The organism is Microcystis sp. LE19-131.1A (assembly GCF_027532015.1).
Taxonomy (GTDB): Bacteria; Cyanobacteriota; Cyanobacteriia; order Cyanobacteriales; family Microcystaceae; genus Microcystis; species Microcystis ichthyoblabe_A.
The window spans coordinates 1-41,896 of the sequence record NZ_JAPZSS010000031.1; the positions used below are offsets into that span (position 1 = coordinate 1).

Genomic DNA, 41,896 nt, shown 5'->3' on the forward strand with positions numbered 1-41,896 from the left:
AAAACTTTTCTGACTTTTCTTCAGCCATTTATGAATGTTTGAATGATGCCCATCTGAAACATAAAAAAGAACTGGATTCTTTGCTGACTCTACGATTTCAGAAGTTTAATAAATCTCAGATTATGAACGTCTAAAGTATAGCTCACCTGTTCCTAAACCTAGCCCATCTATTGCTGTTGTGCCAACGCCAAAACCGACCCCTTCACCTCCTCCTGTGACTAGCTCACCTGTTCCTAAACCTAGCCCCTCTATTGCTGTTGTACCAACGCCAAAACCGAACCCTTCACCTGTCCTCAAGCCAGGAACTACTCTTATATCGAGGTCAACAGGAGTGAATTATACCCGTCTGCGAGACCTACTAGCAGCAGGGAAATGGAAAGAAGCAGATAAGGAAACAACTAGGGCAATGCTTCAAGCTGCTAAGAGAGAAAAGGAAGGATGGTTCAGAGACGAAGATATTGAGAACTTTTCCTGTGAAGATTTGGGCATCATTGACCGGCTTTGGTTGTCAGCTAGTAAAGGTAAATTCGGCTTCAGCGTTCAGAGAGAAATCTATGAGAGTCTCGGTGGCACAAGAAACTATGTAAGGGTAGTGTGGGATAAGTTCGGCGATCGCGTCGGCTGGAGAAAAGGAGGGAGTTGGTTGTATATATCTGACCTAACCTATAGTGCTGAAGCCCCCAAGGCCCACCTGCCAGCTTATTGGACGGATATGAGACGATTGGTGGGGATAGAGGAGGGGTGGATGAGTGGTAGTACGGACCATCGATCCATTCAGGCGTTGCGTCAGGGTACTCTTTCTCTCGTGCAAAAGCTTGTTACCTGTAGAATATAACGATCTCAGGTTTTTTGTCAAGTCTAATTTTAGGGGGTTTGCTCACGGAAACATCAGCTTTTCACAGAACTCGATACTTAACGATGTTGATGTCTATTATCGCGGAATTTCTAAGTTTAATTTAGGGGATAAACAAGGGGCGATCGCATAATTCTTTTCAACGAGGTTATGAGCTATCCAGCAATTCGATACCCATCACCATCACCTGATTACATTTATTGATTTTTCATCGCATACTATTTAAAAAGAAACGTGCCAAAGACAAAAATCATCTTTTATCAAGAAGCAGAAGGCATCTCACCTGTTGTTGAGTGGCTTCAGAAATTACTCAAAACTGATAAAAAAGGATTTGCCAAATGTATAACCAAAATCGAACAACTTGCCGCACAAGGTCATGAACTGCACCGCCCTGCTGCCGATTATCTCAGAAATGATATCTGGGAGCTTAGAGCCAAACAGGGAACCATACAATATCGAATCCTCTATTTTTATCATGGTCAAAATATAGCAATTATTGGTCATGCTCTTATCAAAAAAACTTCCGCCGTTCCCTCACAAGACATCGAGAGAATTATCCAAAGAAAAGCACAATTTAAACAAAATCCAGAACTTCATACTTATCAAGGAGAAATAAACAATGCCTAAAACCACAGATGCCGTAAAAATCATTCACCAAATGATTGCAGACGATCCCACAATCAAAGAACAAATTGCCCTAGAATCCCTCAACTCAGAAATCGCACAATTGATTTATGACGCTCGTATGAATGCTGGATTAACTCAACAACAACTAGCCGACCTAATCCATGTTGAGCAATCCGTTATTGAAGATCTAGAAGACGCTGACTATCAAGACAATCCCCTAATAATGCTACAAAAAATTGCCACTGCCCTTAATCAACGAGTCAAAATGAGCCTTGTTAGTAGCTTGTAGGGTGCGTGTTTGCGCGTATTTAAAGGAGATTTGTTAATAATTAAACTATGATCGCGCCGTAACGCAGCATCTTAAGAAAATTGGTGTGTTACGCTATCACTAACGCACCCGACAAGAGCCACCACTGTGTCTGGAGTGGTTTTTATTATGATTATTTAACTGCTACCGAATATCCCCCCCGCAGTAATCTCTCCCTAGTAACAGGTTTCTAGTTCCTGTTTGATATTCAGGCAGAATGAATGATATAATTGGTGCGTGGGGCGTGGCTCTCTCGTTTAAAAGCTTGTTACCTGTAAAATATAACAATCTCAGGTCTTTTGTCAAGTCTAATTTTAGGGGTTTTGCTCACGGAAACATCAGCTTTTGGGGAACTCGATACTTGACACTATTTAATTTATCATTTGTTAGAAAACTCACATATATAAAAGCTTTAATATGCCAAAAATACAACTTATTTTTTACCAAGATGAAAGAGGTAATATACCAATTATAGAATGGCTTGATAGTCTTCCTGGCAAAGCTCAAAACAAATGCTTTATCAAATTACAAAGACTGGCAGAACTAGGATATGAATTACGCAGACCAGAAGCAGACTTTTTGCGGGACAAAATTTATGAATTGAGAGTTAATTTTAAAGGAATAAATTATAGAATTCTTTATTTCTTTTATAAAAACAAAGCTGTGGTCATTTCTCATGGTATAATTAAAGAAAAAGAAGTTCTACCACTGGAAATCGAGCAAGCAATTAAAAACAAAGCTAAATTTGAAAAAAATCCCGAATTACACACCTATTTTCAGGAGTTGATATGAATACACACCAAACGACAGCCGATGGCTTACAAATTCTTTACCAACGTTATTATGCTAATAATCCAGAACGTCAATTAGAATTAGAAAAGGCTCGTATTGATGACGAAGTAGCCAGAAAAATATTTAAGATTAAGGAAACACATCATCTTTCAACAAAAGCTTTAGCAGAATTAATTAATACTGATGAATCTATTATTGAAGCCTTAGAAAATGCTGACTATGAAGGAAACTCTTTTTTGTTGCTAAATCTCATCGCTACAGCCCTAAAAATAAAGGTTAAATTTGAATTAGTTTCAGCCTAATTGTTTCAGTAATAAGATTTGACATTTCCCCGACCCGCTCCACCTCCTCAAGGAGGGGAAATCAAGGATATAATAGTATTAAGCTGTAGCGCATTTAAACTGGGTATTAGGATGTTATAAAGCAAACTGCGAAACTCACTCTCTCCCTGCTCCCCCGCAACCTCAAATACCAATTTAAATGATGAACAGCTTATCTCCCTAAATCATCGCAGCCAATTTTCTACGGTTAATCTCTGAACTCTCAGCATATCTGAGTCATCAGAAATGAGGATGAGATTATGGCTAATAGCTGTTGCTGCAATGAGAATATCAGCCATTTGTATGGGGGTTCCTTTGCGCCTTAAATCAGCACAAATTGCTGCGGCTTCATGGACAATTTCCATTGTATCTAATAACAATACTCTTAAATCAGTGCGGCACAAATCCTGAAATCTTGCTAACTTATTCGTTGCTTTAACTGCTAATAATCCAGCCTCAGTTTCTAAATAGGTAATACAGCTTATAAAAACATCATTTCCTTGTAGTCTTACTTCACTTAATTTCTCAACAACTACTTGGTTGTCTTTGAGAATAGCTGTGACGATGTTAGTATCGAGTAGATAACCCACGACTATTTAATATTTTTGTCTAAAACTTGCGATCACTGCGTCAAACTCTGCCATTTGTTCCGCAGTTAAATCCTTCAGCATTCCCGCCATTGCTTGTACTCCCAAAACTTGCCTAATTTTCTGAGTTAGATTTTCATCGGACATCATTTCTAATTCTGAAGAAGAAAAATTTTGGCTTAGTAACTTCATTAAATACGCAACCATTTCGTCTCTATTTAAATCTTCTAATAAGCTCTCATTCTTGATAAAATAATCAATAATTGAGGCGACGCGATGAACGAGCCTAGCCTGAATTTTATTCTCGACCAGATCTGATTGAATAGAGAGTTGAGACATCTTTTCCTCCTTGAGACTGGTGTAGTGAGTTTTTTTAGTTATTATAACAATTTTCTCTCGCACTGCTAAATCGGCACTCGCACCGATACTGTCACTACTAGGGAGTGATACCATCGTTAATCTTCATCTCTCAACCAATAACCCCCGCAGCAATCTTTGTCAATCTGGTAATCACCATTTAATTGATCCCCGTAATATGTTGTAAAATCGTATCTAATTTTTGGTTAATCTCATCACGAAACTCTTCAAAATTCGATTGAAGCCGATCAACTTTATCTTCAAGATGATCAATTTCCTCATAGATCCGATCAAAACTCCGGTTTAGCTCTCTTCCTGTCACTTGGGTATCTTCCAGACGCTCCAGGCGCCGATTAAGACTCCTCAATTGACGCTCCACTTCATAATTTTTATCGTTCGGTTCCTGAGCTTGTGGCATAGGGAAAATCGTTGAATGAGAATGTCTTAACTCAATTATATGTTAACTTATTGACTAAATAAAGGATTCTACTTCTCTTAAATCAAGCTTTTATGGTGCGTGTTTGCGCGTATTTAAAGGAAATTTGTTAATAATTAAATTATGATCGCGCCGTAACGCACCATCTTAATTTGTAGGGTGCGTTAATGTTCTCGGTTCTTCTCTTTTTTTCACCTAACAGCTGGTCGATTTTTTTGAGAAAATTGAGTTAATAATCTCTAGGTTGAGTTAAGGTTTGTAGTTACGCTTTAGCGCCAACTTCTGGGGAAAATCGGGCTAGAGCATCGACATTGCTTGTATTCCCAAGACTGGCCCGACTTACCCTTACTGTTCTTTGTGGCGAGAAAAAGCCAGATCAGCAGTCTCGATCACCTTTAATAGCTGTTCGATGCGGTTTTCCGTTGGGGGGGCCAAACAGGGAAAAACGGCTAAACCGGGGATTTGATTAGCCACCTCGGTGACAGCCACATCAAGGGTGACTAGGGGTAAATTAGCGAGGGTTTCCGACTCGCTCAAGGTTTGCAGATAAGAGTATAAATCTTCTGCGATCGAACTATCAATTAAGATAGCGTCCACCTCCCAGACAGTGGCTAAAAGTTCCGCCTGTTCGCAACTATCGGCCTCGATAAAACGATAATTCTCCCGAACTAATTGATTATTCCAAATCCAGCTAAAGGAAGATAAATCGGAGAAATTGGGGGCATAATGACCGTGTAAACGCAGCAGAGTCGGAGCAGTGCGCTGTTTTCGGCTAGGAACAGGGGAAACGGTCAGATTTAGGCAAGCTTGCAGGGCAGCCGAGGTGATTGGTGGAACCAGAAAACTATCGGCCCCTTGCTGTTGACTGCGGTTGCGCTCGGAATCGGCGGCGGTGACAATAACTTTTATATCTTTGGTTTGGGGATGGGATTTGAGCAGCGTTAACACATCCCAACCGGACAAGAGGGGTAGATTGGGATTGAGAAAAACACAACGGGGTTTTAACTGCCGGGCTTTTTCGATCGCCTCAGTGCCGCTACGGGCGATAATGGCTTTTAATCCCAATTCACTCAAGCGATCGACAAACTGTTCGATCACTTGGGGATTAGCTTCCACCACCAACACCAGACGCTGGGGAGTAGCGGACTCCTGCTCGGCACCTTGGGGATGAACCGGCAGTAGTAAAGTAAATTCACTACCTTCCTGGGCCCTGGAGACAAAGGATAGATCGCCACCGTGACAGCGTGCTAATTTTTGGCTGAGGACTAAACCTAAACCTGCGCCCTCAAATTGACGGGTGAAAGGACTTTCTAGCTGTTGGAATTTCTGAAAAATCAGATGCTGGGATTCTTCTGGAATACCGATCCCCGTGTCCCAGACGGTAAAAGCCAGCCAATTTTCCCAACGATTGACTTTAATGCCCAAATTACCGCCATCAACGGTAAATTTTACCGCATTATCTAACAAATGCACTAACATCTGTTGTAAACGGGCCTCATCGGCCAGAACATAGTCTAACCCCGATTCGATGTCAAGACGATAGCTGCTGGGGAGATCGAGACGTTGGGGATGCTTATCGACGATGATATCGTACACCCGTTGACAGAGGCGATCGATTTTGACTCTAGATAAAGTTAATTGTAGTTGTCCTGTCTCTAGGCGGGTTAAATCGAGGAGATCATTGACCAGAGCCATCAACTGACGACCGCTGCGATAGATTAAATCGGCATATTTGGACTGTCGGGGGTTAAGTTCACCGATTTTTTGTTCCAGGAGCAGACTGGAGAGACCGATAACGGCGGTGAGGGGCGATTTAAACTCATGGCTAACACAGGCGAGAAATTCATCCTTAAGACGATTTAAATGGACTAGATCGGCATTTTTAACCGCTAATTCCTGACAATATTGCTGTTGTTCGGTGATATCGGTGGCTAACAGTAACCACAGTTCTGAAGCTTTCTCGATCAAAGGATAATTATCCGTTAAATTTAACGGCACGGACAACAGGCGCCAAGTCTTGGTTAAACCCGATGTCACTGTTTCTAGACGCTGGGGAAACAGGGGGGGAGTGGGGGATGGGAGGGTTAGGGGGTCATTAACCAAAGCAAAGGGAGATTTATCAATATTAGCGGGGAAAGCTGCCCCGATTTGTTGACACCAAGCCTGATTTTGGTATAAAATCCCTGCTTCTGGACTGTAGAGCAGCACCGGCAGCGGTAATTGTTCCAGAAATTCCAGAGGATGATCGCTGCGGGGGGGGGTAATGCGATCGCTGATGCGGAGCTGCGGGGGGGGATCATCGAGAATCGAACGCCCGAGACAAAATTGGAGAAGTTTGCCCGTGTCTAAGCGTCCTAACAGTTTCCCCTGAGCATCGACTAAAATAGGGGCTTTTGCGATCGCTTCTGCCGTCAGGGTGGCTAGAAACTCACTCACGGCCATGCGCGAGTTAAGAGGGATAATTGGACGCAGCCAACCGCTTAGATCGAGACGGTTGCAGGAGGGGTTTCTGGTTTCGGGGTGCTGTTGTTGATAGAGGAGGTAAGCAATCAGGGCTTGACTCTCAATCAGTCCTAGGGGACAATACCTCTCATCCACCACCACGATCGCTTCTGGATTGCCCGTGTTAATTAAATCGCAAAGACTGGCCCTGTCAATAATTAATTCACAGGCAGTGACGGATTGATTAAAGTGATGGAGACTGAGGGTAACGCTAGGCATGGGGATAATTAGGGGGCGGTGGCGGTAGCTTTAGGGCATAATTAGGGTTTGCGGCAAAAAGTTTTTCGGTGGGGGCAGGGTGTAGGGTGTAGGGTGTAGGGTATAGGGTTTTACCGATTTTCAGGTGGTCAATTACCTAATTTTCAGGGCAAAAGTCCCTGAATTTTCCCCCTGATCACTCCCATCCCCGGCACTTTTGGATTTCAAAAAGGTCTAAAAGTCTTATCCAACAAGGTTTTTAGATTTATTCAGCCAGCCCTAATTAACAAACTGATGGCCAAACTATTAGTCGTCCTAGAACTTGAATTTACCTTGATTATGACGCTCGCTCATCTAGAGAACCGCTCCATTGATTACAATTAACTACGATACCTACTGCCAAAAAGCAAAGTTAACCTTTAACTTCCCTTAGCTGATGGCGGGGGGTTGTCTTCTCAACAGAGAAAGCCTAACCTATTGTTTGTCAATTTCTATCTACCTTGCGGGTGAGAAAACGTTGCCTCCGAGACTGACTATTTATGCTTTTGTCCCAACGGACTCACCCTTGACGGGGGTGAGTTCACCTCTGGGGCTGGTTAATTCTTTGACGGCTTTATTGGCTAATGAACGGTATAATCTAACCCTGGGGTCATCTTCTAGCGAACTATTGGCTAATATCGAGGCAGAGAAGGAAAAAATCGATTGTTTGCTGGTGGTCTTTCATCCTTCCCTACAGCCGACTTTTAATCAACTCTACGAAGGGGGGATTTTACTGCCAGTAGTGATCATTGTCGCTGACAAGAACATCGCTCCTGAGATGAATGACTCTCCCACCTGTCTCTATCATAGTGCCGAATTACAAATCACCGTCAAGGAATTAGACAGCATCACCTCGGTCATCGACCAAGCGATCGCTCGATTTCTCCATTTAGCTCCTAATTGCTCTTTTTCCGAGCGTACTACGATTGTTAACCAACCGAATCCCGTGGAAAATAATCACAGTTTTCTCCTCCTACAACAGCGCCGTTTAGCAGAAAAATTAAAAGAAAGACTCGGCTATTTAGGTGTTTACTACAAACGCAACCCGCAGCTATTCTATCGCAATCTTGCCCCGGAGGAAAAAAAAGAATTACTGCGGGAATTAAGAAGAGATTATCGGGAGATTATTTTAAATTACTTCCAACAGGATTATCCGATTAATCAAGCGATCGATGAGTTGGTTAATAATGTCTTTTTTACCGATCTCTCAGTGTCGCAAATTCTGGAAATTCACATGGAGTTAATGGATGAATTTTCCCAACAGTTAAAATTAGAAGGCAGAAGTGAGGAGATTCTCCTAGATTATCGTCTCGCTCTCATTGATATCCTTGCTCACTTGGGGGAAATGTACCGTCGTTCCATACCTCGCGAGGATATCCCTTATGATTTATTATTGGGAATAGACTAAAATCTCCCCCATAAATAACAATGAACTCCTATCCCCAGCCCCTTTGATCTTAACCTATGAGCGTCTTTAAAAAAACCTATGTTTTAAAACTGTACGTCGCCGGCAATACCCCCAACTCCGTGCGTGCCTTAAAAACCCTGAAAAATATCCTAGAAGAGGAATTTCAGGGAGTGTATGCGCTCAAGGTGATTGACGTGCTGAAAAACCCGCAACTAGCGGAGGAAGACAAGATTCTCGCTACTCCTACCCTTGCGAAAGTCCTCCCTCCCCCGGTGCGGAAAATTATTGGTGATTTGTCCGATCGAGAGAAGGTTCTGATCGGTTTAGACTTACTATACGAGGAAATTCGTGAACGAGAAAATGATAGCTAGGTCTTTGTCCATAGTTGATTAGACGGGTTATATTGATTGAAGAAGAAATGATCGGGGCTTAATCTAGTACCTCTATGGGAAAGTCAAGAGTCAATGGAAATCGAGATAGTGTAAAGTGTTTAGTCAGGCTTGATATGTTTCTGTGGAAAAATTAGATAAAAATCCTACTCTTTAAATACTCGCTGGATAAATAATGACTCAATCTAACTCTAATAGCCAATCGAATCCACCGATTAAACCGAAAGGTGTTCGCAAAATTAGAACCCTAATTGAAGGTTTTGATGAGATCACTCACGGTGGTTTACCCATGGGGAGAACTACCTTAGTTAGTGGCACTTCTGGCACGGGAAAAACCCTGCTTGCTGTGCAATTTCTCTACCATGGGATCAAGTATTTTGACTATCCGGGCCTGTTTGTTACTTTTGAAGAATCTCCCACCGATATCATTCAAAATGCCTATAGTTTTGGTTGGGATTTAGAAGAATTAATTGACCAGGGTAAATTATTTATTCTCGATGCTTCCCCAGATCCGGAAGGTCAAGAGGTGGTGGGTAGTTTTGATCTTTCGGCCTTAATCGAGCGCATTCAATACGCAATTACCAAATATAAAGCCAAACTGGTATCAATTGACTCTGTAACTGCCGTTTTTCAGCAGTACGAAGCGGCATCAGTGGTGCGGCGAGAAATTTTTCGGCTCGTGGCCCGGTTAAAATTATTAGAAGTGACTTCAATTATGACCACGGAACGTATCGAAGAATACGGAGCGGTGGCCCGTTTTGGTGTAGAGGAATTTGTCTCTGATAATGTGGTAATTATGCGGAACGTGCTAGAGGGAGAAAGGCGACGCAGAACCGCAGAAATCCTCAAATTACGGGGAACAACCCACATGAAGGGGGAATATCCCTTTACTATCACCAATGATGGCATTAATATCTTCCCCCTCGGTGCGATGCGTTTAACTCAGCGCTCTTCTAATGTCCGCATTTCTTCGGGAGTAAAAACCCTTGATGATATGTGTGGAGGCGGTTTTTTCAAGGATTCGATTATTTTGGCCACAGGAGCAACAGGTACGGGTAAAACTCTCTTAGTCAGTAAATTTCTGGAAGAAGGCTGTAGGCGCGGTGAGCGGGCGATTTTGTTCGCTTATGAAGAATCTCGCGCTCAATTGTCCCGAAATGCTTCTTCTTGGGGGATCGATTTTGAGGAGATGGAACGCAAGGGATTATTAAAATTATTGTGTTCTTACCCCGAATCGGCGGGATTGGAAGACCATTTACAGATGATTAAGTCGGAAATCTCGGAATTTAAACCCTCTCGTATTGCTATTGATTCTCTATCGGCACTCGCGCGGGGGGTGACAAATAATGCTTTTCGGCAATTTGTGATCGGGGTGACAGGATACGCCAAACAGGAGGAAATTACGGGATTTTTCACCAATACTACCGACCAATTTATGGGAGCGCACTCGATCACTGAATCCCATATTTCTACGATTACCGACACGATTTTAATGTTGCAGTATGTGGAAATTCGCGGCGAAATGTCGCGAGCGATTAACGTCTTTAAGATGCGCGGTTCTTGGCACGATAAAGGGATTCGTGAATATACTATCAGTCAGGACGGGGCGGATATCAAGGATTCTTTCCGCAATTACGAGCGGATTATTAGTGGTTCTCCGACTAAAATTAGCGTCGATGAAAAGACTGAATTATCGCGGATTGTTCGCAATGTACGCGAAAAATTACAGGATGAATAATCGGGAGTTGACTGATGGAGATTATTTTGAAGAGCGATCGGGTAAAGTCGGTCTTAGGGAAAATAACCACCAGATCAATAAACCTAATATAATCCAGAGAATATCTTTAACCCGGCGAATTAGAGAAATCGCTAAACCTAATTCTAGACTGCCGGTTAAGGAAGCACCCAGCAGCACTAAAGAACCTTCTAAAGTACCGATATTAGCGGGAATAAAAAAGGTTCCAGCGCGTACCAATTGGGCAACAGAATCAAATAACCAAGCATCGGCAAAAGTGATCGGATGTTGGAGAAACTGCATTAAAACATAAATTTCTAAAACTCCGAGGGGCCAATTGAGAAAACCGACGATCAAGCCATTTCTAAATAGGGGCAGATTCCGGTAAAATTCTCCTAAACGATCATCGACACTGCGAAGATTTTCTAAAGGTTTGGCTAGGCGATCGCCTAAAAAAGAATGACCTAATCGATTAACTATTCTGGAGGATAAACGGAATCGCTGAATCAAGAAAAATATCAGAATACAACTGGAGAATATAGCGAGACTTAATCCAGTAAAAGTTTTAAAAGAATTAGAAAATTTTGGGGAAGCTAGGAGCAGAAAAAAACCGATAATTGCAAAGAAGACAAGGGAAGCAGTATTTAACGTTTTTGTCAGAATAATCGAGGCACTGGTTTCTTTATAGCTAATCTGATAGTGAGTTTTTAACATCACTGCTTTAAAACCTTCTCCTCCCAACGAAGCGAAGGGAGTCACGCGATTAAAGGCTGCCCCTACCATGTAAATTAATAATAGGCGAATTGTCCATCTAGGTTGGATAGGAATACTTTTAAAAGTTAGTTGCCAAGTAAAAACATCGGTGAGGAATTCTAGGAAGTAAAAAATAATCACTAATGTCATTCCCCACCAACCGACTAGGGTGATTTGTTGCCAAACTTCTTGCAGATTTGTTTGGCGCAAAATTACCCCTAGTAAAACAAAACCTAAACCCAGAAAAATAAATTTAAGATATTTCATATTAAATTATGAGTTATGAGTTATGACTGATAACTGATAACTGATAACTGATAACTGAAAAAGCTGATAACTAAAAATAATTCCAACGTTGAATAAATGGCAGCCAATGAGATTCGACTAACTCGATCGCTTTTGGTTCTGGGGGATAATTATTTTTTTTATATCCTTGCAGACTGGCGATATATTTCTCAAAGCGAGGCATAGATATTTTTAAGTCGGGAAGTTGCAGTTGATCGTAGATTTTCTCGATTTGTGCTAGGGGGTCTTTTTCTAAATCCTCAAAACGAATTTCTACAAAACTATCGGCGGGTAAATCGGCACTATCTCCCAGGAGAGAATTGAGCATTAAGGGATAACTTTTCAGAATCGCTTGCTCGATGACATCAATAGATAAATTATCGTAGGATTGCAGTGCTAGTTCCGGTAGAATGCGGGTAAAAAAGTGGCGGGTTGAGGGAAAAACTAGATAGGGATTGCGGTAGATATGAATAAATTTAGCATCGGGCCAGATAGCTCGCAATCTGGCGATGTGTGCCGTATAAACGGGGTTTTTGAGTAGTAATTGTTTGCCTTTTTGGTGGATGGAAACTTTTTTTAATAGATGAGTATGCCAACGTTGCCAATTGGCGATTTCTTTCTCGCTGCAGCCTTGAAAAAAAACCCCTCGATCGAAATGATACTGAAAACGTTGGGGAAAGTATAAACCATGGTAGTAGGAAAGGGGGATCATACTGGCCAGGGCGATCGAATCTTCTTGGGGTGAATTGGGAGTAACAGCGACGTTATCCACATGGCGATCGCTCGGTAGGGCTAATTCTAGCAGCGGTTGAAATAAGCGGACGATACCGAGGATATCCCAGGGTAATCCCACCGCTAGGGGTGAAATATAGCCAAAATGCTCCGATTGACCGAGTAAATTGTGCAGATGGGTCGTGCCGCTGCGCCAATAGCCGACAATAAAAATGGGTGCTTTTACCTGCACGCGGCGCTCATAAAACCCTGTCATTAAAATTCGTTCTAGGGTAGAAAAAGGCAGTCGCGCTAGGGTAACTGCCAGCGCCAGGGTTGCTGGGGCCAAATTGGGGCGATCGATGCCGCCATTAGTCAAAAATAAACGTAATAGGGTACTAAGATTACTACCGCAGAGGGGATGAAATAAACTGGACATATTAACTATTTTTTGGCGGTTTTTTGGCGGATAGCTTGACTGGCCAAGGTTTTGCCGAATTCCCAAGCGGCCCCTGGGAAGCGATGTGCATCAGCGACCACATCCTTAACGGCGGTGACAATCCAACGGCAATCCTCATCGGAGAGGGTGAGGGGGGGAATAAACTTGATGATATTCATGCCGTGGCCGGAAACCTGGGAGAGGATTTGATGACGGGTAAAGAGGGGAACGACGATTAACTGGGAAAATAGCCCTTTATTGGCGGTTTCTAGCATTTTCCAGGCGGCTTTTAGTGACCAACTGCTCGGCTCGGCAAATTCCAAGGCGATCATCATACCCAATCCCCGCACTTCCTGCAAACATTCGTACTGATCTACGAGGGGCTGCAGTTCTGCGATAATTTGTTGACCGATCAAAGCCGATCGCTCGACTAATTTTTCCTCCTCAATCACCTGTAAAGTGGCAATACCGGCGGCCATGGCCAGATTATTTTTACCAAAAGTGCTACCGTGAACCACAGAACGATCCATGCGATCAAATACTCGATCGAAGATCCAGCGACGACAGAGAACCGCTCCCACTGGCACAAAACCGCCCGAAAGAGCCTTGGCAACGCATAAAATGTCCGGTTCTACCCCCCAATGTTCCACTGCCCAAATTTTGCCAGTCCGGCCTAAACCGGTCTGCACTTCATCGGCTACAAAAAGAGTGCCATAACGACGACAAAGGGCAGCCGCCGCCGGGAGATAGTTCGGTTCGGGAATTCTCACCCCGTGACCTTGGATCGGTTCGGTAATAAAAGCCGCTACGTCTTGGTTAATTAGAGCTTTTTCGAGTGCGGTCAGATCGCCGAAGGGAATTTCCTTAAAATCGGCGACAAAAGGCCCAAATCCCTGGCGATAATGGGGATCGCCGGTGGCGGAAAGGGAACCCATGGTTAACCCGTGGTAGCCTCCCTGACAGTAAACAATTTGGCTGCGTCCGGTGGCGTAGCGGCTGAATTTAATGGCGGCCTCGACAGTTTCTGTGCCGGAATTAGCAAAGAAAACTCGTTCTAATCCGGGAGGTGCGATCGCTGCTAACCGTTCCGCCAGCAATCCCGCTAGGATAGAAGCATCCAATTGGACTAAATTGGGCAATGCTGCCGTCAATACTTCTTGTAAAGTTTGCACGATCTTGGGGTGATTGCGTCCGAGAGCGAAAACACCAAAACCACTCAGTAAGTCCAGATACTTTTCCCCCTGATTGTCGAATAGGTACGGACCTTCAGCTTTAACGTAGTGGCGATCGTAGCCGATCGTTTTTAGTACCCTAACCATCTGGGGATTTAGATATTGTTCGTGGAGGGCAAAGTTTTCTTCTAGTCTTTTTTCTATCAGTTCTAAAATGCTCATAAATTCCAGATTTGATTACTGAAAAACTAATTGTTAAACACCTCAAACCTGATGATGTTGATAGCGCATTATCATGATTTTTGGTTGTCTAATATTATAAATTATTTGCTATATTTTGTCAAGTATTTAAGAACTTATCTAGGATAATTAAACTAATTAGCTCTTGTTGGCTAAAGGTTAAAGCGACTTTTAGATAATTTGTTAGTCAGTTTTTATATGGTTGGCGCGCAAGCGATGCGCCCAAAATGTAATATCAGTAAACAGTGAACAGTGAACAGTAAACTGATTACTGATAACTACCTAAGCAAAATTAATTACACATTTCGATAAAGCTTTTGCCTATTGCCTCTTGCCTTTTGCCCTTCTTCACTAGGAAATTTATTTTGCACGACTACTTAACTGATTACTGATAACTATAAAAAAACCGACCAACAAGAGAGAATTCCTGTTAGTCAGTCGGTGATGATAGGCCGAATTTTACTCAGCTTTATTTCTTAGCGGGGGCAGCCTTAACGAGTTCCAATTCACGTTCAGCGAAGTTATTGGTATTCAGTCCACCGGCGCTACCGCTAAAACCGTGGTAGTTAACAGTATCAAAACGGACGATAACGGGATAGAGGATACCACTTTTATCAACACTGGCTACGGTTCCTACATCGTTGTACCAGTAAGACTCTTTCCGTTTGACTCTAACTTTGGCTCCGCGTTCGATTCCAGGCATAGGTGTTGTTTTTTTTTAGGGTTTAGTTAACAGGTTACAATCAGAGCGAGTTTGCCGAAAGGGTTTTTACTTTAAGTTTTATTGCAAATCTTGCCACTCCACTGCCACGAAATGCCCCGAACGTCCCCATAGGTCTGCCTTTGGTGCAATGTTAACGATTGTTAAGTTAAAGGGAATGGCCGTGGTCAGGTATTTTTGGGCCGACATTCCCACATCTGGCCCGATTTGAAAAGCGGTGGCAGTGGCTAAACCTAAGCCTAATAACTGAGAAATCGGACCTCTGGGTAAGAGAAGATGAGTTCCTAAGACTAAGCCAGCGGTTAAGGCTAAAGTTACCGATAAATTAGTGCCACAACGCGGATGTAGTGCCAATTGCCCCTCGCCATTTTTGAGACGATGGAGAGCCTGTTTGGCTGCAATTTGCAGTTCATTTGTATTAATCTGTCCGTAGAGATAAAAACCCCTATCGGTGGACAGTCCCCCCAGGGCCTCGTTATCTGCGGGGGAATGGTCAAAAGGCGATTGACGACGGGCAGCCATTTCGCTTAATACCCAGACGGTGGCGTGTTCCAAGGCGTGAACCTGTCGCAGGGTGAGAAATTCTTTGACACCGGGGATAAAGCCGATTTGTGCCAGTAAATCGCTGTCTTGCTGGGGCGAGGGGTTAAACCAGTCAAAAGAGGGGTTAGAAGGGCTACTAGAGGTCATAAAGTTGCGCTAGGGCGAGTTTTTTCGAGGAATATGAGGGTGCTATCGGGTTGCAAGGCGGTATCCCAGTCGGTGTCTTTAATGGGAATTGACCAGGGTGGTTTCGACAAAAAAGGGAAAATCTGACCACCGGGGAACTGCTGCTAGTTCTTGCTTTGGGTAAGAAGCGAAAGGATTTCAGTTATCTCGATTGCTAGTCTTGGTCATAAAAACTGTAGTCAATTAGCTGTCTAAATAGACGTTAATAATAGCGAGAGCCACTAAGGGAGCGGTAATTGTTCTCAAAATGCGTTTTCCCAATGATACAGGTAGAAAATTAGCGGCGATTGCTTGTTCTATTTCTGTCTCCGTCCATCCCCCTTCTGGTCCGATGGCCATGGTTATCTCGGTTGATGTTTGTAATTGAGAAAGTAGCGGGGCCACTGTTCTACGCGTAACACCAATATAACAAGTTGTCTGTGGGTTAGCTCCCCGCTTAAGGATGGCTAAAAATGGCTGTGGTTCTTCGATTATGGGAATAATCTGTCTTTCTGATTGTTCTACAGCTTCCCGGGCAATTTTTCGCCAACGGTCAATTTTTTGAGGACTAGGATTAACTAAACCGCGTTCTGTCAGCAGCGGGATAATCCGATAAACTCCTAATTCGGTGGCAGCGCGAACGATATCATCAAAGCCATTTTTGGGAATTGCTACCATTAAATTCACTTGTACTGGTAGTTCGCTAGTTTCGTTTATCGCTTCTAAAAGATGGGCAGAATTATCAATTATTTCCGCTAACCACGCTTGTCCTTGTCCATTTAGGGCAATAAAACGGTCATGGGATTTTAAACGAACAACTTTTTTAAGATAATGACTTTGTTCGGGTGTTAAGGCAATTAACCCGTTTTCTAGGGTATTAAAATCGAGAAGAAGACGATAATACAAGGCGGTTTAGTATATATTGCTATTGTGTTCAGAATCACTGTCAGCTATCTATTTTAGCTTTTATGGTGTTTTTGTATAAGGTTGAGAGTAGATTAGCTTATAGCAGTTATATTAATGGTGAAGTACGAAGTTTTCCTTTTGGGTAGTCGGTCGTCAATACCAAATTAGGTTATACTTCATATTTACGATAAAAGCTGTAAGTTACTAGGGCCTTACCTAGTCAAATCTGTTATAAAATTTCTCGTCATCAAGAGATCTCTTGGCAAATAAGCATTAAGACTTGACAATCCCCAACCCCCAGAAAATTCATGGACATAACTGCTAAAATTAAAGAAATAGCCCAAAAATATGAGATACCTCCCCAACTGCTAAAGGAAGCCATGACTTTAGAAGTAGAAAAAATTACTCTAAAAAATCGGCGGCTATCACCTAAAATTGTCGAACTTATCGAAAAATATACCGACTCCTCACAATAAATAAACTCTATGACTTTGAGACTGAAACAAATTCGCTTAACTAATTGGAAATGTTACCCTAGTCAAAATATTACTTTTAACCTGCATCCCGACAGAAATATTCATATTATCTTCGGTAATAATGGCCACGGTAAAACTTCTCTGATGACAGCGATTTTATGGTGTCTCTATGGGGTAGATATTGTATCTAAAGAGACTATGAAAACCTATTTTTATCGAGGTGAGGGGGATTCTTCATCAGCAGAAGAAAAAGAAATGCGGGTAGAATTAAATTTTACTAGAAACGAGAAAAATTACTTTATCAGTCGCACAGCGAAATTAAACGTTAATGGTAGCACTTCTTCTCTCAGCTTAGAGGAAGCATTATTTTATGAAGATGGAACCATAAGAAGTAACTCTAGGGAATATATCGAAGCATTGCTTCCTAAATCTATTCGAGATTTTTTCTGTTTTGATGGCTTAAAAATTGAACAATATACCCAGATAACTCAAACTAAAGAAGCAAAAGAAGCAATTGAAAAAGTTTTGGGTATCCCGGAATTAAGAAATCTGCGCGATGATACAGAAAAAGCCTTACAAGAATTAGAAAAACGTTTAAATAAAGCAGAGGGAACCAGTCAGGAATTTACAGATAAGCTGCAACAATTGCGAGAATTAGAAGAAGAAATTGATCTGCAACAAGGTCAGCGTAAAAATGCTAAAGATGAGGAAAAAAATGCTATAGTTATCTACCAAGTCGCTCAAGAAAAAGCTGCTCAGATTGAAAGTTTACGAGAAAAATTAGAGGAAATTAATAACTTAGATAAAAAGCGTATCGGTTTACAAACTGAGTTAAATAACCTGCAAAAGTCTATTGATTATTGGTTAAAAACAGCTTCGATACCTTTGCTGATTAACTTTGTGCAGGAAATGGCCGATGATTTGCAAGTTACTAGCTTAAAAAGCAACTATAAAACTAATTCTACAGCAATTTTTAAAGCAATACTTGACGACGAAAGCTGTCTATGTGGTCGTTGTTTAGATAAAAGTTCTCGTGATTTTATACTTCAACAAATTGCCGAACTAGAGTCCTTAGAAGTGGACAACACCACCAGAATAGAAAAAGATCAAATTAGAATTGATTTACAGGGAATTATCCGAGATAATGCCAAATTTAGCAATTATAGTCAATTGCTTTTGCAAAGAGATCTTTTAGAAGAAGAAATCGAAGAAATTAATCAAGATATGAGACAGCTAAAACAGGAAACCACGGGAATAAATCAAGACTCGGTGAGGGATATTTGGCGAAAAGTTGACGAATCGGAACAAAAAGTTAAGGAGATTGAAGAAAGGATCGAACGCTTGCAAAAGGACATTGAAATCAAAGAAAAGCAATTAGAAAATTTACGCAAAGAAGTGGAAATTTTAGCTAGTGAAAATCAAACCACATCGATGTTATCTAATCAGGTTAAAATGGCTATAGGTTTAAAAAATGCCACTAACGAATTAATCGAATGGCATATCGATAATTCTCAAAAAATGATTAATCAAGTAACCAGCGATCGCTATTTACAAGTAACCAACAAACCAGAGGAATATAAAGGAGTAGAAATCACTCCCGAATATACTTTAGGAATCCGTACCATCACGGGAAAATTATTAAATCCCGATGTCTTAAGTGCGGGAGAAAAGGAAGCTTTAGCTTTTGCTTTTATCACTGGTTTAAATCAAATAACCGATAATTGTGTTCCCCTAATTATGGATACACCTTTTGGCCATTTAGACAAAGAACATCAAAAAAATATTATTAACTCTCTCCCTAATTTAAACTCCCAAGTAATTATTTTAGCCACGGATCGCGATCTTCCCGATCCACTTTTAAATCTGCTGCTCCCCTATACTACTGATATGTTCAAAATACACCGTTTGGCTGCCGATGAAGATGCTTCCGTGATTGAAGTGATGGAGAATTACTAATGCAGAGAATCGATCCCAGTTTGAAGATTTATGCCTCGGAAACTTCCAGAAATTATCTACAGGTACTAAAAGATAATAAAACCTTTGAGCGCATGGTAGATGCTTATTTATTCGCCGCTGCTTTTGCCATTAAACAAGACTTAAGTATCTACGGAACCACTTTGAGTAATCGACAAGATTTAATTAATATTAGCCAAATCGAGCCAGAAGTTATTTTAGCTTTAACCGCAGGAATTTATATTATCTGTAAAAAGAATTCCTATCCTCAACCTAGCGATGGCAAAGAAGTTTTAGATAAGATCTGTCAATACGCAGAAGTGGGATTAAGGGAATTAAAAGAACGCTGGCAAGGCAAAGTCAGCAATCAAATCCAAGCTGACATTGAGAGAATTATCAATAATCTCTAAAATTCTCCCTATCTAACTATCTTTTTTAGGGATAACGACAAATTAGATTCTTTCCACACTGCCAAAAAAGACGGGTTCCACGCGAATAGCAACGATACTAGCTGGACGTAAAACCATATATTCCCCTTGAATATTTCTGATCGGAACATTGATAAAATCCCTGGAATCGGCTTTCGGAACTAATTCGTTACTGTACCACTTTTGAAATTCTTGGATAGTCAAAAAACGTACCTCCTCGCGATGTCCACTGCTCAAGAACAAATGTACAGCGTACTCGTCAGCTTTTCTACTCATTTTTTTAACTAATCAGATTGAATTTTTGTAATAAAGTTGCCATTAAAGGCGGAAAAGTGAGACGCAATTCGCTCAGATCCGAGAAAATTAATTTTTGGTAGCTTGGCAGGTCAAAAGCTAGTTTACCCTTTAATTCCGCCCGATTTTGATAGGTTAGCAGAATTTGTCCGCCCTGTTTACAAGCGATCGCATAACCTAATTCTACACCCACTAGGGGACTGGGCAGTAATTCCGTTTCCTTTTGGCTAATCGCCGTAGCATCGGCAATAAATAATAAACTTTTGCGAATTTTGCGTAATTGACTATCACTCAACCGGGTGACATTGCCCTCAGTTCGAGGCGTTTCTTCCATAGTTAAGGGCAAACGGGAGCGTTTATTGAGATTTTCGACGGTTTCGGTCAAAACTGTTTTTAAAGCGGTGCTAGAGTCCTTAAATTGGCTTTGGGAGCTAAAATAAATGATGGGATCCAGCCAAGTGCTGAGGTCCTGTTTAGTAAAGTAAATTTCTTGGGAAATCAGGTCAATATTCGAGATGACGTAACCGCCACTACCTTCGAGGTAAAATTCCACCCTTTCCCCTTCTAAATAGCATTGGAACCAGACAGAACCCTGTATTGTCAGACTATCATCGAGAAAATCGGCTCTTAAACCCGATTTTAAGAGACTATTGCGACTTAAGCGCAAGTCGTGGGGACGTTTGACAACCTCACGGATAGGTTCGTATTTGTCCAGATACCAAGCTTTCAGAGCGATGATGGCCATAGGTGTGGCGATTAAAGACACTCTCCCATTTTAGCAGTAAGCACCGATATCCTCTCCACATTCATCGGCCAGGTAAGAAAGAGCGCGAAATCTTAACATCATCAGGTTTTCGTAGAGGGGATTTAGCTTGCAAAGGGGGGGAATCTCTAGAATTGTCCAGCTAAATAGGTTAATTTTCCGCGCAAAGGGACATTGAGCCGGAATTAGACGACAAATCCTGTGAGCTAGTTCAGGTGTATTGATTTCTAGGCGATCAATTCGTTGCCGCAGGGGTTGCCATAAATCCCATTTTGGTTGCGGTGACGGATTTTTCCGATTGCCTTTCGACCAAGGGGCGATCCAATTAGAGACAATTATTTTATTTGTGGTATAATCTGATACATCAGCATCGGCCATAGCTTTATCTTCAATTGATTGACTCATAAGGTTCTATCTGAGATTACGACAGGGCAAATGCTCTTTCCCGAAAATCCTCTAGGACGTTCGGACATTTGACCGCTTTAACGATAACATCTCTGGGATAAAATTACTCGTTAAGACTACACAGGAACGCTGGGGCTGCGGAGAGGAAATCTGAACTTTTGTACTAATTCCCGATCTCCGAGTTATCACCTGAAAGCTAATAGGCAACAGACGACAATAAGATAACGTCATGAGTCAGTTTAACTAGATTAATCTCCAAGCTTCCCCCAAAGATATTGGCTCTGATTAGAGCTATTTCTAGGTTAGCAAAAAGTCAGGTTTTTTCACGTCAGCATAGTACACTTTTTCTGGGTATAAAATAGCACCCAGTTTTGTCAAAGATACGCAATGCAAGGGGTGGGGTGTGGGAATTATGAATTATCAACTATGAATTATGAATTGGGTAGTTGGCTCTCTTAGGTTTGGTGGGCAAAATGTATTCTAAGATACAGTCCTGCTGGCGAGCGAGTGGAAGGAACCACAAAGACACAAAGGACACAAAGATTGATCGATCATATAGTAAGTTAAACTTATCACACAGAACCTAGAAGAGCCAGGAGTTTTTTGCTGTGAACTGATAACTGATAACTGATAACTGATAACTGATAACTGATAACTGATTTACATTCTTTCCAAAACGGGAATTCCCAGGAGAGATAAGCCTAATTTTAGGGTTCTTGCCGTTAAATCACACAAAACTAAACGAGAGGTTTTAATCGGTTCTGCTGCTTTCAGAACGGGACAATTTTCGTAGAAACGATTATACTTTTTACTGAGTTCATAAAGATAATCACATAAACGATTGGGTAATAAATCCTCTTCCACTGCACTAATTACTTCCGGCAGTTGCAGTAATTGTTTAGCCAGAATTAATTCGCTTTCATCCTTGAGAATTAGCGGTGAATTGGCACTTAAATCCTGAAAATTAATACCACCTTCGCGACTGATACTCTGGACCCTAGCGTAAGCGTACAGCATATAGGGGGCGGTGTTGCCTTGCAGATTGAGCATTTTGTCGTAACTAAAAACGTAGTTACTATTGCGATTTTGGCTGAGATCGGCGTATTTAATGGCACTTAATCCGACGGTTTCGGCAGTCTTAGCGATAAAATCGCCAGTTTCTTCTCTTTCCTCGCTTGCCAGTCTTTTTTCTAAGTCAGCTAGGGAATAGGAGATCGCTTGATCAAGTAATTCTTGTAATTTTACCGTCTCCCCGGAACGAGTTTTTAATTTTTTACCATCTTCCCCTAAAACTAATCCAAAAGCGACGTGAACCACTGCCACATTATCGGGTAAAAATCCCGCTTTTTTAGCCACCTGAAATACTTGGGCAAAATGGTTAGCTTGTCCAGCATCAGTAACATAAATTATTCTTTCGGCCTTATCTTCACGCACTCGATAACAAATTGCCGCTAAATCGGTGGTAGCGTAATTATAACCGCCGTCGGATTTCTTGACAATTAGGGGCAAAGGCTCCCCCTCTTTGTTGGTAAAACCATCGAGAAAGACGCATAAAGCGCCGTTGTCTTCTGTTAGCAATCCCTGTTGATCTAATTCTCTGATTACTGTCTCAAGGTAGGGATTATAAAAAGATTCCCCCCTTTCCGTCAGTTTTATATCGAGAATATCATAGATTTTCTGAAATTCCCGTCGTGATTGTTGACAAAGTAACTGCCATGCTTGACGACTTTGAGGATCACCCGACTGTAATTTTACTACAGCTTGGCGGGCAGTTTCTTTAAAGTTTTCGTCTTCATCAAAACGAATTTTAGCCTTTTTATAAAAGCTAACTAAATCCCCTAAATCAAGGGCATCTGCTTGGGTTAAAGCGCTAGGATAAACTTCTTGTAGATAGGTGATTAACATCCCGAATTGAGTACCCCAATCCCCGACGTGATTAAGACGAATTACTTGATGATGACGAAATTCCAAAATCCGAGCAATACAATCACCAATTATAGTCGATCGCAAGTGACCGACGTGCATTTCTTTAGCAATATTGGGACTGGAAAAATCGACAATAATTTTTTGACTGGGGTTAGCAGTGGCAACTCCTAAACGGTTGTCAGTAATTAGGTCTTTTAATTGGGTTTCTAGATAACTGGGTTTAAGGGTAAGATTGATAAAACCAGGTCCAGCAATTTCGGGGGTTTGACAGAGATCATCTATCTCTAGATTTTTTAGTAAAGTTGCCGCCACTTCCCGCGGTTTTTGTTTTAATTCTTTGGCTAAAGAGAGGGAAATATTACATTGATAATCGCCAAAACGGGGGTTACTAGCGGCGACAATTAGAGGATCGGTAGCGGCAAAGTTTTCCCCAAAGGATTTAACTAGGGATTGGGAAAAACGCTCTTTTATTTGTTGGATAATGGCAGTCATAGAGAGAATTTAGCAATGAATGTTAGAAGTCTATGGGGAATTAGGAAATTTATCTTGCTCTCATCTTGAATAGAATTGAGCCGGACGGGGTATTATGTCCATTTTCTTGGTACATTATAAGCATCAAATTTAGTATCTTTACTAATTAGAATTAGCGATCTGTTTAGAGACTGAGCAATTAGCATTCTATCAAATGGATCACGGTGATACAAGGGTAAAGTACAAATTTTTAGAGTATCAGAAAATGATATAGACAGTAAGGTTATATCTGATGCTTCTAGTTTAGTTTCAATGGTTTCATAACTTTTTTGTAGGGCTAACTTACCTAAATTTAACTTAATCGCGATTTCCCAGAGACTAACAATACTGACATAAACTTCAGGAGCAAAATCAATTTCCTCCCGAAGATTATTAGGTAAGTTAGGATCGTTTTCAGTTAACCAGATGAAAGTATGGGTGTCCAGAAGAAAAGATGTCATCACATATATTCCTGAAAATCTTCCAAAGACTCATCAAAATCATCGGACAAAGGTAAGGTAAATGTACCTTGTAAAATTCCTGAACGACGTTTTCTAAGAGAAGGTTTCTCTATAATAACATCTGATTGATAATTGGCCATCAAATATTCAGCATAGTGAAGCAGCTCTATTTTTAAGAACTCTGGCATTGTTTCGACAGTTTCTAAGATTTTTGTGTCTATATTCATAAGTTCTGGATACTTAATCTCAGCAAATTTTTACTAATTACTTATTCCTTAACCAATAAAACCACGGCATAAACTGCGATACCTTCTTCTCGTCCCACTGGTCCCAATTGTTCGTTAGTAGTGGCTTTAATTCCCACCTGGTCCGGATTAATCTTGAGAGTTGCTGCTAATTTGGCTCGCATCGCAATAAGGTGAGGTTTCATTTTCGGTTTTTCGGCAACAATTACCGAATCAATATTATTAATCTGCCAACCTTTATCGATAATTAATTGATTAACTTGTTCTAATAATTTTAAACTATTCGCCCCTTGCCATTGTGGGTCTGTGGGGGGAAAATAATGACCGATATCGCCTAAACTAAGCGCACCCAGCATGGCATCCATAATAGCATGGGTTAAGACATCGGCATCACTGTGACCCAATAAACCGACAGTATGGGCAATTTCTACTCCTCCTAAAATTAAAGGTCTTCCTGTTACCAATCGGTGGATATCGTAGCCGTTACCAATACGAATATTCATAGAGCAGTCCTCATTGTCGGTGTTTCTGCAAATGTGAGATGCACCCAAATTGCGGTAGAATTTTCTTGGGGATAATCTCCTAAATTCTGACTATCCACTGCCGATTGCCGCAAAGGATAGCCATTTATTCTATCAGAATGAGAAGATATTAAATATGATAACACTTGTGACTATATTTTTCACTGCCTTGCTGGCAGTTACGGATTTTACTTACCAAGTTTTGATTCATTTTCCCATACAAATCCTCAATTCTTTGGGGTCGTTGCTGTCCTATGGAGTAATCGGACTGATAATTTTAGTCCTAGTGTGGATTGTAGGTGACTGATTTCTCGGTAGAAAAAAATGAGAGAATCAGCCTTAGCCAATTCTCCCCAATTTAAACCAACCTTTAATTTTTACTGTTCACTCACTAGCCACTGCTTGGGGTTGTCCTTGCGGTTGGAATTGGAACAGGGAATAAACCACGTTACGACGGATATCAATCATCATTTCTAAAAACATCTCGTAGCCTTCCTGTTTATACTCAATTAGGGGGTCTTTTTGACCGTAACCGCGTAAACCAATCGACTCGCGTAAAGCTTCCATAGCTTGCAGGTGTTCGCGCCATAACATATCGATTTGTTGCAGGATAAAATAACGTTCGGCATCGCGCATGAAACCGGCGCGAATATTATCCACTTGACGTTCTTTAATTTCGTAGGCTTTGCGAACTTCTTCGTGTAGGAACATCTTGATATCATTAACACTCATCTCCTCGATATCTTTAGCGGTAATATCTGCCAACAGATAGACAAATTCCTGAGATTTACTAATCAGTTTTTCTAAATCCCATTCTTCTGCCGGCAGTTCGGGATTAATATAAGCCATGACGATTTCATCCATGGTTTTTTCGGCGTATTGCAGCACCTGTTCTTTTAGGTCCATCCCCTCCAAAACCCGACGACGTTCGGCATAAATAGCGCGCCGTTGATTATTCATCACCTCGTCGTATTCAAACACCTGTTTCCGGGCATCATAATAGAAGGTTTCCACTTTTCTTTGCGCTCCTTCCAGGGAACGAGTTAACATTCCCGACTCAATGGGCATATCTTCTTCCACCCGGAAGGCATCCATTAAACCAGCCACGCGGTCGCCCCCAAAAATCCGCAATAAATTGTCTTCTAGACTTAAAAAGAAGCGTGTAGAACCGGGGTCGCCCTGTCTGCCCGCCCGGCCTCGCAATTGGTTGTCAATACGGCGGGATTCGTGGCGTTCCGTCCCGATAACGTGCAGTCCGCCCCTTTCTACTACTTCATCGTGTTCTTTGCCTGTGTAATCTTCATAACTTTTGCGAATTAATTTATAGACTTCGCGTAACTTTTGAATAACCGGGTCATCCGTGGGAGCTTTTTCGGCTGCGATAGCGATTTTTTCTTCTGCTTCTAATTCGAGTAAACTTTGAGTTCCGTGGGTATCAACGGCAAATTTAACCGCTTCTTTCAGGGCATTTTCTACCTCTTTCGGTAACTCGGTGGGAAAAATTTCTGCTGAGGCACGCCAGTTTTTTTTCTTCTTACCCGGGGCGAATCCTTGGGGGCGATTGCGTTCTCCTAAACTGGGTAAACTAAAGGCCAAATTGTCATCCTCGGGCATAACTAATTTCGGCATTAAATACTCGCGAATTTTCAATCGGGCCATATAGTCGGAGTTACCACCGAGGATGATATCGGTTCCCCGTCCCGCCATGTTCGTGGCAATGGTTACGGCCCCGGCCCGGCCTGCTTGGGCGACGATTTCCGATTCCCTTTCCACGTTTTCCGGACGAGCATTAAGTAAGTTATGGGGAATCTTTCTTCCCTGTAATAACAGCGAAAGCACTTCCGATTTTTCCACACTGGTGGTACCGACTAAAACCGGGCGACCCTGTTCGTGCATTTGTTGACATTCTTCGGCGACGGCGTTCCATTTTGCCTGTTCATTTTTATAGACCACATCGGCTAAATCTTGCCGACGAGAAACGCGGTTAGTGGGAACAATTGTTACTTGCAGGTTATAGACTTTTTCTAGTTCCGTTTCTTCGGTTTTAGCCGTCCCAGTCATGCCGGATAATTTCGGATAGAGTAGGAAAAAGTTTTGATAGGTAATCGTGGCTAAGGTTTGGGTTTCCTGTTGAATTTCTACCCCTTCCTTAGCCTCCACTGCCTGATGTAAACCATCGCCCCAACGTCGCCCCGGTAATACCCGTCCCGTGAACTCATCAACGATAACAATTTCACCACTGCGAACGATATAGTTAACGTCTTTTTTCTGGAGTTCTTTGGCACGAATAGCGTTAGAAATATAGTGCGCCCAGGGATTTTCTTGGTCGTATAAATCGGTAACTCCCAATAGTTCTTCCGCTCTTTTAAAGCCTTCATCGGTCATTAAAACGTTACGGTCTTTTTCGTTAACTTCGTAGTCTCCCGGTCCGTCTTCTACTTTTTGGCGCACTAATTGCTTGGCGATTTCGGCGGCGAGAATATATTTTTCTGTGGGCCGATCGATCGGTCCTGATATAATTAATGGAGTTCTGGCCTCATCGATAAGAATGGAGTCCACTTCGTCGATAACGCAGTAGTTAAAGGGTCTTTGGACAACTTCCCCCATCACTGTAGCCATGTTATCGCGCAGATAATCGAAGCCGAGTTCGCTGTTAGTGGTGTAGGTGATGTCACAGGCATAATTTTTCTTTCTTTCTTCTGGACTCATGCCGGCTTGAATTAGTCCCACACTTAACCCTAAAAAGCGGTGTACCTGCCCCATCCATTCCGCGTCACGACGGGCGAGATAATCGTTGACGGTGACGACGTGAACCCCTTTTCCGGTCAATCCATTCAAATAAGCGGGGAGTGTGGCAACTAGGGTTTTTCCTTCCCCGGTTTTCATCTCGGCGATTTGTCCTTTGTGGAGTACCATTCCCCCCAATAACTGCACGTCAAAGTGACGCATCCCTAAGACTCGGATTCCCGCTTCCCGGACAATGGCGAAAGCTTCGGGGAGGATTTCCTCGAGAATCTCCTCTCTTTCGTCATAATTTCTCGCTTTGTCTAATCTTTCCTTAAATTCGCTGGTTTTGCCCCTTAATTCCTCATCGGATAGGTTTTTAATGTCTTCTTCCAGCAGGTTGATTTCGGTGACGAGGGGCTGAAATTTTTTAATTTTGCGGGCGTTGGGATCTCCGAGTAGGGCTTTTAACATAGCAGTTTTTATTCTCTCGCTTCGATTAGCTCTTGGTCTGTGGTGTTAACAATTGTATCACTCTCGTTGGGAGTAGAGAGTCATTTATCCCTGAAAAGGGACTCTTGCCAGTGGGCAAAAATTAAGTTAGAGATGGTATCTTAGAGATAAGAATATACTGATCTACTTTGATTCCCTAAAACCTTAAAAAACTTAGTATTGCCGACAAAGGAGGGTGAAACCATGACAGAAAGCCTTACCATGGCAGCCCTCTACGGGAAACTCTCAAAAATCGGACTTAAAAAAAATTATGTCCGAGAAAATGGCTTGCCCAGTTGGTGGGATGATGAACTCAATGATAAACCCGTTGCGGTCCTAGAAGGGGCAGGTTATATCGCCAAAAACCTCAATCTTGACCTCTCATCCTTATTAACCCCTCAAGAAAAGGTCAAATTTAATCGACCTCCTCATACTAAATTTAAACAGCACAATAGCCAGAATAACCAACATCCCCATCTAGCACAAGCTTTAGCAAGTCGTTTTGCTGAGTTAATTTCCTTGGGGGTTGAAGTTAATTATACCCCTTTATCTAAGGATGCTAAAACCATCAGAGAAGACATCTTAAGTCACTGGCCAAAGGTTGACTTGACCTCTCTTTTAGACTATTGTTGGTCTCAGGGAATAGCGGTAGGATACTTTGATCATTTTCCTAACAAAACTAAGAAATTTGCTGGATTAATTCAATGGTATTCCACTTGTCCTGTAATTATTCTTAGTTCAAAATATCAACAGTCGGCAAGACTCGCTTTTGACTTAGCGCACGAATTAGGACATTTAGCATTAGCACATCTAAAAGATGGGGTATTAGTTGATGAAGAGATTAAATTTGATAATGATAGCGAAGAAAAAGAAGCTAATCAATTTGCCACTGAATTACTCCTAGGTGATTGTGATAACTGCCTTGGGGATAGGAAATTCCCAAATACTGAAAAATTCAGTAAATATGTTCAAGAACATTTTATCTCTCATCATCCGGATATTGACATAGGTGCAATTATTCTGAACTATGGATGGCATAACAGGCGCTACTTTGCTTTAGCCATGGCTACTTTAAAATTATTAGAACCCAACCCAAATGGCAATAAGATTATTAATGAATATTTGGCTAATAAGTTAGACTGGGATAAATTTGATGACGAAACCTACGAGTATCTAGAAAAGGTGTTAGGAGTTTAACCTTGATAGGTTCTGTTTATTGTTTGGATAATGACATTATCCTAAAATTGTCCACCTATGGCTTATTTGAGAAAACCCTCAATACCTTTGGAGTTGAAATTAATCAAGTTAAAATTCTTCAGACATTTCAATATAAATTTAAAAGGGAACCGCAACAAAAAAGGAAGAGAAACCCTGTTAAATATAACCTAGAAGACGCTTTATTTGTGGTTGAAACCTGCGATAAAATATCAATCTAGGGTTTGCGGCAAAAAGTACGGGCGAAGCATTCGGATAGAAAATCTCCGGTTTCACCGATAGGTTATTGCCCGAATGCTTCGCCCCTACAGGACGCGGGCCGATGAAAACCCAAGGTTTTGAAGCACGATTCTCTCAAAATCTTGCACCTGTACTGATTATTTATTCTCCCTTTTACCTGTCCTGATATGTAGCCTATAGTCAACGGATTTAGTATTAATCTTCTCTCACTGGTGGCTTAACTAAAGGGGAAACCACCATATTTATTGATAATTATATCTATAGTTTCCATAATTGCGATCGATTCGCCCAAAATGGAGATAATTTGTTGATAATGTTCTAGGTCATCGTAGCTAAGGTGGCGACCTTTGCGGTCTTTTAGCCACTTCTGACACACTTGATAACCGCCGATATAAAAGTTCCAAATTTGGAGCGGAATCCCCGCAAAATACTGGTCAGAATTAATCGAAATTTGTTGTTTATTTTCGTCATATTTCACCTGTTCGACTAGATTAGAACCCGCCACGGGATAGCTACTAATTTCTTTTCCCGTTGCTTTCATCAGGTGTAACTGCACTAATCTGTCACCTTTTTTGACTAATTCCCAGAATAATTCTTTATTACTGGTGAGAGGAACGCGAGGAAAGTCTATTTTTAAAAATTCGGCGTAACGTTGGCGATATTGGGGAGAGTGAAAGACAGCATAGATATAGTTAAAAATGTCTTCTGGTCCAAAGGTTTTCTTTTTGTCTCCTTTGCCATCACTGATAAATTCTAATTCAAGTTTTGCCGAAAGTTTGTTAATAAATTCAGGCGCTAGATTGGGACGGCGACCATTTGGCGAGTTGGTTGCTTCTGTGTCAAATAGGGTTGGGGTATTGGTTGGGTAAAGATAAAGGGGGAAAACATTAGATCCATCTTTTATTTCTACAAAGACAGCAGGAGTCGGAGTGTCAGACACTATAGAATGATTCCAAAAATCTAGCCTAGTTTGTCTAACTGTATTTATACATAAATTTTCTTTTCCCAAGACATGGTCAATTAACTCCCGTCTTGGATAGTCCATTGCTACTGTACTAAAATAGCAACAACGCCAATCAAAAGGACGATATAGACAAGTAGTTATTTTATTTTGCCACTGGTCATCTAAACGAATTGCTTGACGAACTCTATTGAATTTCCAATCTCGGTTATCTTTAATATCATACTTAGTAGTATAATCTTCGTTAGAAAGATTATTTTCTCTTAGTTCTTGAAATCTTTTAGTTATCTTATCTTTGTCAAAATCTATAGCAAAATTATCTCGGTGAGTCTGAAATCCTAAGACATTCACTGGCATAATTTCAGTAATTTTCCAAAATTGATCGTATTCTGACCGCAGATTAATATTCTGAGGTTTAAATAGATAAAAAGGAGAATCAGGTTGTAATTCCTGCCAAGAAGTAGAATAAAGATCATTTTCCTCTAACCAATGATACTTACCACCGACAATAACTTGATTCTCAATCATCTCTCTTTTGCCCCATAAATCAGCATGATAAACTTTAGCTAAATTTGAAGAACCATTGTGATATTTAATAAAAATACCAATAGCTACACCTTGCTGAATATCAAACACATTTTGATCCGGTGAACCGTCGGGACAAACTTCTTTTTTCTTACTATTGCCGTGTAAATCGAGAATATAAATATCATCAAAAGTTTTTAATAAACTTTGACGCATTCCCCGAAAAGTTGGGTTATCCAGATAACCATGATTAGTAACAAAAGCTAAAATTCCGTAACCAGTTTTCTCGATGCGCCATTGACTAAAGCGAATAAATTTGACATAATCATCATTTAACCATTTGGGATTTTTTTCGCCTAAAGGTTGCTCATCTACTTCAAAATAACTAGCAGTTTTTTCTCCAGAAATAATATCTTTTCCCTTCAATAATTCCTTAATCCATTCTCCTGTATTTACGGAATGTCCAGAGTAGGGAGGATTACCAATAATCACCATAACAGGATGTTCTTGCTTAACACCTTGCGCTGACTCTGCTTCATCGCGAATGCGATTTAAAAACCCATCAGCAGGGGGAATTTGAAAAGCTTCCTGTAGGGTGTTAGTGAGATAGATTCCTAAGCGTTCATCGGCACTAAAATCATAGCCTAATTCCTGAAGTTGTAACCCTAATTTCATGTGTGCCACGGTGTAGGGAGCCATCAGTAATTCAAACCCAAAGAGACGGGGTAATAAATGTTTACTGACATAACTAGACCACATCCCTTTCTGTTGACGAAAACTATCATAGATATGGTCGATAACAGAGTGTAAAAAAGTGCCTGTTCCCACAGCAGGATCGAGAATTAAAACTTGGTGAACTTCCTGAGTTTCTTGGCTATCATTAGGATTCTTAATCGTAATTTTTTTGGCATCGGCCAAACCTTTAGGAATCTGAAACTTATTTTTTAGAATATAGTCCACACTGCGAACCATGTAAGAAACCACGGGTTCAGGGGTATAATAAACCCCCCTAGACTCACGCATTTTACTATCGTATTCGGCTAAAAAAGTCTCATAAAAGTGAACCACAGGATCCTGCTTGCGCGTGCGTTTTCCAAAGCTGCTAAGAATACCATCCATGTCCGTTTGTTGTAAAATAGTGGCTAGAGTATCCACGGCCCAAGTAATCCGCTCATCTAATTCTGTACCAGCAATTTGATGAAAAATTCCCCGCAAAAAAGGGTTAGTTTTTGGGAGGCGAAATGCTGCCGTTTCCCTGGAAAAAGAACTTATTTGATCCGTATTACAGCGTGCTGCGAATAAACCATAACAAATTGTTTGTGCATACATATCCGCGAACTGCGCTTCATTGAGATCACTAATTAAAACTCGTTGAAAAGATTGCAATTGTTGCCGCAACATTCCCCCGCAATCTTGATCTTTTAAAGCTTGACCGATTGCATCTCGAATTAACTGCGCTAAAGCGGCCATTTTTTTGGCTAATTCTCGCGGTGTTGTGATCTGAATAACTTTTGAGAGGAAAAACTGACAGAACAATTGTTCTACTTGTAAAATCCCCTGGGAATCAGGTTTAATTTGCTTTTTTTGATTAAGACTTGCCACGGCAGCTGATAGACGCAATTCTCCCGATACATACCAACGAAATTCTAAATGATCGGTGATAATTAAATTACCTAAAGCCTGTAAATAACGTTTTATTTGGGGAGTATTTTCAACCTTTTTGAGAGAAGTTCCGATATCTTTTGCTTCCAGATGGCCAATTTCTACCATACCCTGATTAATCACAAAATCTGGAGCGCCACAAGCAATCCTTTTTGGCTCATTGAGAGCTTGTAGGTTATTATTTAGGGATTCAATTAATTTTTTTAAAGCAGGACGATAACTGTGTTCTGTGGCGTTACCCTGTTGATAAATGCCTGTGATTTCCTCTAGATATTTTGGCAGTGAATTACTCATTATCGTTGCGACATACAAACGTTCTTCTATAGATAAAATATAACCTCATTTAGCCCCCAATGTCCACTGAGATGCCCTCATCCTACTTTATCCCTATCCTCAAGGATACCAAAATTAGCTAAAATGAAATGATAGGCGATAATCTCATCTCAACAACTTCACCAAAATATTAACGATGGTCAAAGCATCATCTCCCTTATCTCTAGAGCATCTCTATCATGTTCCCACCTACACTATAGCCGATACTGCGCGCTATCTCCATATTCCTTTGCCCACTCTGAGAACGTGGGTACGAGGACGCACCTACCCCACTAAAAAAGGACAAAAAGAGTTTTTACCCCTCATTCAACGACCTAATCCGAATATTCCGCAACTTTCCTTTACTAACTTAGTGGAAGCGCACGTTTTAAGAGTTATTCGCAAAGTTCATAACATCCCTCTCGATAAAGTTAGACTGGCCCTAGACTATATTAGTGAAGAATTTAACACCGATCATCCTCTGGTTCAAAAACAATTTAGTACCGATGGAATTGACCTTTTTATTGAACAATTTGAACATTTAATTAATGCCTCCCGTTCGGGACAATTGACGATGAAACAATTCTTAAATAATCTCTTAACTCGTATTGAATGGGATGAACAAGATATCGCCACACGGCTTTTTCCCACTATCGACATAAATGGGGAAGACTTCAGCAATAAAGTCCTAAAGATAGACCCTAATATTTCCTTCGGAAACCCCGTGATCACAGGAACAGGAATTCCCACTAAAGTTGTCACAGAACTTTATGATGCGGGGGACTCTATAGAAGATATTGCCAATGATTATAATTGTCAACCTTGGCAAATTGAAAAAGCGATTTTATTCGAGTGCAATTGGCAAGCGGCATGACCTATCAATACACCTATTTTATCGACCGCGCTTTAGGAAAATCTATCGGTGAAGCTTTGCAAGAAATAGGGGTTAAAATTGAATTTCATCATGCCCATTTTGCCCCAGATGCACCGGATAGGTCGGGCTACCTATTGTTAGTCAAAGAGGATGGATAGTATTAACTAAAGATGTAAACATTGGTAGAAATATTTTAGAAGTTCAACAGATAGCCCGTTATCAGGCTCAAGTATTTGTTCTAGTTTCTGGCAACTTACCTCGTCAAACCATGATTAATATTTTTGTCGAAACAATCGATAAAATCGAAAAAATAGTTCAAGGTAATCAAGCCCCTTTTATCGCCAAAATATACCAAGATTTTCAAGTAAAATTGTGGAAAAATAAAAATGAATTAACTAGAATAATAGAAACTATGTAAAACTTATTAAAATATTTTTTATTCAGTAAAAAATTACAGCTAAATTTGTTGACAATATTCTCACCATTACCTTTGATGCAATTGTCGAAATTGTCTGAGCAGTGAACCGGTTTAATCAACTTCTTAATCCCCCCACTTGCTGTTAAATTTATCTCCTTTCACTTCACCCAGGGGAAGGGGGGGACTTCTGGCGAGATTTGAGTTAAACTAGAAAGGTTGACTATTGACAAACATCGATCGCACAGGAGTAAATTATGTCTAGAGTCTGTACTATGACGGGGAAAAAGGCCAATAACGCCTATGCGGTGTCCCACTCCCACCGTCGCACCAAAAAATTACAAGAAGCTAACCTACAATGGAAAAGAGTCTGGTGGTCGGAAGGCAACCGTTGGGTAAAACTACGCATCTCCACCAAAGCTATCAAAACCATTGAAAAGAAAGGATTAGCCGTCTTCGCTAGAGAAGTAGGCTTAAACTTGAATTTGTACTAAGCGAGTAGTTCGGAAGTGGAAACGAATCGGCTGTATGGTTGACTCCTCTGCTTTTGATTATTAAGTATTGCAACAGGGCGTGATGTGGGGTGAAAACTACCTTTAAGATTAAAAACTTAAAACGACCTGTTCAGGAGAATTTCAATGTACTCAACCCTATTAATGGCCGCCACCGCCGTGCAAGGTTCCAGCGAATGGAGTCCCAAAGTGGCGATTGTCATGATTATCTGCAATATTCTCGCTATTGCTTTCGGTAAAGCGACTATTAAACAACAAAATGTCGGTCCTGCTTTACCTTCCCCCGCTTTATTCGGTGGTATGGGATTAGGCGCTTTACTGGGTACTACCAGTTTTGGTCATGTCCTCGGCGCCGGTGTCATCCTCGGTCTCTCCCGTCTGGGGGTTATCTAAATATTTTTTGATTTTCTCAATCGGTGGCCAAAAGTCACCGATTTCTTTTGTTAAAAATTCTGGACTATATAAGTAGGTAGGTGTTAAAAATTATCAGATGCCCCCCTTATTAAGGGGGGATTAAGGGGGGACTAAGGGGGGATCGGCACCCCCCTTATCAAGGGGGGCAGGGGGGATCAGAGGCAAAATCGGCTCTCCTAGGTTTGGTGGGTAAAATGTATTCTAGGATACATTTCTCCTAGCGAGGGGGTGGAACGAACCACAAAGACACAAAGGACACAAAGATCGATCGATCCTATGTAAGTTAAACTGATCACACAGAACCTAGAAGAGCCCAAAATCTATCTTCTATTTAATTAGAACCACTTACTTATAATAAATATGACCTTACCTCAAAAAAACTCTTTTTGGTACGATGAGCGATTTCAGAAGATTTTTCTACAGGTAATTATCCTGCTAATTGTCTGCCTAATTTTCTGGTTTTTTGGTCGCAATTTAGTGATTAATTTCCAACGCTTACGCTTAAGTTTTGGCTTTGGCTTTCTCTTTGATACTGACCGACCAGCCTCTTTTGCTATTGGTGACTCTCCTATTGCCTACAGTCCCACCGATACCTATTTTCGCGCTCTTTTGGTGGGATTAGTTAATTCCCTCCGCATTATGATTACTGGCATATTTTTGGCGATTAGTCTGGGAATAGTCATCGGGTTAGGTCGCTTGTCGGATAATTGGTTAATTCGTCAGTTGGCAACAATTTATGTGGAAACTATTCGCAATACTCCCCTATTATTACAATTATTTTTCTGGTATTTTGCTGTATTTTTGAAACTGCCGAAAATTGAGGAATCTTTAGAGTTTTTTGGCAGGGTATTTTTAAATAACTCAGGAGTCTATTTACCTTTTCCCGCTAATAGTTTCAGGACATGGTTAGCCTTAGCTATCATTATTTTAGGAATAATTATTTCATTATTTTTATCCCTAAAAAATAAACTTAGTTTATGCCTAACTAGCCTACTAATCCTAGTTATAATTCCTCTAATCTGGGGTTTAGAATGGCAAAATCCCCAAGTTAATCCTCTTAATCAAAATATTGACTTCGGTTTACATCTTTCTTCCGAGTTTGCTACTCTCCTAATCGGTTTAACTGTTTATACAGCTGCCTTTATTGCGGAAACGGTACGGGGAGGGATTCAATCGGTTAATCGGGGACAATGGGAAGCAGCTAAAGCCTTGGGATTAAAACCTTTATTAGTAATGAGATTAGTGATTTTTCCCCAAGCTTTGCCGGTGATTATTCCTCCTTTAACTAATGAATGTTTAAATCTGGTTAAAAACTCTAGTTTAGCGATCGCTATCGGTTATAATGATATTTATGCTATCTCTAGTACCATCGCTAATCAGACAGGAAAAGCTGTAGAGATGTTAATAGTAGTTATGGCCACCTATTTATTCTTTAATCTGGTGATTTCCTTGACTATGAATCAATTAAACAAACGGGTAAAAATTCAAGAAAGGTAGCCTAATGCACCAGAATTTAGCGATAAATTAATTAATGAGCATTAGCAGAATATAAAGCGGTGATAATTGCTGTCACCGCAGGACTAAGACTAGATAAAACCACCACAGAAGCGGTGGCAATGATGATAGTAGTAGCCATTCTCACCATACCATCTGTACCTTTTTGATAGGCATCAAATTTATATTCTAAGCGGTCAACTTTTTGACCAAGTTCTTCTCGCAATTGAATCAACGCTTCTCTGATGTCATCATTACTGGGATTTTCGGGAATTTGCATGACCTTGATTAGCAATCAACTAACAACCGCATACATTATAGCAGTTCTTAGCCATAAATTACAATTTTTTATCAGGAGGAGGAGTCAATCGCCAGCGCACTAAAAAACTATCAATACTTTCTAAACATTCCAAGTCATCTTTAGGTAAATAAGAATCTTTTAACAAGAAAGAAAAAGCCTGGCGAAACTCTTGCCTATCAGCTTGAATTGGACTAGCAAAATGACAAGGAATAACCTGTTTAATCGGCCATTGGGCAATTCTATCAACCCATTGACTAACCTCGTCAGTATTGCGATTAAGAATCAAAGTTTGCAAAATTGGCGCGACTATTAACCTACCCTCGCGACGCAAATTTAAAAAAGTCTTTTGCCAATCATCCCCCCATTGAAAAGGGAATAAACCAAAATAGGCTTTTTTACTCTTTTCCTTAGCAGTAAAAGCATCTAGAAAGACCTTAATCCAATTGGGAACAGCTAAAACAGGAGGTTGAAAATAAAGAGCAAAAAGACAAATTCTTTGCCAACCCCGACGGCGATTTTCTGGGGTATCCTCCACCAGATCCTTAGCCGTATTTTTAGCGTGAAACAGCAGCGGATAGGGGTCTAATTCTAAAATAGCGGGAGGATTTTCTGGGATAGAAATAATGCCATCGGTTAGCAGCAGAGTTTGAGAGTAGTGATGAAAAAAAGCCACTTCCGAGAAGTACCCCACATTCAGATCAATTGCGGGTAAAATTTCATAACTAAAATCTTTTCCTAAAGGAGTAGTTGTCGAGTCAGCAGGTAAAATTTCCGTTCGTTTTGCCGGTAAACCCAACCAACTCAAAGGTAAATTAAGAGGAAAACTCCATTGATTAGGAGCAACATAAACTATAGCCTTAGGAAAATAACGAGCAAAAGGACCCACAAAAACCTTATGTTCAATCCCAGAAATCGTCGGCAAAATAATATACTTAACTTCCCCGTGTTCACTTTCCAACTCACGCATTAAGCGAATACATTCCGGAGTCGGGGCCACAGGTGCATAAACAAATAAACCCCCAGATGCTAACTTAATTACCGTCATGCGAATCGGCACAACCACATAAAAAATACCCTGCAATTGCTCAAATGTCCAGAGCGTATCTTTCACCACTTCTTGGCGAATTGTCCGTCTTTGACCGTAGGGATAAAGTGGTACAATTGGCCAGAAAGGCCATGATAAATCTTGCGGACTAATTGCGGCTTTTGTCATCGTCTGATTCTATGGCTGAAAATCTCTATTTTAGTTATCATAAACCCTTCTAATCCCCATGACTAATAAACTGCCCATTGATTCTTTGGTCAATACTTGGAATAGTCTCACGGGGAAAGTGATGAAAAGACTCCCCATCGACCAGTTGACTAATACTGTCCTCCAGTGGTTTAGTGTCAGTGATAGTCAAGTAGCGGAAATTTTAGAAAAAGTCCGTCAAGAATTACCCACCACCGAGGCGCTGTTAATCGGTAAACCGCAAACGGGAAAAAGTTCGATTATTCGGGGAATAACGGGAGTTTCGGCGGAAATCGTCGGGCAAGGTTTCCGTCCCCACACCCAAAACACCCAGCGCTACACCTACCCCGCAGAAGATTTACCCCTGTTGATTTTTACCGATACGGTGGGGTTAGGAGATGCCTATCAACACACAGAGACGATAATCGCGGAATTATTGGCAGATTTAGCTGAAAATACGGGACGCGCCCAGGTTTTTATCGTGACGGTAAAAATTGATGATTTTGCCACCGATAGCCTTCTGGAAATTACCAAACAACTGCGGCAAAAATATCCTAAAATCCCCTGTTTACTGGCTGTAACCTGCCTTCATCAGCTTTATCCTCCTAATATCGCCGATCATCCCCCTTATCCTCCCGATTTCGAGGATATCAATCGCGCCTATCAAGAAATTAAAGAAACTTTTAAGGATTTATACGACAATTCTGTGATAATAGACTTTACCCTAGAGGAAGACGGTTACAACCCTGTTTTTTACGGTTTAGAGGCATTTAGAGACAATTTAGCCGATTTATTGCCAAAAGCCGAGGCTAACACCATCCACCAACTTTTAGATCGGGAAACCAGCGATAAATTAGGCCATCTCTATCGGGACGTGGCCCGACGCTATATGTTAGCCTTTTCCGTCATAGCGGCGACCTTGGCGGCGATTCCCTTACCCTTAGCGACTATGCCCGTTTTAACCGCCCTACAAGTGTCAATGGTGGGGGTTTTAGGCAAATTATACGGTCAAGTCTTAACCCCATCCCAAGCCGGCGGAGTCGTCAGTGCGATCGCTGGCGGCTTTTTGGCCCAGGCCATCGGTCGGGAATTGGTGAAATTTATCCCCGGTTTTGGCAGTGTGATCGCCGCTTCTTGGTCCGCTGCCTATACCTGGGCCCTAGGAGAGGGTGCTTGTGTCTATTTTGGCGATTTAATGGGGGGTAAAAAACCCGATCCTAAGAGGATTCAAAGGGTGATGAAAGAGGCTTTTTCTGCTGCCCAAGAAAGATTTAAAAATGTCGCCACGGGGGGAGATAAAATGTAGTTATTAGCCCCTTAATTGTTGGAGATAAAGCAGCCTAAGACAAGTAGCATATCTTCAAGTTAGCGAGATTTTAGTAACATTCGTCAGCTTTAGACCCACTGGAAATTTACTTGTGCTTCTGAACCAGATCTATGGTTCAATACAGTTGAATATATTACGTTCAAGTAATAGACAAAATATATCAAAAATGTGCCATCAGTTTCAGTGAGTAGCAGTATAATGGCTTTATGCAGTTTGACTGGGATAAAAATAAGGCAGAACGCAATCTATCAAAGCACGAAGTCTCAATTGAGGAAGCAAAAACTATTTTTGATGATTCTCTCTATGTTGAATTCTACGATACAGATCATTTAGAAGGAGTTGATATTATGTTAGTTAAAGGAATTAAAAAAGGCAAAATTATTGAGTTATTAGAGGAAGTTGATTTTCCCGATAATGAAGAGATATTAGTAGAAATTAGAGAGGTTAATGATTTTTGGTCAGCCTTGCAAGATTTTAGGCAAAGGGTAGATTTGGCAAGTCTTGATGATGATACTTTTGATAATTTACGGGACAAGTCAACGGGGAGAGATGTTCATTTATGACTCTCAAGTATTTACTAGATACTAATGTTTTGTCAGAGGCTAAACGACCTCAACCTAATCAGAAGGTCATGACAAAGCTCAGGTTATCTAAACGGGAAATAGCCACAGCTACTCTGGTTATCCATGAGCTATTATTTGGTTGTTTTCGACTTCCTTTGTCCAAAAAACGCCAAGACCTAGAAGATTATGTAAATAATGTTATTTTAGCCAATCTACCTTTATTCGATTATGACTTAAAATCAGCCCAATATCACGCACGGGAAAGGACAAGGTTATCTAAAGTTGGTAAGAGTCCTGCCTTTGTCGATGCTCAAATAGCGTCTATTGCTTTTACCAATAATTTGACTTTAGTTACCAATAATGTTGACGATTTTAAAGATTTTCAGGGTTTAGTGATTGAAAATTGGTTTCTCTAATCTAGGGTAAGTGCATCTTGACAATCCTTGACAAAATGAAGTTTATTGAGGTTGCTTACCCAGAGGACAATTCAGGCATATTTGATTATAATTTGCCATCTCAATTGTTAAGCAATAATCGACCAAATGGGTCGAGTTCGTAACTTTTATGATTGACTGGTATTACTTGAAATGCCTACACAGCAAGCGACTCACAAAATTGGCCAATTGTCAATAGCGTTTGAGATACGCTCACCCTGTCTTTTTAATCTACCCAGAGAGTTTACCAGTATCATGATATAACCTCACTTAAACTATTGATTTCTCACTCCTTTTTCTCTGTTCCCTGTTTTCTCAAACAAGAGACTTGGTACTTCAACAGGATGAGAATTGCTATAATTGAATTAATAGTTAGGGGACAAAATTATCCAAAAAGAACACAATGACATTTTCACAACGAAAAAATATTCAACCGACGGAGGTTCCTGTCCAGATAGATTCTATGGATAGGGGATTGCGTAATGGGTTATGGTCTGCTATATCATTAAAATTTGTAGAACCGGGTTCTTTGTACTACGTCCAGAAAGGCAATTGTCGCCATGTGATTGTCTTAAGGCGGTTATGGCATAATTATTTTAAGATGCCACTTGATGAATGCCCAACTTCTTGGCCTAAACTTGTTGAATTTATCCGTGAGCGTTTTTTCCAGTTTAAGTGGTACGAGGTTTACGATTTCATCGAATGCCTGATATATTCTTTTGATGAAAAGGACGAAAACATAGTTAGGGGTATGACCGAATTTATGAACAGTGTTATGGAACGAGACAACTGTGGCTATAGAATTGTTGATGGAAAGGTAGCAGACTTAATTGATGAACATACAATAGATTCTATTGAAAATGCGGCAAACCAAAATCGGTTTGCTGGTGCTGCCACACATATAACAACATCCGTTAGATTTCTTTACGATAGAGAAGACCCAGATTATCGTAATTCAATAAAAGAATCTATATCTGCGGTTGAATCTGCCTGTAGAGACTTTACGGGTGATCCAAAAGCTACACTTGGGAAATCAATCAAGAAAATTGAAGAAATGGGGTATCTTCATCCTGTTCTAAAGGAGGCTTTGTCCAAGTTATATGGATACACAAGCGATGAATCGGGAATACGCCATGCACTGATTGATCATAGCGCCGCAACAAAAGATGATGCCGTATTTATGCTTTCGGTTTGTTCAGCATACATTAATTACCTCATAGCCAAAAGTGCCTCAAGGCGATAGCGTTGTAGTACCTTAACCCCTATACTTTACCCACAGTTAAAAACGAAAGGAAAAAGGCAGTAAATCCGAGAGACTAAAACAATAATTTTGCTGGGTTCCACAGATAATAATCTCTGCTTGCGGCGCTAATTCGGCTATCCATTGACGACAGGCTCCGCAGGGAGTTAACTGACTAATATCATCCTTCCCATCGATACAGGCTATAGCGACCGCCCGTACTTCTCGATCGCCCGCTGCGATTATTTGCGCTAAAGTTGCCCTTTCCGCGCATAAACTCAAGCCATAACTAGCGTTCTCCACATTAGTACCAGCATAAATCTTTTTATCTGTCAAGACCGCTGCCCCCACCCCAGCAATTCTCATTTTGAAAACAAAAGAAGATAAAGTTCTCTATGTGAACAAGAGAACTTCTGTCTAATTATCATTTTTTTTCAAGATAATCATCATAATTAGCTTCAAGAGACAGTTTTAAAATATCTGCCCATAAAAA

41 protein-coding genes and 4 pseudogenes are annotated in these 41,896 nt (G+C 40.9%); 23 read left to right on the forward strand and 22 right to left on the reverse strand.

What is annotated here, in order from left to right; genetic code table 11:
- The 6 genes and pseudogenes from O9323_RS02510 to O9323_RS02535 all read left to right on the forward strand — a co-directional run.
- Positions 1 to 134 (forward strand): annotated as a pseudogene (locus O9323_RS02510) (IS630 family transposase); the annotation flags it as partial.
- Positions 135 to 331: 197 nt separating this feature from the next.
- Complete coding sequence (locus O9323_RS02515; protein ID WP_288124649.1) at positions 332 to 835, forward strand: GUN4 domain-containing protein; 504 nt, start codon at positions 332 to 334, stop codon at positions 833 to 835.
- A 252-nt stretch (positions 836 to 1,087) separates the two neighbouring features.
- Positions 1,088 to 1,480: a type II toxin-antitoxin system RelE/ParE family toxin gene (locus O9323_RS02520; protein ID WP_002750896.1), complete on the forward strand. Its 393-nt coding sequence runs from the start codon at positions 1,088 to 1,090 to the stop codon at positions 1,478 to 1,480.
- On the forward strand, positions 1,473 to 1,769 hold the full coding sequence (locus tag O9323_RS02525) for a helix-turn-helix domain-containing protein (protein WP_002731911.1): 297 nt from the start codon (positions 1,473 to 1,475) through the stop codon (positions 1,767 to 1,769). The genes O9323_RS02520 and O9323_RS02525 overlap by 8 nt, the downstream gene beginning before the upstream one ends.
- Positions 1,770 to 2,204: 435 nt before the next feature.
- Positions 2,205 to 2,579: a type II toxin-antitoxin system RelE/ParE family toxin gene (locus O9323_RS02530; protein ID WP_002734817.1), complete on the forward strand. Its 375-nt coding sequence runs from the start codon at positions 2,205 to 2,207 to the stop codon at positions 2,577 to 2,579.
- Positions 2,576 to 2,881 carry a helix-turn-helix domain-containing protein gene (locus O9323_RS02535; RefSeq protein ID WP_002732780.1) on the forward strand — a complete coding sequence of 102 codons (306 nt, stop codon included), beginning with the start codon at positions 2,576 to 2,578 and terminating at the stop codon, positions 2,879 to 2,881. Before O9323_RS02530 ends, O9323_RS02535 begins: the two co-directional genes overlap by 4 nt.
- Positions 2,882 to 3,084: 203 nt before the next feature.
- On the opposite strand, the gene O9323_RS02540 is transcribed toward O9323_RS02535, so the two are convergent.
- The 4 genes from O9323_RS02540 to O9323_RS02555 form a co-directional block, all read right to left on the reverse strand.
- Positions 3,085 to 3,489 (reverse strand): type II toxin-antitoxin system VapC family toxin, encoded by a 405-nt coding sequence (locus O9323_RS02540; protein ID WP_002750899.1) that lies wholly within the window; start codon positions 3,487 to 3,489, stop codon positions 3,085 to 3,087.
- A gap of 6 nt (positions 3,490 to 3,495) precedes the next feature.
- Positions 3,496 to 3,939, reverse strand: coding sequence for a hypothetical protein (locus O9323_RS02545; RefSeq protein ID WP_002750901.1), 444 nt, complete (start codon positions 3,937 to 3,939; stop codon positions 3,496 to 3,498).
- 64 nt (positions 3,940 to 4,003) lie between these two features.
- Positions 4,004 to 4,261, reverse strand: a complete 258-nt coding sequence (locus O9323_RS02550) for a hypothetical protein (protein ID WP_002733843.1) — start codon at positions 4,259 to 4,261, stop codon at positions 4,004 to 4,006.
- A 363-nt stretch (positions 4,262 to 4,624) separates the two neighbouring features.
- Positions 4,625 to 7,000 carry an ATP-binding response regulator gene (locus O9323_RS02555; protein WP_288124651.1) on the reverse strand — a complete coding sequence of 792 codons (2,376 nt, stop codon included), beginning with the start codon at positions 6,998 to 7,000 and terminating at the stop codon, positions 4,625 to 4,627.
- Positions 7,001 to 7,496: 496 nt separating this feature from the next.
- On the opposite strand from O9323_RS02555, the gene O9323_RS02560 reads away from it, so the two are divergent.
- The 3 genes from O9323_RS02560 (at position 7,497) to kaiC (ending at position 10,553) form a co-directional block, all read left to right on the forward strand.
- Positions 7,497 to 8,426 carry a circadian clock protein KaiA gene (locus O9323_RS02560; protein WP_002750903.1) on the forward strand — a complete coding sequence of 310 codons (930 nt, stop codon included), beginning with the start codon at positions 7,497 to 7,499 and terminating at the stop codon, positions 8,424 to 8,426.
- A gap of 56 nt (positions 8,427 to 8,482) precedes the next feature.
- Positions 8,483 to 8,797: a circadian clock protein KaiB gene (gene kaiB, locus O9323_RS02565; protein WP_002733742.1), complete on the forward strand. Its 315-nt coding sequence runs from the start codon at positions 8,483 to 8,485 to the stop codon at positions 8,795 to 8,797.
- Between the two features lie 193 nt (positions 8,798 to 8,990).
- On the forward strand, positions 8,991 to 10,553 hold the full coding sequence (kaiC, locus tag O9323_RS02570) for a circadian clock protein KaiC (protein ID WP_002743493.1): 1,563 nt from the start codon (positions 8,991 to 8,993) through the stop codon (positions 10,551 to 10,553).
- Positions 10,554 to 10,574: 21 nt separating this feature from the next.
- Here the strand turns inward: kaiC and O9323_RS02575 are convergent, their stop codons facing one another.
- From O9323_RS02575 to O9323_RS02600, 6 genes are all read right to left on the reverse strand, one after another.
- A complete protein-coding gene (locus O9323_RS02575) occupies positions 10,575 to 11,570 on the reverse strand; it encodes a lysylphosphatidylglycerol synthase transmembrane domain-containing protein (RefSeq protein ID WP_002750906.1) in 996 nt (331 codons plus the stop codon).
- 70 nt (positions 11,571 to 11,640) lie between these two features.
- A complete protein-coding gene (locus O9323_RS02580; RefSeq protein ID WP_288124652.1) occupies positions 11,641 to 12,738 on the reverse strand; it encodes a sulfotransferase family protein in 1,098 nt (365 codons plus the stop codon).
- 5 nt (positions 12,739 to 12,743) lie between these two features.
- Entirely contained in the window at positions 12,744 to 14,132 is a 1,389-nt protein-coding gene (locus tag O9323_RS02585; RefSeq protein WP_288124653.1) for an aspartate aminotransferase family protein, read from the reverse strand.
- Positions 14,133 to 14,619: 487 nt separating this feature from the next.
- The gene (locus O9323_RS02590; protein ID WP_002750913.1) at positions 14,620 to 14,853 is read right to left on the reverse strand and encodes a photosystem I reaction center subunit IV; all 234 of its coding nucleotides are present in this window, start codon (positions 14,851 to 14,853) and stop codon (positions 14,620 to 14,622) included.
- 78 nt (positions 14,854 to 14,931) lie between these two features.
- A complete protein-coding gene (locus O9323_RS02595; protein ID WP_024970233.1) occupies positions 14,932 to 15,561 on the reverse strand; it encodes a DUF6391 domain-containing protein in 630 nt (209 codons plus the stop codon).
- 222 nt (positions 15,562 to 15,783) lie between these two features.
- Positions 15,784 to 16,485 (reverse strand): 16S rRNA (uracil(1498)-N(3))-methyltransferase, encoded by a 702-nt coding sequence (locus tag O9323_RS02600; protein WP_149107880.1) that lies wholly within the window; start codon positions 16,483 to 16,485, stop codon positions 15,784 to 15,786.
- A 308-nt stretch (positions 16,486 to 16,793) separates the two neighbouring features.
- Between O9323_RS02600 and O9323_RS02605 the strand changes: the two genes are divergently transcribed.
- Genes O9323_RS02605 through O9323_RS02615 form a run of 3 tightly spaced genes read left to right on the forward strand, consistent with a single transcriptional unit; the run spans position 16,794 to position 19,324 of the window.
- Positions 16,794 to 16,961, forward strand: coding sequence for a hypothetical protein (locus tag O9323_RS02605; protein ID WP_002775282.1), 168 nt, complete (start codon positions 16,794 to 16,796; stop codon positions 16,959 to 16,961).
- Between the two features lie 9 nt (positions 16,962 to 16,970).
- Entirely contained in the window at positions 16,971 to 18,917 is a 1,947-nt protein-coding gene (locus O9323_RS02610; RefSeq protein WP_288124654.1) for an AAA family ATPase, read from the forward strand.
- Positions 18,917 to 19,324, forward strand: coding sequence for a hypothetical protein (locus O9323_RS02615; protein WP_193977167.1), 408 nt, complete (start codon positions 18,917 to 18,919; stop codon positions 19,322 to 19,324). The genes O9323_RS02610 and O9323_RS02615 overlap by 1 nt, the downstream gene beginning before the upstream one ends.
- 42 nt (positions 19,325 to 19,366) lie before the next feature.
- On the opposite strand, the gene O9323_RS02620 is transcribed toward O9323_RS02615, so the two are convergent.
- The 8 genes from O9323_RS02620 to secA form a co-directional block, all read right to left on the reverse strand.
- A complete protein-coding gene (locus O9323_RS02620) occupies positions 19,367 to 19,618 on the reverse strand; it encodes a hypothetical protein (protein WP_002750923.1) in 252 nt (83 codons plus the stop codon).
- Positions 19,619 to 19,622: 4 nt separating this feature from the next.
- Positions 19,623 to 20,381 (reverse strand): hypothetical protein, encoded by a 759-nt coding sequence (locus O9323_RS02625; protein ID WP_288124659.1) that lies wholly within the window; start codon positions 20,379 to 20,381, stop codon positions 19,623 to 19,625.
- Positions 20,382 to 20,411: 30 nt separating this feature from the next.
- Positions 20,412 to 20,804 (reverse strand): Mo-dependent nitrogenase C-terminal domain-containing protein, encoded by a 393-nt coding sequence (locus O9323_RS02630; protein WP_002750927.1) that lies wholly within the window; start codon positions 20,802 to 20,804, stop codon positions 20,412 to 20,414.
- 660 nt (positions 20,805 to 21,464) lie between these two features.
- A complete protein-coding gene (gene argS / locus O9323_RS02635) occupies positions 21,465 to 23,222 on the reverse strand; it encodes an arginine--tRNA ligase (protein WP_149107792.1) in 1,758 nt (585 codons plus the stop codon).
- Positions 23,223 to 23,314: 92 nt separating this feature from the next.
- A complete protein-coding gene (locus O9323_RS02640) occupies positions 23,315 to 23,701 on the reverse strand; it encodes a type II toxin-antitoxin system VapC family toxin (protein ID WP_002793526.1) in 387 nt (128 codons plus the stop codon).
- On the reverse strand, positions 23,701 to 23,928 hold the full coding sequence (gene vapB / locus O9323_RS02645) for a type II toxin-antitoxin system VapB family antitoxin (RefSeq protein WP_002750932.1): 228 nt from the start codon (positions 23,926 to 23,928) through the stop codon (positions 23,701 to 23,703). The genes O9323_RS02640 and vapB overlap by 1 nt, the downstream gene beginning before the upstream one ends.
- Positions 23,929 to 23,969: 41 nt before the next feature.
- Positions 23,970 to 24,449: a 2-C-methyl-D-erythritol 2,4-cyclodiphosphate synthase gene (gene ispF / locus O9323_RS02650; RefSeq protein ID WP_002750935.1), complete on the reverse strand. Its 480-nt coding sequence runs from the start codon at positions 24,447 to 24,449 to the stop codon at positions 23,970 to 23,972.
- 402 nt (positions 24,450 to 24,851) lie between these two features.
- Complete coding sequence (gene secA / locus O9323_RS02655; protein WP_149107791.1) at positions 24,852 to 27,665, reverse strand: preprotein translocase subunit SecA; 2,814 nt, start codon at positions 27,663 to 27,665, stop codon at positions 24,852 to 24,854.
- A gap of 222 nt (positions 27,666 to 27,887) precedes the next feature.
- Between secA and O9323_RS02660 the strand changes: the two genes are divergently transcribed.
- The gene (locus O9323_RS02660; protein WP_288124656.1) at positions 27,888 to 28,880 is read left to right on the forward strand and encodes an ImmA/IrrE family metallo-endopeptidase; all 993 of its coding nucleotides are present in this window, start codon (positions 27,888 to 27,890) and stop codon (positions 28,878 to 28,880) included.
- 475 nt (positions 28,881 to 29,355) lie between these two features.
- Here the strand turns inward: O9323_RS02660 and O9323_RS02665 are convergent, their stop codons facing one another.
- Positions 29,356 to 32,580, reverse strand: coding sequence for a type ISP restriction/modification enzyme (locus O9323_RS02665; RefSeq protein ID WP_288124657.1), 3,225 nt, complete (start codon positions 32,578 to 32,580; stop codon positions 29,356 to 29,358).
- Positions 32,581 to 32,755: 175 nt separating this feature from the next.
- Between O9323_RS02665 and O9323_RS02670 the strand changes: the two genes are divergently transcribed.
- The 5 genes and pseudogenes from O9323_RS02670 to O9323_RS02695 all read left to right on the forward strand — a co-directional run bounded on the left by O9323_RS02670 (position 32,756) and on the right by O9323_RS02695 (position 36,310).
- Positions 32,756 to 33,472 (forward strand): DUF433 domain-containing protein, encoded by a 717-nt coding sequence (locus O9323_RS02670; protein ID WP_288124658.1) that lies wholly within the window; start codon positions 32,756 to 32,758, stop codon positions 33,470 to 33,472.
- Positions 33,469 to 33,890 (forward strand): annotated as a pseudogene (locus tag O9323_RS22495) (PIN-like domain-containing protein). The gene O9323_RS02670 and the pseudogene O9323_RS22495 overlap by 4 nt, the downstream one beginning before the upstream one ends.
- A gap of 254 nt (positions 33,891 to 34,144) precedes the next feature.
- Positions 34,145 to 34,381 carry a 50S ribosomal protein L28 gene (gene rpmB, locus O9323_RS02685; RefSeq protein ID WP_002732080.1) on the forward strand — a complete coding sequence of 79 codons (237 nt, stop codon included), beginning with the start codon at positions 34,145 to 34,147 and terminating at the stop codon, positions 34,379 to 34,381.
- A 144-nt stretch (positions 34,382 to 34,525) separates the two neighbouring features.
- Positions 34,526 to 34,792 carry a photosystem I reaction center subunit PsaK gene (gene psaK, locus O9323_RS02690; protein WP_002734065.1) on the forward strand — a complete coding sequence of 89 codons (267 nt, stop codon included), beginning with the start codon at positions 34,526 to 34,528 and terminating at the stop codon, positions 34,790 to 34,792.
- 381 nt (positions 34,793 to 35,173) lie between these two features.
- On the forward strand, positions 35,174 to 36,310 hold the full coding sequence (locus O9323_RS02695) for an amino acid ABC transporter permease (protein ID WP_004157918.1): 1,137 nt from the start codon (positions 35,174 to 35,176) through the stop codon (positions 36,308 to 36,310).
- 31 nt (positions 36,311 to 36,341) lie between these two features.
- Here O9323_RS02695 and O9323_RS02700 read toward each other — a convergent pair whose 3' ends face one another.
- The gene (locus O9323_RS02700) at positions 36,342 to 36,587 is read right to left on the reverse strand and encodes a ssr2422 family thylakoid membrane protein (protein WP_004157920.1); all 246 of its coding nucleotides are present in this window, start codon (positions 36,585 to 36,587) and stop codon (positions 36,342 to 36,344) included.
- A 58-nt stretch (positions 36,588 to 36,645) separates the two neighbouring features.
- The gene (locus tag O9323_RS02705) at positions 36,646 to 37,821 is read right to left on the reverse strand and encodes a DUF4336 domain-containing protein (RefSeq protein ID WP_004157922.1); all 1,176 of its coding nucleotides are present in this window, start codon (positions 37,819 to 37,821) and stop codon (positions 36,646 to 36,648) included.
- A gap of 58 nt (positions 37,822 to 37,879) precedes the next feature.
- On the opposite strand from O9323_RS02705, the gene O9323_RS02710 reads away from it, so the two are divergent.
- From O9323_RS02710 to O9323_RS02725, 5 genes and pseudogenes are all read left to right on the forward strand, one after another.
- The gene (locus O9323_RS02710; protein ID WP_004157923.1) at positions 37,880 to 39,145 is read left to right on the forward strand and encodes a YcjF family protein; all 1,266 of its coding nucleotides are present in this window, start codon (positions 37,880 to 37,882) and stop codon (positions 39,143 to 39,145) included.
- Positions 39,146 to 39,372: 227 nt separating this feature from the next.
- A pseudogene (locus O9323_RS22810) lies at positions 39,373 to 39,456 on the forward strand (BrnT family toxin); the annotation flags it as partial.
- 57 nt (positions 39,457 to 39,513) lie between these two features.
- Positions 39,514 to 39,729 carry a hypothetical protein gene (locus O9323_RS22505; protein WP_024970209.1) on the forward strand — a complete coding sequence of 72 codons (216 nt, stop codon included), beginning with the start codon at positions 39,514 to 39,516 and terminating at the stop codon, positions 39,727 to 39,729.
- Positions 39,726 to 40,145: a type II toxin-antitoxin system VapC family toxin gene (locus O9323_RS02720; protein ID WP_004157924.1), complete on the forward strand. Its 420-nt coding sequence runs from the start codon at positions 39,726 to 39,728 to the stop codon at positions 40,143 to 40,145. Before O9323_RS22505 ends, O9323_RS02720 begins: the two co-directional genes overlap by 4 nt.
- A 421-nt stretch (positions 40,146 to 40,566) precedes the next feature.
- Complete coding sequence (locus O9323_RS02725; RefSeq protein WP_043998321.1) at positions 40,567 to 41,406, forward strand: AbiJ-NTD4 domain-containing protein; 840 nt, start codon at positions 40,567 to 40,569, stop codon at positions 41,404 to 41,406.
- Positions 41,407 to 41,442: 36 nt separating this feature from the next.
- Here O9323_RS02725 and O9323_RS02730 read toward each other — a convergent pair.
- Positions 41,443 to 41,754: pseudogene (locus tag O9323_RS02730) on the reverse strand (cytidine deaminase); the annotation flags it as partial.
- Positions 41,755 to 41,896 lie beyond the last annotated feature (142 nt).

Excerpts from the sequence above, each read along its gene's own strand:
- O9323_RS02525 (WP_002731911.1), top strand. The coding sequence starts at position 1,473 with ATGCCTAAAACCACAGATGCCGTAAAAATCATTCACCAAATGATTGCA.
- O9323_RS02530 (WP_002734817.1), top strand. The coding sequence starts at position 2,205 with ATGCCAAAAATACAACTTATTTTTTACCAAGATGAAAGAGGTAATATA.
- O9323_RS02535 (WP_002732780.1), top strand. The coding sequence starts at position 2,576 with ATGAATACACACCAAACGACAGCCGATGGCTTACAAATTCTTTACCAA.
- O9323_RS02545 (WP_002750901.1), bottom strand. The coding sequence starts at position 3,939 with ATGGTATCACTCCCTAGTAGTGACAGTATCGGTGCGAGTGCCGATTTA.
- O9323_RS02550 (WP_002733843.1), bottom strand. The coding sequence starts at position 4,261 with ATGCCACAAGCTCAGGAACCGAACGATAAAAATTATGAAGTGGAGCGT.
- O9323_RS02555 (WP_288124651.1), bottom strand. The coding sequence starts at position 7,000 with ATGCCTAGCGTTACCCTCAGTCTCCATCACTTTAATCAATCCGTCACT.
- kaiB (WP_002733742.1), top strand. The coding sequence starts at position 8,483 with ATGAGCGTCTTTAAAAAAACCTATGTTTTAAAACTGTACGTCGCCGGC.
- kaiC (WP_002743493.1), top strand. The coding sequence starts at position 8,991 with ATGACTCAATCTAACTCTAATAGCCAATCGAATCCACCGATTAAACCG.
- O9323_RS02575 (WP_002750906.1), bottom strand. The coding sequence starts at position 11,570 with ATGAAATATCTTAAATTTATTTTTCTGGGTTTAGGTTTTGTTTTACTA.
- O9323_RS02580 (WP_288124652.1), bottom strand. The coding sequence starts at position 12,738 with ATGTCCAGTTTATTTCATCCCCTCTGCGGTAGTAATCTTAGTACCCTA.
- O9323_RS02585 (WP_288124653.1), bottom strand. The coding sequence starts at position 14,132 with ATGAGCATTTTAGAACTGATAGAAAAAAGACTAGAAGAAAACTTTGCC.
- O9323_RS02590 (WP_002750913.1), bottom strand. The coding sequence starts at position 14,853 with ATGCCTGGAATCGAACGCGGAGCCAAAGTTAGAGTCAAACGGAAAGAG.
- O9323_RS02595 (WP_024970233.1), bottom strand. The coding sequence starts at position 15,561 with ATGACCTCTAGTAGCCCTTCTAACCCCTCTTTTGACTGGTTTAACCCC.
- O9323_RS02605 (WP_002775282.1), top strand. The coding sequence starts at position 16,794 with ATGGACATAACTGCTAAAATTAAAGAAATAGCCCAAAAATATGAGATA.
- O9323_RS02610 (WP_288124654.1), top strand. The coding sequence starts at position 16,971 with ATGACTTTGAGACTGAAACAAATTCGCTTAACTAATTGGAAATGTTAC.
- O9323_RS02615 (WP_193977167.1), top strand. The coding sequence starts at position 18,917 with ATGCAGAGAATCGATCCCAGTTTGAAGATTTATGCCTCGGAAACTTCC.
- O9323_RS02620 (WP_002750923.1), bottom strand. The coding sequence starts at position 19,618 with ATGAGTAGAAAAGCTGACGAGTACGCTGTACATTTGTTCTTGAGCAGT.
- O9323_RS02625 (WP_288124659.1), bottom strand. The coding sequence starts at position 20,381 with ATGGCCATCATCGCTCTGAAAGCTTGGTATCTGGACAAATACGAACCT.
- O9323_RS02630 (WP_002750927.1), bottom strand. The coding sequence starts at position 20,804 with ATGAGTCAATCAATTGAAGATAAAGCTATGGCCGATGCTGATGTATCA.
- argS (WP_149107792.1), bottom strand. The coding sequence starts at position 23,222 with ATGACTGCCATTATCCAACAAATAAAAGAGCGTTTTTCCCAATCCCTA.
- O9323_RS02640 (WP_002793526.1), bottom strand. The coding sequence starts at position 23,701 with ATGACATCTTTTCTTCTGGACACCCATACTTTCATCTGGTTAACTGAA.
- vapB (WP_002750932.1), bottom strand. The coding sequence starts at position 23,928 with ATGAATATAGACACAAAAATCTTAGAAACTGTCGAAACAATGCCAGAG.
- ispF (WP_002750935.1), bottom strand. The coding sequence starts at position 24,449 with ATGAATATTCGTATTGGTAACGGCTACGATATCCACCGATTGGTAACA.
- secA (WP_149107791.1), bottom strand. The coding sequence starts at position 27,665 with ATGTTAAAAGCCCTACTCGGAGATCCCAACGCCCGCAAAATTAAAAAA.
- O9323_RS02660 (WP_288124656.1), top strand. The coding sequence starts at position 27,888 with ATGACAGAAAGCCTTACCATGGCAGCCCTCTACGGGAAACTCTCAAAA.
- O9323_RS02665 (WP_288124657.1), bottom strand. The coding sequence starts at position 32,580 with ATGAGTAATTCACTGCCAAAATATCTAGAGGAAATCACAGGCATTTAT.
- O9323_RS02670 (WP_288124658.1), top strand. The coding sequence starts at position 32,756 with ATGGTCAAAGCATCATCTCCCTTATCTCTAGAGCATCTCTATCATGTT.
- rpmB (WP_002732080.1), top strand. The coding sequence starts at position 34,145 with ATGTCTAGAGTCTGTACTATGACGGGGAAAAAGGCCAATAACGCCTAT.
- psaK (WP_002734065.1), top strand. The coding sequence starts at position 34,526 with ATGTACTCAACCCTATTAATGGCCGCCACCGCCGTGCAAGGTTCCAGC.
- O9323_RS02695 (WP_004157918.1), top strand. The coding sequence starts at position 35,174 with ATGACCTTACCTCAAAAAAACTCTTTTTGGTACGATGAGCGATTTCAG.
- O9323_RS02700 (WP_004157920.1), bottom strand. The coding sequence starts at position 36,587 with ATGCAAATTCCCGAAAATCCCAGTAATGATGACATCAGAGAAGCGTTG.
- O9323_RS02705 (WP_004157922.1), bottom strand. The coding sequence starts at position 37,821 with ATGACAAAAGCCGCAATTAGTCCGCAAGATTTATCATGGCCTTTCTGG.
- O9323_RS02710 (WP_004157923.1), top strand. The coding sequence starts at position 37,880 with ATGACTAATAAACTGCCCATTGATTCTTTGGTCAATACTTGGAATAGT.
- O9323_RS22505 (WP_024970209.1), top strand. The coding sequence starts at position 39,514 with ATGTTAGTTAAAGGAATTAAAAAAGGCAAAATTATTGAGTTATTAGAG.
- O9323_RS02720 (WP_004157924.1), top strand. The coding sequence starts at position 39,726 with ATGACTCTCAAGTATTTACTAGATACTAATGTTTTGTCAGAGGCTAAA.
- O9323_RS02725 (WP_043998321.1), top strand. The coding sequence starts at position 40,567 with ATGACATTTTCACAACGAAAAAATATTCAACCGACGGAGGTTCCTGTC.